Raw genomic sequence first — 55,265 nt, 5'->3', positions numbered from 1 at the left:
GCGGGAAATCATGCTCAAGCGGCGAAGGGAAACGGAGGAAGAAGCCGAAAATATTAGGAGCCGCGGGATGAAAAGCTATTCGCTTACATAGCTGCTCCATATCTCCTCTTCTTCTTCAGACATGTCGCCAATTACTTTAGAGAAATCCACTTTTTTCTTGCATATGTCCTTCAATACATAAAATTGGTCAAAAGAACCGGTAAACTCCTCTAACGAAGGCGACTGCGCCACCACTTTAAGGTTTGCGATTTCAGAACCATCCAATTCCAGTCTTTTCAGATGTTCCAGACCGGCAAGAGCAGTTGCGTCTTTAATGGTCGAATTTATAAGTTTTAGTGTTTGAAGCGTATGAAGCGTGCCTAAGAAATCAACGTTTTCTAACGTAATATTTTCAACTGTTATAGACCTTAATGTTTTCGAACCTGCTATTGCTTTTATCTCTTCTTCGGTTACATGTTCACTTCCGCATATATATAATCGTTTCAACGTGCTGATTTGAGAAATATCGTTTATTTGCTTTTCGTTGCAAACATTTACCTTTAAAACCTCAAGATTTTTACAGTGACTGAGCGGCGTGTATTCTGCAGCTTGAATATCCGTCATATCCAATTCTCTCAAAGATGATAAATCCGCAAGCGGAGACAAATCGGTCACGTTTGTTTTCTCCACATTTAAATACTGCAGATGTTTCAATTGAGCGATTGGCGTTAAGTCTGTTACCGGGTTATTTCCAAGATAAAGCTTTTTCAAAAAGACCATGCTTTGCAAAGGCGTTAAATCATGAATGCGATTTGCGCTTAAATTCAATTCCCTCATATCCGTGCAGATTGATAGCGGTTTAATGTGGGTCAGCTCCCTGCCAGCTAAACGCAACTTTATCTTGTTACAAAATGCCTTTGGACTTTCAGCCATCGTTTCCACAATCGCAGTCCAGCGATCGTCCAGCTGGCGAAGCCACCGGTCCGCATGTTCAAGATCGGCTTCCTGCGGTCTTGCATGCAGCACCGGAAGTTCCATGGAACGGATGGCATCCAGGAAATGAAGCTCTTCCTCTTTGCCGTAGCTCCAGCTGACGGCATCATCATATTCATCAATCGTATAATGACCATTTTTGAGCGTATTTGTTATATGGATCAGTAAATCAGCCACATTATGAGCAATGACATACTTTATTTCTTCGTCGCGCCCGAAGTTGATCACTTGTCCGGCTTTCCCCTCCTGATCAGGGTCAAGGTCTACGCCAATATGATTTCCTCCGTAATCCCTGCTGATCGGAATCCATCGGCGGTTCGCATATGTTTCTTTAATCCAGCACGGCGGAACCGAATATGCATCGATCTCTTCCAATTCTTCATCTCCCTCAAGCCCCTTCCATATTCGCCACTCCGTGAGCATTTCTTGCAAGGAAAGAAAAGGGAGTCCGAAAAATAATCCGGGGCCCGATTCTTTTTCACCATTATGTGCAAGATAAAGCGCCCTGAGCTCTTCAGGAAACGCGACGTCCATCTCATTTTCAGCTTGTTGAATGTCTTCCTCTGTTGCAGGAGGATTCAAAAACGGACGGAAATGTTGTTTTAATTCAGTATGCAACTGTTTCATCATTGTTTGAATCATCTTTTCTCTCCTTAATGCTTTGTAAGACTAATTACATCATGAATGTGTATCCTTGGCAATCCGGGAAGGGAAACAGAGCGAAAAGCCGAACATGTTAGGAGAGGTGAGCATGAGATGAAAGGTTTGTTTCAGTATAATTGGCAAGTTCGCGATGAATGGTTTGACTGGTGCCTGAAGCAGCCGCCGGAGGAAATCGAAAAGAAGCGTTCAGGCGGTATGGAAAGCATTTTGAAAAACCTGTTTCATATTGTCGATGTTGAGGTAAGCTGGATATATGCCATTTTAGACAGGCCGGACTTCACTCCCGAGTTTTCCGACTACCCGTCGATTCAGCACATTATCAGGTTTTCTGAAGCGTATCGTCCCGAGGTTGAGAGCGTGGTTTTTCATTTTTCCAGCGCAGCCGAACAAAAGCCTGTCAAAGCGTCTTGGTCGGAAGAAACCTATACACAAGGTGATATTTTAAGGCATTTGATCGCCCATGAAATTCATCACATCGGACAAATGTCTGTCTGGGCGCGGGAGATGAACCGTGTTCCGGTATCCGCTTCATATGTAGAACGGCAACAATAAAAAAGACCCCCAAGACAAAAGTCTTGAGAGCCTTTAAAACGCCATAATTAACGTTTTGAGAACTGAGGTGCACGGCGTGCGCCTTTAAGTCCGTATTTTTTACGCTCTTTCATACGTGCGTCACGAGTCAGAAGACCTGCACGTTTTAGAGTCGCACGGTATTCAGGATCTGCTTCAAGCAAAGCGCGTGCGATGCCGTGGCGGATTGCGCCTGATTGTCCGGAGAAGCCGCCTCCTTTAACATTAACCAAAACATCGTAGCTTCCAGTTGTTTCAGTTAAAGTTAACGGTTGTTTAATATCTTCGATCAGCGCTTCTGATGGAATGTATTCGTTGATATCGCGATTATTAACGACGATACGGCCTTCCCCTGGAACAAGACGTACACGAGCTACAGAGCTTTTACGACGGCCAGTACCGTAATATTGAACCTGTGCCAAATTGGTAACCTCCCTTTTAATTATCCGCGAAGTTCGTAAACTTCAGGTTTTTGTGCTGCATGTGGATGCTCAGAACCACGGTATACGTTCAATTTTTTGAACATTTGACGACCGAGAGAACCCTTTGGAAGCATGCCTTTGATTGCAAGCTCAAGCATTTTCTCAGGGTAATTTGTACGCATTTCGTTAGCAGTTCTTGTTTTCAATCCGCCTGGATGCTGAGTGTGACGGTAGTAGATTTTATCAGTCAACTTTTTACCAGTTAACTCGATTTTTTCAGCGTTGATGATGATGACATGGTCTCCAGTATCAACGTGTGGTGTATATGTTGGTTTGTGCTTTCCGCGTAGGATAGATGCAACTTCAGAAGCAAGGCGTCCAAGAGTCTTGCCTTCAGCATCAACAACAAACCATTTACGTTCAACTTCATTCGCTTTCGCCATAGGTGTTGTGCGCATGATTTTCCCTCCTAGTATCACTTCAATTCAATCTAATACGTTCTATTTCAAAACACAATAAGTTTCCGGGGCTTATCGTGGGGTTGAAATACATACCATATGATATCTTATAACTTTCTGTACTCGCTGTCAAGAAAATGTTACACCTGGTTTAGTTGTCATAGATGACGTTCCATAGGTACAATCCATGGGCCGGTGCAGTACGCCCCGCCGCATCGCGGTTTTTGGCTTCGATCATCCCTTCGATGTCATCGGGTGAAAATTTGCCTGTACCGACTTGGAGGAGCGTGCCGGCAATGATCCTGACCATATTGTACAAGAATCCGCTGCCGACGACCCTCATTTGCAGGCCGTCTTCGGTTTCAGACCATTCAAGCTCATAAATCGTCCTGACTTTATCTTTCACCTCGGTTTTGGCCGTGCAAAAACTTGTGAAATCGTGGGTGCCGACCAAAAACCGCGATGCTTTCTCCACCTTCTGCATATCGAGTTCGTACGGGATGTGATATGCGTAATGGCGTTTGAACACATTCGGGTATCTTCCCCTGTAAATCATGTACCTGTATTCTTTTTTCTTTGCAGAAAACCGCGCATGAAACTGGTCATCGACAACCTCCGCTTTCGTGACCGCTACATCGTCAGGAAGCAGAGCATTTAAAGCATACGGCCATTTTGCCACAGGGATGGAAAGCGGACTGTCAAAATGAATCGTCTGTCCGACCGCATGAACGCCGCTGTCGGTTCTTCCGGATGAAACGACGGGAATGCGCTCCTTCGTTTTATGAAGGGTTTTCAGCGCCTTTTCCAGCTCATCCTGCACGGTTCTCTGCCCAGGCTGGACCTGATAACCGTAAAAAAGATGTCCGTCGTATGAAATGGTGCACTTTACTCTCATCATGTATCACCTAAGTCCGCAATAGGATTAATAAGGCTGCAAGAATGACTAAAATGAGGAGAACGGCAGTGTCCTTCCCTTTCCATGTCAGCTGCCTGTACTTCGTACGGCCTTCCCCTCCCCGGTAGCCGCGCGCCTCCATCGCCGTCGCCAGTTCTTCAGCTCTTTTAAAGGCGCTGACAAACAGCGGGACAAGAAGGGGAACGACCGCTTTGACGCGGTCTTTCAGCGGACCGCTTGTAAAATCTGCGCCTCTCGCCATTTGCGCCTTCATGATCTTATCCGTCTCTTCGATAAGAGTCGGTATAAATCGAAGCGAAATGGACATCATTAAAGCGAGTTCGTGAACGGGCAGCTTCAGTTTTTTAAACGGTCCGAGCAAACGCTCAAGCCCATCCGTTACTTCAATCGGAGTGGTTGTCAGCGTTAAAAGCGTCGTGATGACGATCAAATAAATAAACCGAAGCGAAATAAAAATGCCCTGAACAAGACCCTGCTCATAAATTTTAAATAAGCGGAGATCGGCGAGGACGGGTCCTTCACGCGTCATTAGGATATGGAGCAGAAACGTAAACAGCACGATCCATACCACCGGTTTCATCCCTTTTAAAAGAAAGCGGACGGGGACTTTCGACAAGGCGGCCGCAAGAACGGTAAACACGCCGAGCAAAGCGTATGTTACGGTATTATTGGCAAAAAAAACGATAAAGACGAAAAGAAATATGGATAACAGCTTCGTACGCGGGTCAAGACGATGGATAACCGAAGAACCAGGAACATACTTGCCGATAATGATACTATCCATCATAGGGCATTTTCCTCCTGAAAGAGCGCTTTAATTTCGGAAGCCGCTTCTTCGATCGTCAGGATCGGCGATTTAAACCTGATGCCGAATGCCTCTTCAAGCCGTTTTTGAAATTTAACCGTTTCCGGCATATCAAGGCCGAAAGCCGCGATTTCATCGCTTTTTGAAAAGATCTCGCGAGGGGTTCCTTTTGCTTTTACAGTCCCCTTGTGCATGACGATCAGCTCGTCGGCATATGCTGCTGCGTCTTCCATACTGTGGGTGACGAGAATTGTCGTCAGCTTTCTCTTTTTGTACAAATCGTAAAACATGTCCATGATTTCTTTGCGGCCTCTTGGATCAAGCCCGGCAGTCGGTTCATCGAGAACGAGAACCTCGGGCTCCATCGCCAGCACTCCCGCAATTGCCACGCGTCTCATTTGTCCGCCGCTCAGCTCGAACGGAGACCGGTCGCTCAGCTCCTCAGGCAGTCCAACAAGCTTCAGCATTTCCCTTGCCTTTTCTTCAGCCTGCTTTTGGCTTACCCCAAAATTGACGGGTCCAAAAGCAATGTCCTTTAAAATCGTTTCTTCGAACAGCTGGTGTTCCGGAAACTGAAACACGATGCCGACTTTTTTTCGGAGTGCTTTTAAGTGCTTATTCTTTTTTCCTGCTTCAATCACTTCTTCACCGAGGCGGATCTGTCCTTTCGTCGGCTTTAACAGCCCGTTCAGGTGCTGAAGCAAGGTCGATTTCCCTGACCCTGTATGCCCGATAACGGCGACATAGCTTCCCTCGTTGATCACGGCATTGACATCGTAAAGCGCCACGCGTTCAAAAGGCGTTTTCATCTGGTATCGGTGCTCTACATCTTTGATCGCAATGTCCATAGCTCATTCACCAATCCTTCTTGTGTCAGATGATCGCCGTTTACAGCCAGTCCTCTTTCTTTTAAGAGCCGGCCAAGCTGAACGGAAAAAGGCAGGTCAAGTCCGATTTCAATGAGTTCTTTATCGCGGCGGAAGACTTCTTCCGGCGATCCTTCGGCATATTTTTTTCCGCCGTTCATGACGATGATCCGGTCCGCTTTCGCCGCCTCGTTTAAATCATGGGTAATCGAAATGACCGTCACCATTCCTTCGTCTTTTAACCGTCTGACCGTCTCAAGCACTTCCTCTCTTCCCATCGGGTCGAGCATTGAAGTGGCTTCATCAAGGATCATGATGTCAGGCCGGGCGGCAAGCACTCCCGCAATCGCCACACGCTGCTTTTGCCCTCCTGAGAGATGGTGCGGCTCTTGATCGATAAAGTCCTGCATATTCACCTGTTGAACAGCCCAATCTACCCTTTCCACCATGTCTTCTCTTGGAACGCCATTGTTTTCTAAACCAAAAGCCACATCATCGCGAACGGTGGTCCCGACAAATTGGTTATCGGGATTTTGAAAAACCATGCCGACTTTTTTCCTGACATCCCAGACCGTTTCTTCTGTCAGCTTGATGCCGCCGACTTCGATCGATCCTTCATCAGGCAGAATCAGGCCGTTTAAAGCCCGGGCAAGCGTCGATTTCCCTGAACCATTGTGGCCGACGATCGCGAGCCATTCTCCTTTCGAAACATGAAACGATACATGATCAAGCGCAGCACTGTCCGCGTCTTTCTGGTAACGGAATGTGATATCCTCTACAGCTATCAATCGCTCTTGATTCATTTTGCCCATCCGGCCTCCTCTCATCTAAAAACTCTGCTTATCTGACTATTCGTTAACGACAAAAAAACCCGCTATCTAAAAAAGGGCATAGATCCAGTTAAAAACTGTCCCGCCCTTCTTTAGACACACAATATATGTGATTAAACCAATTCGATGATAGCCATTGGTGCTCCGTCACCACGGCGAGGACCAAGCTTCATAATGCGTGTGTATCCGCCTTGGCGCTCTTCATAACGAGGTGCTACTTCAGAGAAAAGTTTTTGAAGTGCATCTTGGTCTTTCTCTGCGTCTGCTACCTCGTTGCGGATGTATGCAGCTGCTTGGCGGCGTGCGTGTAAATCTCCACGCTTGCCAAGTGTAATCATTTTTTCTACAACAGAGCGAAGTTCTTTCGCGCGAGCTTCTGTTGTTTCGATTCTTTCGTTGATGATCAAGTCTGTTGTAAGATCACGCAGCATTGCTTTACGCTGTGCACTAGTGCGTCCCAGTTTTCTGTATGACATGTGGTGTCCCCTCCTTTATTGAAATACTCTATCTGAAATAAAAAACACACGAAAATCCTAGTTCACATGGAAACTAGTCAATCGTCTTTGCGAAGGCCGAGTCCAAGCTCTTCAAGTTTCGCTTTCACTTCTTCAAGTGATTTGCGACCCAGGTTGCGAACTTTCATCATATCTTCTTCAGTCTTGTTCGCAAGCTCTTGAACCGTATTGATGCCCGCACGTTTCAAGCAGTTGTAAGAACGGACGGAAAGGTCAAGTTCTTCAATTGTCATCTCCAGAACTTTTTCTTTCTGATCCTCTTCTTTTTCAACCATGATTTCAGCATGCTGGGCTTCGTCGGTCAAGCCGACAAAAATATTAAGGTGTTCAGTCAAAATCTTTGAACCAAGCGCAATCGCTTCTTTTGGTCCAGTGCTTCCATCTGTCCATACGTCAAGCGTAAGTTTGTCATAGTTTGTAATCTGACCCACACGAGTATTCTCTACTTGATATGAAACGCGAGAAACAGGTGTATAGATGGAATCAATCGGGATGACGCCAATCGGCTGATCGTCTCTTTTATTCGCATCAGCTGGTGTGTACCCGCGACCTCTTTGAGCGGTTAAGCGAACTCGGAAACTCGCGTTTTGGCCAAGAGTCGCAATGTGAAGATCAGGATTCAAAATCTCAACATCACTGTCGTGGGTAATATCAGCAGCCGTTACAACTCCTTCACCCTGAACATCAATCTCAAGCGTCTTCTCTTCTTCAGAGTAGATTTTCAATGCAAGTTTTTTAATGTTTAAGATAATCGTTGTAACATCTTCAACAACGCCTTCAATCGTCGAGAATTCATGCAGTACACCATCTATCTGGATCGATGTTACAGCGGCACCAGGGAGTGAGGATAAAAGGATACGACGTAAGGAGTTACCCAAAGTTGTACCATATCCACGCTCAAGTGGCTCTACGACAAATTTACCATACTTGGCATCGTCGCTGATTTCAACCGTTTCGATTTTTGGTTTTTCAATCTCGATCATTTCATAAAACCCTCCTTCAAAACGTCGAAACCCCGGACAGAATTCCTCTGATTCTATCCGAAATTCCCCATTGTTTAGTCCCGTATGTGCTCAGGCAACGAGTGTGCATTCGTTTTATAAATTAACTGTATCATAACCCATTATTGACAGGGACACAAAATCTATACAAACAAATTACACGCGGCGACGTTTTGGCGGACGGCAACCGTTATGAGGAACAGGCGTTACGTCTCTGATCGCAGTAACTTCAAGTCCGGCAGCTTGCAGTGCACGGATTGCAGCTTCACGGCCAGAACCCGGTCCTTTAACAGTAACTTCAAGAGTTTTCAGTCCATGTTCCATTGAAGCTTTTGCAGCTGTTTCAGCGGCCATTTGTGCAGCGAATGGAGTGGATTTACGAGATCCTTTAAATCCTAGAGCTCCGGCACTTGACCAAGAAAGAGCATTGCCATGAACATCAGTAATTGTAACGATCGTGTTGTTGAAAGTTGAACGAATATGAGCGATTCCAGATTCAATATTCTTTTTCACGCGGCGTTTACGCGTGTTTGATTTACGAGCAGCAGCCATTGTTCAAATACCTCCCTTGCTTATTTTTTCTTGTTAGCTACAGTACGACGCGGACCTTTACGAGTACGCGCATTGTTTTTCGTATTTTGACCGCGAACAGGCAATCCGCGACGATGGCGAATTCCGCGGTAGCTTCCGATTTCGATCAGACGTTTGATGTTAAGAGACACTTCACGGCGAAGGTCACCTTCAACTTTCAATTTGTCGATCGCGTCACGGATTTTACCAAGTTCCTCTTCAGTCAAATCACGAACGCGAGTATCTTCAGAAACACCAGCTTCTTTTAATACTTGCTGAGCCGTTGTACGGCCGATTCCATAGATGTATGTCAATGAAATAACAACACGTTTGTCACGTGGGATATCTACACCAGCAATACGAGCCATTCTCTCTCGCACCTCCTTAAAAATTAGCCTTGTTTTTGTTTATGCTTTGGATTTTCACAGATCACCATTACTTTTCCTTTTCTGCGAATGACCTTGCATTTTTCACAGATCGGTTTAACTGATGGTCTCACTTTCATGTGTTTCCAACCTCCTTCAATTTCCGGAGTGCCTTATTTGTAACGGTACGTAATTCTACCACGAGTTAAGTCATATGGAGATAATTCTACCGTAACTTTGTCTCCAGGTAAAATGCGAATGAAGTGCATACGGATCTTACCGGATACATGAGCCAAAACCGTGTGGCCATTTTCAAGTTCAACTTTGAACATTGCGTTTGGCAGCGTTTCGACTACTGTACCTTCCACTTCAATTACATCGTCTTTCGCCATTCAAGTGTTCTCCCTTCTTCAAATCAGTAACTTGCTCTCTGACAAATTTCAAAAGAGAATATCTCAATTTTCCATTTGTCACACGCCCAGTTTCGTTTATACTGTTCTGAACTTCCGGAGATACGCAATCATAAAAGGTTAAATGATTGATATTCTTTTTCTTAGGAGAATGAAATTTACGTTTTTCTCCGTCTGCTACCAGCACATGATGATGATCGAAGATATCGATAACAACTGCGTATTGGTTCGTTTCGCGTCCTCGTGTAATACGTACGAACTGTCCAATTTCAGGCGTTTTCCGAATCATCTCATTCACCTAGGCTTTTGTCAGTATATCAAAACCTGTCTCCGTAATCGCAATCGTGTGTTCAAAATGAGCACACTTTTTCCCGTCCACAGTAACAACCGTCCAATTATCAGCCAGCGTTTTGACATACCGGCTGCCTGCGTTGACCATCGGTTCAATGGCCAAGACCATGCCGTGCTTTAACCGCGGGCCTTTATTCGGCGGACCGTAGTGAGGAATTTGCGGGTCCTCATGCAGATCCTGCCCGACCCCATGTCCGACATATTCCCTGACAACAGAATAATGTTCGCTTTCGACATACGTTTGTATTGCGTGGGAAATATTCGACAAACGTTCTCCCGGTTTTGCTTCCTGCAAGCCTCTATATAAAGATTCCTCTGTCACGTCCAGCAGCTTTTGATCCTCATCGCTGATCGTTCCCACTGGATACGTCCATGCAGAGTCACCATGATAACCGTTTAGCTTCGCACCGATATCGATGCTGATGATGTCTCCGTCACGAAGCACCCGGCTTCCAGGTATACCGTGAACCAGCTCTTCGTTGACTGAAACGCAAATGCTCCCGCGAAAACCATTATACCCTTTAAAAGATGGGATTGCACCCTGCTTCGTAATAAAACGTTCGGCAATTTGATCCAATTCTTTTGTCGAGATTCCGGGCGTAATGTGCTTTTTAAGCTCCTCGTGAGTTAAAGCAACAATCCGGCCTGCTTCACGCATGATTTCGATTTCTCGGGGAGTTTTACAAATAATCATTTGTCCCGGCCTCCGAGAAGCTCTTTTATATCTGCGTAAACTTCATTGATGTGCTGTTGCCCTTCAATGTTTACAAGATATCCTTTATCCGCATAAAAATCGAGTAAAGGCTGAGTCTGCTTCAAGTTGACCTCAAGACGCGTGGATACCGTAGCCTCATTATCATCTTCGCGCTGATAGAGTTCTCCTCCACACTTGTCGCATATATTTTCCTTTGCAGGCGGATTAAAGACTAAATGATAAGTTGCACCGCAGTTTTTGCAGATTCTGCGCCCAGTAAGACGTTCCATCAAGGCATCTTTATCGACTTGAATATTGATGACATAATCAATCGACTTGCCCAGTCCTTTAAGAATTTCCTCTAGTGCCTCAGCTTGAGCGACTGTTCTCGGAAATCCGTCCAGAAGAAAACCCCGGTCACAATCATTCTTGCCAAGTCTCTCCCTGACAATACCAATCGTCACTTCATCCGGAACAAGTTCACCTTTATCAATGTATGATTTGGCTTCAAGTCCAAGATCCGTTTCTTCTTTCATGGCAGCGCGGAACATGTCTCCTGTTGAGATATGAGGTATCCCAAAATCGTCAACAATCCGTTCAGCCTGTGTTCCTTTACCGGCTCCAGGCAGTCCCATTAAGACTAAGTTCATTTCGGATTCCCCGTCCTCTCTATTTTTAGAGGGAATGGGCACATCCCATTTCCTCTAGTGCTTCATAAATCCACGATAGTTTCGCTTCACCAGCTGGCTTTCAAGCTGCTTCATAGTTTCAAGTGCTACACCGATCACAATCAGCAAGCTCGTGCCGCCGATTTGTGCAGAAGAAGGCAGCCCAGCAAAATTAACGAACAAGACAGGAAGAATGGCGATCACAGCCAAGAATATGGAGCCGACAAATGTAAGTCGATACAAAATGCTCGTAATTCTTTCCTGAGTCATTTTTCCTGGACGAACTCCCGGAATATAGCCACCTTGTTTTTTAAGATTATCGGCCATTTGCTCAGGGTTTACCTGGACAAATGCATAGAAGTAGGTAAAGGCAATAATCAATGCTGCATAGACGCACATTCCGACCGGATGCGTGTAATCAAACGTTTTTTGGATCCAGTTCGTTACATCGTTGGAGCCAAAGAATGATGCCACGGTCCGCGGCGTAATGATAAACGAAACAGCAAAGATGACCGGAATGACACCCGCCGGGTTAACTTTCAGCGGCAGATGCGTTGACTGACCGCCAGGAGCAGGTGAACGGCCTGAACCTTTTGCATATTGAATTGAGATTTTTCTTACCGCCTGCTGAATGAAAATAACTCCAACGACGATCGCCAAAATCGCAACCAATATAATGACAACCTTTAAGATTTGCATGAATAACTGATCTCCAGCATCTACAAACTGCTGAGCATAGATCTGATTGATCGTCTGCGGAATACCGGCAACGATACCAGCAAAGATGATGATGGAAATTCCGTTGCCAACTCCATGAGCCGTGATTTGTTCACCGAGCCACATTAAAAAAGCAGTTCCGGCAGTGAGTACAATCGCAATGGTCAAATAAGTGCCAACTCCCGGGTCATTGATTAACGCGCCGCCGGCCATGTTATTAAACCCGTAGGACATACCTAAAGCTTGGATGAAACCAAGAACGATTGTGAAGTACCTTGTGAACTGAGCTAATTTACGGCGGCCAACTTCACCCTGCTTCGACCATTCCGTGAACTTCGGAACAACATCCATCTGCAAAAGCTGAATGATAATTGAAGCGGTGATGTATGGCATAATCCCCATCGCGAGAATGGAAAAGTTGTATAATGCACCGCCGCCAAATGTGTTTAGGACCCCAAATACGCTCATTTGATCCTGTGCCTTCAGAACCTCTGTATTTACATTCGGCACAGGAATGAATGAACCGATACGAAAGACGATAAGCATTAAAAGAGTGAAGATAATCTTATTCCGAATATCCTTCACACGCATAAAATTGGAGATTGTCTTAAACAAGTTAGATCACCTCAGCTGTACCGCCAGCAGCCTCAATTGCTTGTTTAGCAGAAGCGGAGAATTTATTGGCTTTAACAGTTAATTTCTTTTCTAATTTACCGTCGCCAAGAATTTTCACTCCAGATTTCAACTTGCTGATTACACCTGTTTCTAAAAGAAGTTCAGGAGTAACTTCCGTCCCTTCTGCAAAGCTGTTGAGTTTGTCTAGGTTGATCACAGCGAATTCCTTGCGGTTGATGTTTGTAAAACCGCGTTTAGGAAGACGTTGGAATAAAGGCATTTGTCCACCCTCGAATCCAGGACGTACACCGCCGCCAGAACGAGCGTTTTGACCTTTATGACCTTTACCAGCTGTTTTACCGTTACCTGAACCAATACCACGACCTACGCGGTTGCGCGTTTTGCGTGAACCTTCTGCGGGCTTTAATTCATGAAGTTTCATTAGGACACCTCCTTAGCCTATCATTTATTTTTATTGTTGTTCTTTAACAGAAACTAAATGAGATACTTTGTTGATCATGCCGCGGATCGCAGCGTTATCTTCGTGAACAACGGTTTGGTTTGTTTTCTTTAAACCAAGCGTTCTCACAGTGATGCGCTGATCTTCCGGACGGCCGATTACACTGCGTTTGAGGGTAATTTCTAATTTAGCCATTAATGTTCCCTCCTTATCCTAACAGTTCTTCTACAGATTTTCCACGAAGCTTCGCAACATCCTCAGCGCGCTTCAGTTCGCTCAATCCTTGGATTGTTGCACGGATCATGTTGATCGGTGTGTTAGAACCTAAAGATTTAGAAAGGATATCAGATACACCGGCAAGCTCAAGCACCGCACGTACTGGGCCTCCAGCGATAACTCCCGTACCTTCAGAAGCAGGTTTTAACAAGATGTTTCCTGCACCGAAATGTCCGATGATTTCGTGTGGAATTGTAGTTCCAACCATTGGTACTTCGATCAAATTCTTTTTCGCATCTTCAACAGCTTTGCGGATCGCTTCCGGCACTTCTTGTGCTTTACCAGTTCCGAATCCGACGTGACCGTTTTTGTCACCGACAACGACTAGAGCTGCGAAACGGAAACGACGACCACCTTTAACAACTTTCGCTACGCGGTTAACCGTAACTAAGCGTTCTTCTAACTCTAATTTGCTTGGGTCAATACGACGCATATTCACATGTCCCTCCTTCTTTTATTAAAATTCCAGACCAGCTTCGCGTGCAGCGTCAGCCAATGCTTTTACACGTCCATGATACAGGTATCCGCCACGGTCGAACACGACGTTTTTAATACCTTTCTCAGAAGCGCGTTTTGCAACAAGCTCTCCAACTTTTGCAGCCGCAGACGTATCGCTGCTTTTTTCAGCGTCAAAGTCTTTATCAAGAGTAGATGCACTCACAAGTGTAACACCGTTCACGTCATCGATCACTTGTGCGTAGATATGTTTGTTTGAACGGAAAACATTTAGGCGAGGTCTCTCAGGCGTTCCTGAAAGCTTCGCGCGAACACGGGCGTGTCTTTTAAGACGTGCAGCATTCTTGCTTGTTTTCGTAATCATCCAGAGTCACTCCTTTCTCACTTTAAGCGGTTTTACTTAGCAGATTTACCTTCTTTACGACGAACCATTTCTCCTTCATAGCGGATCCCTTTGCCTTTGTAAGGCTCTGGAGAACGTACAGCGCGGATGTTTGCAGCAGTTGCTCCAACGCGCTCTTTATCTGTACCTTTTACGACTATTTTCGTTTGAGATGGAACTTCGATTTCAATTCCGTTTTCAGGAACGATTTCTACCGGATGAGAGTATCCAACGTTCAAAACAAGTTTGTTTCCGGACTTAGAAGCACGGTAACCGACACCGACTAATTCCAAACCTCTTTCAAAACCTTTAGATACACCTTCAACCATGTTTCCGATGATGCTGCGTGTCGTACCATGCAGCGCGCGATGTTCTTTGTTATCAGAAGGACGTTCTACAGTAAGTACATTGTCCTCAATTTTAATGTTCATATCAGGATGAAACGTACGAGTTAATTCTCCTTTTGGTCCTTTCACGGTTACAGTGTTGTCGTTAAGAGTAACTGTAACGCCAGAAGGAATCTCAAGTAGCTTCTTACCTACACGAGACATACCAAGCACCTCCATTCATGTTAAACTTCTTACCAAACGTATGCTAAAACTTCTCCGCCAGCTTGTTTAGCGCGGGCTTCTTTATCTGTTAACACACCATGTGATGTAGAAAGAATCGCGATTCCAAGTCCGTTCAGTACGCGAGGCACTTCGTTTGACTTAGCGTATACGCGCAGACCAGGTTTGCTGATTCTTTTAAGACCAGTGATGACACGTTCGTTGTTTTGTCCGTATTTCAAGAATACACGGATGATGCCTTGTTTGTTGTCTTCAATGTATTCTACGTCACGGATGAAACCTTCTCTTTTCAAGATTTCAGCGATTTCTCTTTTCAATTTAGAAGCGGGGATTTCAAGCTTCTCATGACGTACCATGTTTGCATTACGAATACGAGTCAGCATATCTGCAATCGGATCTGTCATAACCATTATTTAATAACCTCCTTCCCATTAACGGGGATTACCAGCTGGCTTTTTTAACGCCAGGAATTTGTCCTTTATATGCAAGTTCACGGAAACAAATACGGCAAAGTTTAAATTTACGAATTACAGAGTGCGGACGGCCGCAGCGTTCGCAGCGAGTGTACTCTTGCACTTTAAACTTCGGTGTGCGTTTTTGTTTCGCAATCATTGACTTTTTAGCCACGATTTCGCCTCCCTTTCATTGATTATTTCTGGAATGGCATACCTAATTGAGTTAATAGTTCACGAGCTTCTTCATCCGTATTGGCAGTCGTTACGATAACGATGTCCATACCGCGAACTTTAGTTACCTTATCATAGTCAATTTCAGGGAAGATCAGCTGTTCTTTAATTCCCAGCGTGTAGTTTCCACGTCCGTCGAAAGACTTTTTAGAGATACCGCGGAAGTCGCGTACACGTGGTAAAGAAACAGAAATCAGTTTATCAAGGAAATCATACATGCGCTCTCCGCGAAGAGTTACTTTCGCACCGATCGGCATTCCTTCACGAAGACGGAATCCAGCAATAGATTTCTTCGCACGAGTAACGACAGGTTTCTGACCTGCGATAAACGTTAATTCTTCAACAGCGCTATCGATCGCTTTAGCGTTTTGAACAGCGTCACCAACACCCATGTTGATTACGATTTTTTCGATTTTTGGCACTTGCATCACAGATTTGTAATTAAACTTGTTCATTAATGCAGGTGTAATTTCTTTAGTGTATTTTTCTTTAAGGCGGTTCATGAGATAGACCTCCCTTCCTTTATTACTAGTTATCTAGAACTTGCCCAGATTTTTTTGCAATACGAACTTTTTTGCCATTTTCAACTTTGTATCCTACGCGAGTCACTTCACCTGTTTTAGGATCGAGCGGCATTACGTTTGACACATGAATTGGCGCCTCTTGGTTTAAAATTCCGCCTTGAGGATTTGCTTGCGTCGGTTTAGAGTGCTTCTTCACCATGTTGACACCCTCAACGATTACGCGGTCTTTTTTAGGGAACGCTGCAAGGATCACTCCTTGTTTCCCTTTATCTTTACCAGAGATAACCATTACTTTATCGCCTTTTTTAACATGCATCCTGATCGCACCTCCTTAAGTCCGGCATTGATATCATTAAAGTACTTCTGGAGCTAGAGAAACAATTTTCATAAAGTTGTTGTCACGAAGTTCACGTGCTACAGGTCCGAAGATACGAGTTCCGCGCGGGCTTTTGTCGTCACGGATGATAACACATGCATTCTCATCGAATTTGATGTAAGATCCGTCGTTTCTGCGCGCACCGCTTTTTGAACGAACGATAACAGCTTTTACGACATCACCTTTTTTGACAACGCCTCCTGGTGTTGCTTGTTTAACCGTGCAAACAATGACATCACCGATGTTAGCCGTTTTACGTCCGGAACCGCCAAGAACTTTGATCGTCAGAACTTCACGAGCACCAGAGTTGTCAGCTACTTTTAAACGAGTCTCTTGTTGAATCATTATTTGTTACCTCCCTTCGGAAAAAGGTTTCCGAACTTTATTAGATAATAACAGCTTCTTCGACAACTTCAACTAGACGAAAACGTTTAGTCGCAGATAATGGACGAGTTTCCATGATCTTTACGATGTCTCCGATTTTAGCCTGATTATTTTCATCATGTGCTTTGAATTTTTTAGAGTACTTTACGCGTTTACCGTAAAGAGGGTGTTTTTTGTAAGTTTCTACAACAACAGTGATGGTTTTATCCATTTTGTCAGAAACGACACGTCCTTGGTAAACTTTGCGCTGATTGCGTTCGCTCATGTTTTAGAGAACCTCCCTCCGGAATTATTTGTTGGCAGCAATTTCTCTTTCCCGAATCACAGTTTTCATGCGCGCGATTGACTTGCGCACTTCACGGATGCGAGCAGTGTTTTCAAGTTGTCCTGTCGCTAATTGAAAGCGAAGATTGAAAAGTTCTTCTTTAAGAGACTTTACTTTTTGTTCAATTTCAGCAGTGGTAAGGTCACGAATTTCATTAGCTTTCATTTGATTCACCACCAATTTCTTCACGTTTTACGAACTTCGTTTTAATTGGCAATTTGTGAGATGCAAGACGAAGAGCTTCACGAGCGACTTCCTCAGACACACCAGAAATTTCAAATAAAACTTTGCCCGGTTTTACAACAGCTACCCATCCTTCAGGAGCACCTTTACCGGAACCCATCCGAACCTCTAGAGGCTTAGCTGTGTATGGTTTAGAAGGGAAAATTTTGATCCAAACTTTACCGCCACGTTTCATGTAACGAGTCATCGCGATACGGGCAGCTTCGATTTGGCGGTTTGTGATCCAAGAAGCTTCTTGAGCTTGGATACCGTATTCACCGAAATGCACTTCAGTGCCGCCTTTGGCACGGCCGCGCATTTTTCCGCGATGCTCTCTGCGATATTTAACGCGTTTTGGCATTAACATATTATTTTCCTCCTTCCTCAGTTTTCTTCTTAGTAGGAAGAACCTCTCCACGATAGATCCAGACTTTTACACCAAGCTTGCCGTAAGTTGTGTCAGCTTCTGATGTAGCATAGTCGATGTCAGCACGCAATGTGTGCAATGGAACAGTTCCTTCACTGTAGTATTCAGAACGGGCGATATCTGCGCCGCCAAGACGACCGGATACCATCGTTTTCACACCTTGTGCACCAGCGCGCATTGTGCGTTGGATTTGTTGCTTTTGCGCACGACGGAATGAAATACGGTTTTCCAATTGACGAGCGATATTGTCTGCAACCAGCTGAGCGTCAAGATCAGCTTTTTTGATTTCAAGAATGTTGATGTGTACACGCTTGCCAGTAAGGTTGTTAAGGGCTTTGCGAAGCGCTTCGACTTCAGAACCGCCTTTACCGATAACCATACCAGGCTTAGCTGTGTGGATCGTAATGTTTACACGGTTTGCCGCACGCTCGATTTCCACTTTAGAAACAGAAGCGTCAGACAGGCGTTGATTAATAAATTCACGGATTTTAAGATCCTCATGAAGGAAGTCAGCGTAATCTTTGCCAGCGAACCACTTAGATTCCCAATCACGAATGACTCCGATACGAAGACCGACTGGATTTACCTTTTGACCCACGAGTTATCCCTCCTTCTTTTCTGATACAACGATAGTAATGTGGCTCGTACGTTTGTTGATTTGGCTTGCACGTCCCATAGCGCGAGGACGGAATCTTTTCAACGTAGGGCCTTCGTTCACGTAAGCTTGAGTAACAACCAGGTTGTTAACATCCATCTCATAGTTGTGCTCAGCGTTAGCGACAGCAGATTTTAAAACTTTTTCAATAATCGGGGAAGCAGCTTTTGGCGTGTGGTTCAAAATCGATACTGCTTCACCTACTTGCTTGCCTCGAATCAGGTCCATTACTAGACGTGCCTTACGAGGAGCAATACGGACTGTTCTTGCGACAGCTTTAGCTTGTTGCATTTAAAAGCCTCCTCTCATTAGCGTCTTGTTTTTTTGTCATCACTAGCATGACCTTTGTAAGTACGAGTCGGTGCGAATTCACCCAACTTGTGACCTACCATATCTTCAGAGATGTAAACAGGCACATGTTTGCGTCCGTCATAGACTGCGATTGTGTGACCGATAAATTGCGGGAAAATTGTAGAACGGCGAGACCAAGTTTTTACAACTTGCTTCTTATCCGTTTCATTTAATTTCTCGATTTTTGTCATTAGATGATCATCGACAAATGGTCCTTTTTTCAAGCTGCGAGCCATTTTGGAACCTCCCTTCGTGATTGCACTACGGTCCGATAAGAACCGTAGACAACCCCGTTATTTATTTTTACGACGACGTACGATGAATTTATCTGATTTGTTCTTTTTCTTACGGGTTTTGAATCCAAGAGTTGGTTTACCCCATGGAGACATAGGTGATTTACGTCCGATTGGAGCGCGTCCTTCACCACCGCCGTGCGGGTGATCGTTAGGGTTCATTACAGAACCGCGAACTGTAGGGCGAACGCCTTTCCAGCGTGAACGTCCCGCTTTACCGATGTTGATCAGTTCGTGCTGTTCGTTACCCACTTGACCGATCGAAGCGCGGCAAGCAGAAAGAATCATGCGGACCTCACCGGAGTTAAGACGTACAAGAACGTATTTACCTTCTTTACCAAGAACTTGGGCAGATGTACCAGCAGAGCGTACAAGCTGTCCGCCTTTTCCAGGTTTTAATTCGATGTTGTGCACAACTGTACCAACAGGGATGTTGATAAGTGGAAGTGCATTACCTACTTTAATGTCAGCTTCTGGTCCTGACATAATTTCAGTTCCTACTTGCAGGCCCTTAGGAGCCAGAATGTAGCGTTTTTCTCCGTCTACATAGTTAATTAGAGCAATGTTCGCTGAACGGTTTGGATCGTATTCAACTGTAGCAACGCGTCCAGGTATACCATCTTTATCGCGTTTGAAGTCGATAATACGGTATTGGCGTTTATGTCCGCCGCCTTGATGACGTACAGTCAATTTACCTTGGTTGTTGCGTCCGCCTTTTTTGTGAAGCGGGGCAAGCAAGGATTTTTCCGGCTGATCTGTCGTGATTTCAGCGAAATCAGAAGATGTCATGCCGCGACGTCCGTTTGAGGTCGGTTTGTACTTTTTAATCGCCATTTTGAATTTCCCTCCTTCTTTTTACAAGTGATTAAGCTTCAAAAATTTCGATTTCTTTGCTGTCTGCAGTAAGCTTCACAATTGCTTTTCTGCGACGGTTTGTCATACCAGAGTAGCGGCCGACACGTTTGAATTTCCCTTTGTAGTTCATAATGTTGACTTTTTCAACCTTCACTCCAAAGATTTCTTCAACTGCGTCTTTCACTTCTGTTTTATTAGCTTTAACGTCTACTTCAAACGTATATTTCTTTTCAGCCATTAAATCAGCAGAACGTTCAGTAATGACGGGGCGCTTAAGAACATCACGAGGATCTTTCATTATGCAAGCACCTCCTCTACTTTTTCAACCGCTGCTTTTGTCATCACAAGCTTCTCGTGACCGACAACATCGAGAACGTTGATTCCGTTAGCTTCAACGACCGTAACTCCCGGAAGGTTGCGAGCAGATAGCGCAACTGTTTCGTTAGCATCTGCAGTTACGATTAAAGCTTTTTTCTCGATAGACAGACCTTTAAGGATGGCTGCCATTTCTTTTGTTTTAACCGCATCAAGAGTAAGATCTTCAAGAACGATCAAGTTGTTGTCCTGCACTTTAGAAGACAATGCTGATTTGATTGCCAAGCGGCGAACTTTTTTCGGTAATTTATAAGAATAGCTGCGTGGTGTCGGACCGAATACGATACCACCTCCGCGCCATTGCGGTGAACGGATAGATCCCTGACGGGCACGCCCAGTACCTTTTTGACGCCAAGGTTTGCGACCTCCGCCACTAACTTCAGAACGATTTTTGACTTTGTGAGTTCCTTGTCGCAAGGAAGCTCTTTGCATAATAATAGCGTCGAATACCACGCTCTCATTCGGCTCGATTCCAAATACAGAGTCGTTTAATTCGATATCACCAGCAGTAGAACCGTTTTGGTTGTATAATGCTACTTTTGGCATGATCAATTTCCTCCTTTCCTAAGAGAATTATTTAGATTTAACAGCACTTTTTACAGTGACTAGTGATTTTTTTGCACCAGGAACGTTACCTTTAACTAAAAGAAGATTGCGCTCAGCATCAACTTTTACGATTTCAAGGTTTTGAACAGTGATTTGATCTCCGCCCATACGTCCAGGCAACAGCTTTCCTTTGAATACACGGTTAGGGTCTACCGGTCCCATTGAACCAGGACGACGATGGTAGCGGGAACCGTGAGACATAGGTCCGCGAGATTGTCCGTGGCGTTTGATTGCACCTTGGAAACCTTTACCTTTTGAAATTCCTGTTACATCTACGATATCTCCGTTAGAGAAAATATCAACTTTGACTTCCTGACCAACTTCATACGCATCCATATCCACTCCGCGTAATTCTTTAACGAAGCGCTTAGGTGCAGTTTCCGCTTTTGCGACGTGTCCTTTTTCCGGCTTGTTGGCAAGCTTTTCACGCTTGTCTTCAAAACCGATTTGGATCGCTTCATAACCGTCGTTTTCAACTGTTTTCTTTTGAAGTACAACGTTAGCTGCAGCTTCGATAACAGTTACCGGAATAAGATCACCGTTTTCTGCGAAAACTTGCGTCATACCAATTTTTCTTCCTAAGATTCCTTTGGTCATTCGTCACACCTCCTGTTAAGATCATTCTATATTTAGATTAAAGTTTAATTTCGATATCAACACCAGATGGTAAATCCAAACGCATAAGAGCATCGACAGTTTGCGGTGTTGGGTTCACAATGTCGATTAAACGTTTATGTGTACGCATTTCAAATTGCTCACGAGAATCTTTGTATTTGTGCACCGCACGAAGGATTGTGTATACTGATTTCTCAGTTGGCAACGGGATCGGACCAGATACGCTGGCACCGGAGCGTTTAGCCGTTTCAACAATCTTTTCAGCGGATTGATCAAGGATTCTATGATCATACGCTTTTAAACGAATACGAATTTTTTGTTTTGCCATTATTTTCCCTCCTTTTCGCCTACTTACATTAGACAATTCTCCGTGAGAAAAACCTGAATCACCTTGCCATGGCAAAGCGGCCGGGTGTGTCAGCAACCTCTCACTTCATCGCAGTCAAAGACCAACATGCACTATTATACAAAATTTATAGGCATGTTGCAAGGCAATATTCAATATTACCGGCATTTGCACACTTTTTTAATTATACAGATCAAACCTCAGGTTATCAAGGACTTATCAGCGGAAAAATTCTCCCATTATATCTAGTATAATCACACATGAACTAAGGACGCCCAAATAAAAAAACGAGACCCTAGCGGATCTCGTTTTTCATTTTATTAGTATTATTCAACGATTGAAGTAACAACGCCTGAACCAACAGTGCGTCCGCCTTCACGGATAGAGAAGCGAGTACCGTCTTCGATCGCGATGTTTGAGATCAGTTCAACGTTCATTTCAATGTTGTCTCCAGGCATAACCATTTCTACGCCTTCTGGAAGCTGAATGATACCAGTTACGTCAGTTGTACGGAAGTAGAACTGAGGACGGTAGTTAGAGAAGAATGGAGTGTGACGTCCGCCTTCTTCTTTAGAAAGAACGTAAACTTCAGCTTTGAATTTTTTGTGTGGAGTGATTGTACCTGGTTGAGCAAGTACTTGGCCACGTTGGATTTCTTCACGAGCTACACCGCGAAGAAGCGCACCGATGTTGTCTCCAGCTTCAGCATAGTCAAGAAGCTTACGGAACATTTCAACACCTGTAACAGTTGTTTTCTTGTTTTCTTCTTGAAGACCGATGATTTCAACTTCGTCACCGACTTTAACTTGACCGCGTTCTACACGACCAGTAGCAACAGTACCACGACCAGTGATTGAGAATACGTCCTCAACAGGCATCATGAACGGTTTGTCAGTTTCACGTTCTGGAGTTGGGATGTACTCGTCAACAGCAGCCATAAGCTCAAGAATTTTTTCTTCGTATTGAGCGTCGCCTTCAAGAGCTTTAAGAGCAGAACCTTTGATAACTGGTACATCGTCACCAGGGAATTCGTACTCAGAAAGAAGATCGCGAACCTCCATTTCAACTAGTTCAAGAAGCTCTTCGTCGTCTACCATGTCGCATTTGTTCAAGAATACAACGATGTAAGGCACGCCTACGTTACGAGAAAGAAGGATGTGCTCACGAGTTTGTGGCATTGGACCGTCAGCTGCAGAAACAACTAGGATCGCTCCGTCCATTTGCGCAGCACCAGTGATCATGTTTTTAACATAGTCAGCGTGTCCTGGGCAGTCAACGTGTGCATAGTGACGAGTGTCAGTTTCGTACTCAACGTGTGCAGTAGAGATTGTGATTCCGCGCTCACGCTCTTCTGGAGCACCGTCGATTTGATCGTATGCACGAGCTTCTGCTTTACCTGATTTAGATAGAACAGTTGTGATAGCTGCAGTTAATGTAGTTTTACCATGGTCAACGTGTCCAATTGTACCGATGTTGGCATGTGATTTGGAACGGTCGAATTTTTCTTTAGCCATTCTGAAAATCCTCCTTAAAAGGGTTTATTTTAATATATAGAGTGATAGAAAGTGAAAGCTGTGTTTCACTTTCTCATCTTACAATAGTAGTTATACTTTAATGAAGCGGCAAAATCAATTATTCGCCTTTATTTTTTTTGATGATCTCATCAGCGATGCTCTTAGGCACTTCTTCGTAGTGATCGAAGACCATTGTGAACGTACCGCGTCCTTGTGTGTTTGAACGGAGCGCCGTAGCGTAACCGAACATTTCAGAAAGTGGAACCATCGCGCGAACGACTTGAGCGTTTCCGCGTCCTTCCATACCTTCTACGCGACCGCGGCGTGATGTGATGTCACCCATGATGTCTCCCATGTATTCTTCTGGGATAACGACTTCAACTTTGGAGATCGGCTCAAGAATAACCGGGTTACACTTGCTTGCCGCGTTTTTAAGCGCCATGGAAGCAGCGATTTTAAACGCCATTTCGTTAGAGTCGACATCGTGGTAAGAACCATCAAACAGTTTTGCTTTGATATCGATGACAGGGTAGCCTGCGATAACACCGTTTTGCAGTGCATCTTCAAGCCCTGCTTGAACAGCCGGAATGTATTCACGAGGAACGACACCGCCGACGATTGCATTTTCGAATTCAAAGCCTTTTCCTTCTTCGTTTGGAGAGAATTCAATCCAAACGTGACCGAATTGTCCGCGTCCACCGGATTGACGTACGAATTTACCTTCAACTTGCGCGCTCGCACGGAATGTTTCGCGATACGCAACTTGAGGAGCACCGACGTTGGCTTCCACTTTAAATTCGCGTTTCATACGGTCAACGATGATATCAAGGTGAAGCTCACCCATACCGCCGATGATCGTTTGGCCTGTTTCAGCGTCAGTATGCGCACGGAACGTTGGATCCTCTTCAGCCAGTTTAGCCAGTGCAGTAGACATTTTGTCTTGGTCTGCCTTAGATTTAGGCTCGATCGCAACGTGGATAACAGGCTCAGGGAATTCCATTGATTCCAGGATAACAAGGTTTTTCTCGTCGCATAGCGTGTCACCAGTTGTCGTATCCTTTAGACCTACAGCTGCTGCGATATCCCCTGCGTATACAGTTGAGATTTCTTCACGGCTGTTGGCGTGCATTTGCAGGATACGTCCGACGCGCTCACGTTTGCCTTTTGTTGAGTTTCTTACGTATGAACCGGAATCAAGCGTTCCTGAGTACACACGGAAGAACGTCAGCTTACCAACGTAAGGGTCAGTCATAACTTTGAACGCCAATGCTGAGAAAGGAGCATCGTCAGAAGACTCACGAGTAACCTCTTCATCAGAATCAGGCAGAATACCTTTGATTGCCGGTACGTCAGTCGGAGCTGGCAGGTAGTCAAGAACTGCGTCAAGCACTAATTGAACACCTTTGTTTTTGAAAGCTGAACCACATAGAACCGGGTAGAATTCTACGTTACAAGTTCCTTTGCGGATTGCCGCTTTCAGCTCGTCAACTGTGATTTCTTCGCCTTCCAAGTACTTCATCATAAGCTCTTCGTCAAGCTCAGCAACAGCTTCAATCAAGCTTGCGCGAAGCTCTTCGGCTTTGTCTTTGTACTCAGCAGGGATTTCACGCGCATCAGAGCGTGTTCCAAGATCATCTTCGTAGTAGTACGCAACGTTTTCTACAAGGTCAATGATCCCTTCGAAGTTGTCTTCAGCGCCAATCGGTAATTGGATCGCGTGAGCGTTCGCCTCAAGACGGTCTCTAAGAGTTCCTACAGAGTAAAGGAAATCCGCACCGGTTTTGTCCATTTTGTTGACAAATACGATACGAGGTACTCCGTAAGTTGTCGCCTGACGCCAAACTGTTTCAGTTTGCGGCTCAACGCCTGATTGCGCGTCAAGAACGGCAACGGCACCATCAAGTACGCGCAGGGAACGTTCAACTTCAACCGTGAAGTCTACGTGTCCTGGTGTATCGATGATGTTAACGCGGTGTCCTTTCCATTGTGCTGTCGTCGCAGCAGATGTAATCGTGATACCGCGTTCTTGTTCCTGCTCCATCCAGTCCATTTGGGAAGCCCCTTCATGAGTTTCACCAATTTTGTGGATACGGCCTGTATAGAACAAGATACGTTCTGTTGTAGTCGTCTTACCGGCATCGATGTGAGCCATGATTCCGATATTACGAGTTTTTTCTAAGGAGAACTCTCTTGCCATTGGGTCTTTTCTCCTTCCTTCTAGGAAATAATATTTTGTCGCGTAAGATTACCAGCGATAGTGAGCAAACGCTTTGTTCGCTTCAGCCATCTTATGTGTATCTTCACGTTTCTTAACAGCAGCGCCAGTATTGTTGGCTGCATCTAAAATTTCGTTAGCCAAACGCTCTTCCATCGTTTTTTCTCCGCGGAGACGAGCGTAGTTTACTAACCAGCGAAGTCCAAGAGTCGTACGACGTTCAGGACGAACCTCTACAGGCACTTGGTAGTTCGCACCACCTACACGGCGTGCTTTAACTTCAAGTACAGGCATGATGTTTTTCAATGCTTGTTCGAAAACCTCCATTGCATCGTTGCCGGTACGTTCTTTAATGATATCGAATGACTTGTATAGGATTGTTTGAGCTTTGCCTTTTTTACCGTCGATCATCATTTTGTTGATCAAACGAGTAACCAGCTTAGAGTTGTAAATTGGATCAGGCAAAACGTCTCTTTTTGCTACAGGACCTTTACGTGGCATCTGATTAGCCTCCCTTCTCTTGTTACGGGTTTCAAGCAGAGGGGGGTTTTTCACGGCATCTGATACAGCACGGAAACATCCGCTTCCCGCGGAAGTCCGATACCCTAACAGCTTTGCCAGATTTCCCCGCTTTTAAAAACCCTTTTCTTTGTATTTAAACTGAATTATTTTTTCTTAGGACGTTTTGTACCGTATTTAGAACGGCCTTGTGCACGGTTTTCAACTCCGGCAGTATCAAGCGCGCCACGCACGATGTGGTAGCGTACCCCCGGTAAGTCTTTAACACGTCCGCCGCGGATCAATACGACACTGTGCTCTTGCAGGTTGTGTCCGATACCAGGAATGTAGGCAGTAACCTCGATTCCGTTTGTTAAGCGAACACGGGCATATTTACGAAGCGCTGAGTTCGGCTTCTTCGGTGTCATTGTACCAACACGAGTACATACCCCGCGTTTTTGTGGTGAAGATACGTTAGTGTGCTCTTTCTTAAAGCTGTTGTATCCTTTGTTAAGTGCAGGAGACTTTGAAGTTTCTACTTTGTTCACGCGTCCCTTGCGTACTAACTGATTAATTGTAGGCATGTTGTATTTCCTCCCTTCATCATGTTTTATAACCCACATACCCAGGTGGTTCATTTAAAACCAAAAAACAATGTCTTTGCATGCAAGCAAAAACAACGAGTACGTTATTGAATAATGGCAACAGCTGCCGCTCCGACTTCAATTCCGCAGGCTTTGCCGAGCTTCTTCATGGAATCTGCCATGGAGACGGGAATGCCTTGTTCGTTTGCCAGATTGATAACACCTGTCGTCAGACAAGGATCTGCGTCTTTCGCTACGACAACTTCTTTGACAGAATTGCGTTTGAGAGCTTTAACTGTCTGCTTCGTACCGATAATAATAGATTGAGCCTGTGATACTTTATCATAAGACATTATACATCCTCCAAAGTAACAGGTTTAAATTGAGCACCTTGGTTATATTATCATCCTGAAAGAAGGATGTCAACACAGTATGACAATTTTTAGTGACATCCTTCTTTAGGATATTTTAAATCTATTCTGCCGGAACCATTTCTTCTGAAGATTCAACTTGTAAAACCGGCTTTACTTTGCGGTAGTTCAGCATACCCGTTCCAGCCGGAACAAGTTTACCGATGATAACATTCTCTTTCAGGCCGAGAAGTTCATCGCGTTTTCCTTTGATCGCTGCATCTGTCAGGACGCGTGTTGTTTCCTGGAATGATGCGGCGGACAGGAAGGAATCCGTTTCAAGCGATGCTTTGGTGATACCGAGCAGTACAGGACGTCCTGTCGCAGGTCGTTTTCCTTCAAGCAACACTTTTTTGTTCGCTTGGGTAAACTGGTGAATATCGAGCAATGTACCAGGCAGCACTTCTGTGTCGCCGGCATCGATGACACGAACTTTGCGAAGCATTTGGCGAACCATAACTTCGACGTGTTTATCCCCGATTTCAACCCCCTGCATACGGTAAACCTTTTGCACCTCGTGCAGAAGATATTCCTGAACCGTCGTGATATCCGTTACTTTCAGAAGCTCTTTCGGGTCAACCGAACCTTCTGTCAGGACTTGGCCGCGGGAAATCTTCTCGCCTTCGGTTACTTTCAGGCGTGCATTGTAAGGCGCCGTGTATGAACGGGTTTCAACTTCGCCCTGCACCACAATTTCCTGCTGCTTGTCACGGACTTCATTAATTTCGGCTACGACACCGTCAATTTCGGAGATCGTCGCCTGACCTTTAGGGTTACGCGCTTCAAACAATTCCTGAATACGCGGCAAACCTTGTGTAATATCGTCTCCGGCAACACCGCCCGTATGGAAGGTACGCATTGTAAGCTGTGTACCCGGCTCACCGATGGATTGGGCAGCGATGATTCCGACTGCTTCACCGACTTCAACATCGGTTCCTGTCGCAAGGTTGCGGCCGTAGCATCGTTTACATACCCCGTGTGACGTATTACATGTAAATGCGGAACGGATCCACACTTCTTCAATGCCTGCTTCAACGATTTCCATTGCTTTGTCTTCGTCGATCAGCTCGTTTTCCTTCACAAGGATTTCCCCTGTTTCAGGATGTTTGACAGGCTTTCTCGCAAAGCGGCCGATGAGGCGCTCTTCAAGACGCTCGATTACTTCTGTACCTTCCGTGATGGCTTTCGCAAGGATACCGCGGTCAGTACCGCAATCCGTCTCACGGATGATGACGTCTTGGGCAACGTCTACGAGACGTCGCGTTAAGTAACCTGAGTCAGCTGTCTTAAGGGCTGTATCAGCAAGACCTTTACGCGCACCGTGAGTGGAGATAAAGTACTCCAATACTGTTAAGCCTTCGCGGAAGCTTGATTTGATCGGGAGCTCGATAATCCGTCCGGCCGGGTTGGCCATCAGTCCGCGCATTCCCGCAAGCTGCGTAAAGTTCGAGGCGTTACCCCGGGCTCCAGAGTCACTCATCATGTAGATCGGGTTGATTTCATCCAAGGACTTCATCAGCTTGCCTTGGATCGTATCCTTAGCCGCGCTCCAGATGGAGATGACGCGTTCATAACGCTCTTCTTCCGTAATCAGACCGCGTCTGAACTGCTTCATGACGTTGTCGACTTTTCCTTGGGCTTCTTCAAGGATTTCCTGTTTGTCATCCAAAACGACGATATCGGAAACACCGACCGTAATTCCGGCTTTTGTTGAATATTTAAAGCCGAGGTTTTTCATGCGGTCAAGCATTTTGGACGTTTCGGTAATGTGGAATCTTTTGAAGATCTCCGCAATGATTTTACCCAATATGCCTTTTTTGAACGGCGCGTTGATTTCCTGATTGCGGATTGCCTCTTTTACATCGGCGCCGTAATCAAGGAAGAAGCGCTCAGGCGTTTTTTCCTCAATGTTGCTCTTCGTCGGTTCATTAATGTATGGGAACGACGGCGGAAGAATCTCGTTGAAGATCAGCTTTCCGACTGTCGTGATCAAAAGTTTTGAACGCTGTTCTTCAGTGAATGTTTCATTTTTCAGCGAGTTGACCGCAACGGCCACTCTCGTATGCAAATGAACATATCCGTTTTGGTAAGCAAGCAGCGCTTCATCCGTATCTTTGAAAATCATGCCTTCGCCGACAGCGCCAGGGCGTTCAAGCGTGAGGTAGTAGTTTCCAAGCACCATATCCTGAGACGGCGTAACAACCGGTTTTCCGTCTTTCGGGTTCAGGATGTTTTGCGCAGCAAGCATAAGGATGCGGGCTTCAGCTTGCGCCTCTGCTGATAAAGGAACGTGGACCGCCATTTGGTCACCGTCAAAGTCAGCGTTGTACGCTGTACATACAAGAGGGTGAAGACGGATGGCACGGCCTTCAACAAGCGTTGGTTCAAACGCCTGAATCCCAAGTCTGTGAAGCGTAGGTGCACGGTTGAGAAGAACCGGGTGCTCCTTGATGACTGACTCAAGAACATCCCAGACTTCAGGCTGAACGCGCTCGATTTTGCGCTTCGCACTCTTAATGTTATGGGCAAGGCCCTTTTCAACAAGCTCTTTCATTACGAAAGGCTTGAACAGTTCCAAAGCCATTTCTTTCGGCAGTCCGCATTGATACATTTTCAGGTTCGGACCTACGACGATAACCGAACGGCCTGAGTAGTCAACACGTTTACCGAGAAGGTTTTGACGGAAACGGCCTTGTTTACCTTTCAGCATGTGAGAAAGGGATTTTAACGGTCTGTTCCCCGGACCGGTAACAGGACGGCCTCTGCGTCCGTTATCGATTAATGCGTCAACGGCTTCCTGAAGCATGCGCTTCTCGTTTTGAACGATGATGCTAGGCGCTCCAAGATCCAGAAGACGTTTTAAACGATTGTTGCGGTTGATAACACGGCGGTACAAATCGTTCAGATCGGAAGTCGCAAAACGTCCGCCGTCAAGCTGCACCATTGGTCTCAGCTCAGGAGGAATAACCGGAAGAACATCAAGGATCATCCAAGATGGTTTGTTTCCGGAATTACGGAAAGCCTCCAACACTTCAAGGCGCTTGATCGCACGGGTGCGGCGCTGTCCTTGAGACGTTTTCAGCTCTTCTTTAAGCATATCGACTTCTTTTTCGAGGTCGATATCCTGAAGGAGCTTGTGAATTGCTTCAGCTCCCATTGAAGCTTGAAACTTATTGCCGTATTTATCGAGGTATGCACGATATTCTTTTTCAGAAAGAAGCTGTTTTTTCTCAAGCGGCGTGTTTGCCGGGTCTGTTACGACATAAGAAGCAAAGTAGATGACTTCTTCCAATGCGCGCGGAGACATATCCAGCACAAGACCCATGCGGCTTGGGATTCCTTTAAAATACCAGATGTGAGAAACCGGGGCAGCCAGTTCGATATGCCCCATTCTCTCACGACGGACTTTAGCCCGGGTTACTTCAACTCCACAACGGTCACAAACAACGCCTTTATAACGAACCCGCTTGTACTTTCCGCAATGGCATTCCCAGTCCTTTTGGGGACCGAAAATGCGCTCGCAGAACAGACCATCTTTTTCAGGTTTCAAAGTACGATAGTTGATTGTTTCAGGCTTTTTCACTTCTCCGTAAGACCATGAACGGATTTTGTCAGGTGAAGCGAGACCGATGTTCATATACTCAAAATTGTTCACATCCAGCAAGGGGCCTACCTCCCTTTCAATCTTCGGGTTATACCCATGTCACTTGCGTAAATAATTTCGTTTATTCTTTCGTGACGACATCACGTTCTATGTCAGCAGAAACAAACTCTTCGGTTTCTTCATCATTTGTTAATGAAAGGCCTTCGTTTTGTTTTGCATCTTCATCGTCTTCCAAGTCTCTCATTTCGATTTCTTCTTCATCGCTTGACAGGATTTTGACGTCCATACCCAAGCTTTGAAGTTCTTTAATCAATACTTTGAACGATTCCGGAACACCCGGTTCTGGAACATTGTCGCCTTTAACGATCGCTTCGTATGTTTTCACACGGCCCACGACATCATCGGATTTAACGGTAAGGATCTCTTGAAGCGTGTATGCTGCACCGTAAGCTTCAAGGGCCCATACTTCCATCTCACCGAAACGCTGTCCGCCGAACTGCGCTTTACCTCCGAGAGGCTGTTGGGTAACGAGTGAATAAGGACCGGTTGAACGGGCATGGAGTTTGTCATCAACCATGTGGGCAAGCTTGATCATGTACATGATACCCACGGAAACCCTGTTATCAAATGGTTCTCCGGTACGGCCGTCGTAAAGGACGGTTTTCGCGTCTCTTGACATGCCGGCTTCTTCAAGCGTTTCCCACACGTCTTCTTCGCGGGCTCCGTCAAATACCGGTGATGCGACATGCAGGCCAAGGCGGCGTGCAGCCATACCAAGGTGAAGCTCCAATACCTGACCGATGTTCATCCGCGATGGAACGCCCAGCGGGTTCAACATGATGTCGATCGGTGTTCCGTCAGGAAGATACGGCATATCTTCTTCAGGAAGAATCTTCGAAATAACACCTTTGTTACCGTGACGTCCGGCCATTTTGTCCCCTTCAGAGATTTTACGCTTCTGAACAATGTATACGCGGACAAGCTGGTTGACGCCAGGAGGCAGTTCGTCTCCGTCTTCGCGGTTGAAGACTTTTACGTCAAGAATGATACCGCCGCCTCCGTGCGGAACGCGGAGTGACGTATCGCGGACTTCGCGCGCTTTTTCTCCGAAGATGGCGTGAAGCAGGCGTTCTTCTGCCGTAAGCTCTGTAACCCCTTTTGGCGTTACTTTTCCTACGAGCAGGTCTCCGTCTTTTACTTCGGCACCGACGCGGATAATTCCGCGCTCATCCAGGTTGCGGAGAGCATCCTCACCGACGTTTGGAATATCACGGGTGATTTCTTCAGGTCCGAGCTTTGTATCCCGGGCTTCTGATTCGTATTCTTCAATATGGATAGACGTATAAACATCGTCTTTTACAAGGCGTTCGCTCATGATGATGGCATCCTCATAGTTGTAGCCATCCCATGTCATGAAGCCGACCATGACGTTGCGTCCGAGGGCAAGTTCCCCTTTTTCCATAGATGGACCGTCAGCCAAAATTTCACCTTTTTCAACTTCATCTCCGACGCTTACGATCGGACGCTGGTTGTAGCACGTTCCCTGGTTGGAACGGACGAACTTCAGCAAGCTGTATTTATCAAGGTTTCCTTTTACTTTTTGTCCGTCTACTTCTTCATAGCGGCGCACCCAGATGTTTTTCGCTTCAACACGTTCGACGATTCCCGGGTGGCGGCAAATAACAGCGGCGCCGGAATCTTTCGCAGATACATATTCCATTCCGGTTCCGACGATCGGCGATTCAGGCTGCATAAGCGGAACAGCCTGACGCTGCATGTTCGCTCCCATCAAGGCGCGGTTTGAGTCATCGTTTTCCAAGAAAGGAATACATGCAGTCGCGGCAGAAACAACCTGTTTAGGCGAAACGTCCATGTAGTCAACGCGGTCTTTCGAAACGACGGTGTTCTCCCCTCTGAAGCGGGCAACGATGCTGTCGTCAACAAATGATCCGTCTTCATTCAGGCGGGCGTTCGCCTGTGCCACAACATAGTTGTCTTCTTCATCAGCCGTTAAATAGTCGATTCTCGGCGTTACTTTTCCAGTCTCAGGATCAACGCGGCGGTAAGGCGTTTCAATAAAGCCGAACCGGTTCACTTTCGCAAATGTAGAAAGCGAGTTGATCAATCCGATGTTCGGGCCCTCAGGCGTTTCAATCGGACACATCCGGCCATAGTGGGAGTAGTGAACGTCACGCACTTCCATTCCGGCGCGTTCACGCGTCAAACCACCAGGTCCGAGCGCTGATAAACGGCGTTTATGCGTCAGCTCAGCGAGCGGATTCGTCTGATCCATGAATTGAGAAAGCTGTGAGCTTCCGAAAAACTCTTTGATTGAAGCGATGACAGGGCGAATATTAATCAGCTGCTGAGGCGTGATCGTATTTGTATCCTGAATGGACATTCTTTCACGAACAACGCGCTCCATTCTGCTTAAACCGATTCTGAATTGGTTTTGCAGAAGCTCGCCTACTGAACGAAGGCGGCGGTTTCCCAGATGGTCGATATCATCTGTATCGCCTACTCCGTGAAGCAGGTTAAAGAAATAGCTGATGGATGCGATAATGTCAGAAGGTGTAATGTTTTTAACGCCTTCCTCGATATAAGCGTTTCCGAGAACATTGATCGTCTGCTCCCCTTCAGGGTCATTCGGAGCGAAGATTTTAATGGATTGAAGCGTCACTTCATCTTCGACTACTCCGCCGTTCGGGTACAGCTTTTTAAAGCCGATTCCGTTTTCCAGGTACGGCAGCACTTTGTCGAGTGTTCTTCTGTCCAAAATCGTTCCTTTTTCAGCAAGGATTTCACCCGTTTCAGGATCTACGAGCGTTTCAGCAAGCCGCTGATTGAAAAGACGGTTTTTGATGTGAAGCTTTTTATTAATTTTGTAGCGTCCTACACTTGCAAGGTCATATCTTTTCGGATCAAAGAATCTTGAATCAAGTAAGCTTTTCGCATTTTCAACCGTCGGCGGCTCTCCAGGGCGAAGGCGCTCGTAGATTTCAAGAAGCGCTTTGTCGGTGTTTTCTGTATTATCTTTATCAAGCGTGTTGCGCAAGTACTCGTTTTCACCGATCAGATCGATGATTTCCTGATCAGATCCGAAGCCAAGAGCACGCAAAAGAACCGTAACCGGCAACTTACGTGTGCGATCAATGCGGACATACACAACATCTTTCGCATCAGTCTCGTATTCTAACCATGCGCCACGGTTTGGAATGACAGTCGCGGTAAAACCTTTTTTACCGTTTTTGTCTACTTTACCACTGTAATATACACTTGGAGAACGAACGAGCTGAGATACGATGACGCGCTCCGCACCGTTGATAATAAAGGTTCCGGTGTCAGTCATGATAGGGAAATCGCCCATAAAGACTTCCTGGTCCTTAACCTCGCCGGTCTCTTTGTTGATCAAGCGGACTTTGACTCGCAGCGGCGCTGAGTAAGTCACATCGCGCTCTTTTGATTCTTCTACCGGATACTTAGGCTCACCCAAGCTGTAATCAATAAATTCCAGAGAGAGGTTACCAGTGAAATCCTCAATTGGCGATATGTCTTGAAACATCTCTCTAAGACCCTCATCAAGAAACCACTGATAAGAAGAGGTTTGAATTTCAATGAGATTTGGTAATTCTAACACTTCGCTAATGCGTGCATAGCTTCTGCGCTGGCGGTGTCGTCCATACTGAACTAGTTGACCTGTCAACTGATTCACCCCTCAAATCATGCGTAATATATGTGTAACAAGCATTTCTTCCCCATATATGTAAGAAATACTTTTACAAGACAAAAGAAAAAAGGGTTTCTAATTAGAAAACCACATCCAAAAACAAAATAGCGATTTTATTAGCGTTCCCAAAAATGTATATTTTATACAGGTCTGGGCGTTTCTTAAAAGCGGCAAGCAAAATATATACATTGGCATTTTATAATGTTAACATAGCTGAAAATCCGAGTCAAACTTTTTTTGCTTTTATGATATAATACCCTTTCTTTTTTTGGACGACTTCAACGTCCGCAAAAAGCTGTTTTAATTTTTCAATAGCGGAAGGACCGCCCTGCTTTTTCTGAATGACGACCCACAAATCACCTGAAGGCCTTAAATGTTCAGCGCTTTTTTCAAAAATGGCGTGTACCGTTTTTTTCCCGGCTCGTATGGGGGGATTGGTGATAATGGAAGCGAATTGTTTTGCAGGTTCGACGTTGGAAAACAGATCACTTTGATATACCGTAACATTTTCAATCTGATTATTTAACGCATTTTCCTTTGAAAGTTCTACAGCCCTTTCATTAACATCGATCATATGAACCATTCGATCTTTGAAATCAGCAGCAAGCGAAATGCCGATCGGACCGTAGCCGCAGCCCACATCCAAAAAATCACCGTCTTGATCAGGTTCACGGAAAGCTTCGATCAGCAGTCTGGAACCGAAGTCCACTTCATTTTTTGAAAAGACTCCGCTGTCGCTGATAAATGTAAACGTCCGGTTTCTTAATTGGAATGCCCACGTTTTTCTGCTGCTTTTTGCTGAAGGTTTCTCCGAATAATAATGGTCAGTCATCCCAGAACCTCCTCAGTTGGTGAACTCTCCAGATATCTTGAGACAAGATGGGTTATCTTATGCGGAAAGAACTCATTTATTTAGCAAAGAAAAAGCCCGCTTTTAACAGCGAGCTTTCTCCTAAAAGATTAGGCGAAGATTACTTAACTTCTACAGAAGCGCCAACTTCTTCAAGTTTAGCTTTAAGCTCTTCAGCTTCTTCTTTCGCAATACCTTCTTTAAGAGGTTTTGGAGTGTTGTCAACAAGTTCTTTAGCTTCTTTCAAGCCAAGACCAGTGATTTCACGAACAACTTTGATAACTTTGATCTTTTGGTCTCCTGCACCAGCAAGGATAAGATCAAATTCAGTTTTCTCTTCAGCAGCTCCGCCGGCAGCAGCTCCGCCAGCTACAGCTACAGGAGCAGCAGCAGTTACGCCAAATTCTTCTTCGATTGCTTTTACTAATTCGTTCAACTCAAGAACAGTTGCTTCTTTAACGGAAGCAATGATTTCTTCGATATTTAAAGCCATTTGTAATTCCTCCATTTGTTTTAATTTTTAAAGACTGGTAAGATTAAGCGCCTTGTTCTTCCTTCTGATCTGCCACAGCTTTTGCAGCAAGAGCAAGGTTGCGAACTGGAGCTTGAAGTACGCTAAGCAACATAGAAAGCAAGCCTTCGCGTGATGGAAGTTCAGCAAGAGCTTTCACTTCTTCAACAGTAGAAACTTTGCCTTCGATAACGCCGGCTTTGATTTCAAGAGCTTCGTTCTTTTTGGCAAACTCGTTAAGAACTTTTGCCGGAGCGACAACATCTTCTGTGCTGAATGCGATCGCATTCGGTCCAGTTAAGAACTCGTTTAAACCATCAAGCTCAGCTTGTTCTACCGCACGGCGAGTCATCGTGTTTTTGTAAACTTTGAACTCAACGCCAGCTTCGCGAAGCTGTTTGCGAAGTTCTGTTACTTCAGCTACGTTAAGACCGCGATAGTCAACGATGATCGTTGATTTACTTTCTTTCAGTTTAGAAGTAATTTCTTCAACAACAACTTTTTTTGTTTCGATTGCGCTGCTCATGGTTACACCTCCTGTAGATTCTTGTGTAACACTTATACCGTTCGGTGATCACGTTCTTTAACGACAGATTCCATATAAAAAGCCTCCATTCGACATGGAGGCTGTATATACAAGCATACGTAGCGTAAAAGCTGTGATATATATACACCTCGGTAGGAAATTAAGCCTCTGAAGGCACCTACTGTCTACGGTATAAATGGACATATTTTATTTTACAACGCTTTGAATTATATCAGAACGTATCAAGCTAAGTCAATATTATTTTACGTTGAAAGTTGAAGGGTCCACTTTGATTCCAGGTCCCATTGTAGATGTAACGGAAACGTTCTTCACGTATACACCTTTAGCAGCAGCAGGTTTTGCTTTTAAGATTGTGTCATACATTGTCGCGAAGTTTTCAACAAGTTTCTCGTCTTCGAATGACACTTTACCGATCGGAACATGAATGTTTCCGGCTTTATCAACGCGGTATTCAACTTTACCCGCTTTGATTTCGTTTACTGCTTTTTCAACTTCAAATGTAACCGTTCCTGTTTTAGGGTTTGGCATAAGACCTTTTGGTCCGAGCACGCGGCCGATTTTACCGACTTCACCCATCATGTCAGGTGTTGCAACGATTACATCGAAATCGAACCAGCCTTGCTGGATTTTGTTGATGTAATCAACATCACCTACATAATCTGCACCAGCAGCTTCTGCTTCTTTCGCTTTTTCTCCTTTAGCGAAAACAAGGACGCGCTGAGTTTTACCCGTTCCGTTCGGAAGAACAACTGCACCGCGGATTTGCTGGTCGTTTTTACGAGGGTCAACACCTAAACGGAATGCCGCTTCAACTGTGGCATCGAATTTAGCTGTGTTTGTTTTTTTTACGAGCTCGATCGCTTCGTTTACATCGTAAGCTTTTGTACGCTCTACAAGCTTGGCAGCTTCAACGTACTTTTTACCTTTTTTAGCCATTTCAAAATTTCCTCCTTAGTGGTTTTAGCGGAAATAACCTCCCACGAATAAGGGTTGCGAACTTGTCTGATCCAAACTCGCAACCCACAAAGAAACAAATTAGTCTTCGATCACAATACCCATACTGCGGGCAGTTCCTTCAACCATACGCATAGCCGCTTCAACATCTGCCGCATTCAAGTCAGGCATTTTTGTTTCGGCGATTTCACGTACTTTATCGCGTTTAACGGTTGCGACTTTATTACGGTTAGGCTCACCAGAACCTGACTCAATTCCAGCCGCTTTTTTAAGCAATACAGCAGCAGGCGGAGTTTTTGTAATAAATGTAAATGAACGGTCTTCGTAAACCGAAATTTCTACAGGAATGATAAGACCAGCCTGGTCAGATGTACGAGCGTTAAACTCCTTACAGAATCCCATGATGTTAACACCGGCTTGACCTAATGCAGGACCAACTGGCGGAGCTGGATTTGCTTTCCCAGCAGGAATTTGCAATTTTACAACTTTAACTACTTTTTTAGCCACGAGACACACCTCCTTAAGTCCGTGATGTGGTAATAGGGTGAACCCTCCCACTCAAGGTCTCATTCTTTATATGAATGATGAAAAAATATCAAGCTAGCCGACTTGGCCTTTTTGCCAAGACGCACCTTTGTATATTACCACTTTTATATAGTGATTTCAAGCGCTTTTCCATTACAATTTGTCAACTTGAGTAAATTCAAGTTCAACAGGGGTCTCTCTCCCGAACATGTTAACGAATACCTTGACTTTGTTTTTATCATGGTCGATTTCCTCGATCGTGCCCGTGAAATCGGCAAACGGTCCGTCGATCACCTTCACGGTTTCCTTCAGTTCAAAGTCGATTTCCGTTTTGCGTTCTTCAAGACCCATCCGCTTCAGAATTTTTTCGACTTCGCCCGGAAGCAGAGCCGTCGGCTTTGAGCCTGATCCGGCAGAACCGACAAATCCCGTCACGCCCGGCGTATTTCGCACGACATACCAGGAGTCGTCCGTCATGACAAGCTCGACAAGAACATAGCCAGGGAAGACCTTCTTTTTAACAACTTTCTTCTTGCCGTTTTTAATATCTGTTTCTTCTTCTTCAGGCACGACGACGCGGAAGATTTTATCCTGCATCCCCATCGACTCGACCCGTTTTTCCAAATTCGCTTTCACCTTGTTTTCGTAGCCGGAGTACGTATGCACAACATACCATTTCTTTTCCATTCTCATTCAGGACCCTTTTAAGTCCTTCCCTCCCCACACCTTAATGTTTATTGGCCGTACCGGGAAACTGACACTTCTTTTATACGAGCCTCATATTTTGAAACAATGAAAAAACCCGTCGAACGGGTTTTTTGGCAAGTCATATTAAGATCTATTATAACACGTTATGCTGATCATTATTCAACTATTAAACGAATTAATTGAGTAATTCCTGAATCGATCAGTGCAAAAAAGATGACGAAAAAGATAACGGTGGTAATAACGGTGACCGTATAGCTCGTTAATTCTTTTCCTTTTGGCCACGTGACCTTCTTCATTTCTTTTCCGACGTTCTTAAAGAATTTCATAATACCCATGGTAAGAAACCTCCACAACCTAAAAACAAAAAACCCTATTTTGTTTCCAGATGTACTGTATGAGAATTGCAGTTATTGCAGTATTTCTTTACTTCGAGCCGTTCAGCCAAAGCTGCGGAGCTTTTCATTGTCGTATAATTACGGTTCCCGCAATTTTTACAGGCCAGCGTGATTTTTTTCTTCATGTTTACACCTTTTTCTGGACAATCATTTCTTTAGTAAGATATCACAGTCCCAAAATCACTGTCAATATGCCGCAGGTTTCCCTACAAGCTGATTTCGCGGAGCTCCAGGTATTTCTCGAGCTTCCTTTTGACGCGCTGGAGCGCATTATCAATTGATTTTACATGGCGGTTTAATTCTTCGGATATTTCCTGATAGGATCTTCCGTCGAGATAGAGTGCAAGAACTTTTCTTTCCAAATCGCTGAGCAATTCACCCATTTTCAGCTCGATGTCATCAAATTCTTCCTGGTTGATAATCAGTTCCTCAGGATTCATTACTTTAGCTCCCGAAATAACGTCGAGGAGCGTCCTGTCCGATTCTTCGTCATAAATAGGCTTGTCCAGCGACACATAAGAATTTAGCGGAATGTGTTTCTGGCGAGTAGCTGTTTTGATAGCGGTAATAATCTGGCGGGTAATGCACAATTCGGCAAAAGCTTTAAACGAAGTCAGCTTGTCCTCTCTAAAATCACGGATAGATTTGTAGAGCCCGATCAATCCTTCCTGAACGATGTCCTCCCGATCGGCCCCTATTAAAAAGTAGGATCTCGCTTTTGCCCTTACAAAGTTCCGGTACTTTGTAATCAAGTAATCTAACGCATCACTGTCTCCGACATGAACCATTTCAATGACCTGCTCGTCTTCCAACTGGCAAAACCGTTCTTTGCTGAACTGTTCTTTGCTGAATTTTCCCTGGTTGTTTCCTAAGTTCACTCCGATCCCCCCGACCGCACGTAGATAGAAATATTATACAGTAATGGGCAAAAAAGCGTCAACCTACTCCAAATCACCGCGCCGCCATTTTTCAAATATTTTCAAAACATCTTCAGATAAAGGGATTTTTCCGACGGGACGCTCCGTGGTAATTTTTTTAACGCGTTTTTCGATTTTTCTTTCGATCGCTTCAACTTCCCTCAGCAGCTCCCTCGCAGATTTGCGCAGCGCTCCCTGTCCAAAGATCGCCCACTGCTCGGTATAATCGGATGTGGCAACATGGATTTGCGTCTGAATGTTGTTCAAGTCTGACGCCAGTTTTTCAATCCGCTCGTCAGCCGTCTCATTCTCCCTCGTAAAAATCACCTCTACACGGTGATTGATCCTTTTCTTCTCGATTCCTTTCACGAGATGCGCATCGAATACGACAATCACCCGAAAACCGGTGTAAGCTTGATATTCCGCCATTTTTTGAATCAAAAGGTCCCTTGCTTCTTCGAAGCTGTTCGCTTTCAGATCCTTCAGCTGAGGCCACGCCCCAATCATGTTATAACCGTCGACTAAAAGGATATCCATCCTTTTCTATTCTCCCAAGGGGCTTCGTTTCCGGTACACTTCGTACATCAACAGTCCCGCTGCAACCGAAGCGTTCAGGGACGTGACTTTTCCCGCCATCGGAAGGCGAATGAGGAAATCGCATGTTTCCTTGACAAGCCTTCCCATACCTTTGCCTTCGCTTCCGATCACAAGCGCGAGCGGCATGTTTCCGTCAAGCGACCTGTAATCCTGCTTTCCCGACGCATCGGTGCCGACGATCCAAATGCCCCGTTCTTTCAATTCTTCCAATGTCCGCGAAAGGTTCGTCACCTTCACGACCGGTATATGTTCGATCGCTCCTGTCGAGGCTTTGGCGACGGTTGTCGTAAGGCCGACGGCACGCCTTTTTGGAATGATGATCCCGTGCGCGCCGACCGCGTCAGCCGTACGCATGATCGATCCGAGATTATGCGGGTCTTCGATTTCATCTAAAACGATGAAAAACGGCTGCTCATTTCTGTCCTCGGCCTTTTGAAAAAGATCATCCAGCTCGGCGTATTCATAAGCCGCGACTTGAGCGACGACGCCTTGATGCTGGCCGGAAACCATTTGATCGAGCTTTTTGCGGGGGACATAATGAATCGTGATTCCTTTTTTCGCGGCGAGCTCAACGACCTGCTGTGCCTGTCCCTTCACCGTGTTTTCCGCCATCCATAACTTGTACAGTTCACGGCCGGATTTTAACGTTTCAATTACCGCGTTTTTCCCTATGACGTAATCGTGCTGCTGGCTCATTTGACTTCCTCCCTGCCGTCCCGTTTTTCCAACGCTTTTTTTATGAGCTCTTCAAGTCTCGCTTCTTTTTTCTCAAGAAAAAGATATCCAATAACGGCTTCGAAAGCAGTGCTGTAACGGTATGTTTGGACATCCGTGTTTTTAGGCACTGTTCCGGATTTTGCATTTCTCCCTCTTCTGAGCACGGCCTTTTCTTCTTCTGTGAAAAAATCCTGCTCTTCAAGGGCAAACAGCATGCTCGCCTGCGCTTTTGCCGAAACATAGCGGCTCGAGTGCTTGTGGAGATCATTGGGCTTTGTCATACCTTGCTTTAACAGGTGATGCCTGACGTAGATTTCCAAAACGGCATCACCCATGTAAGCAAGCGCCAAACCGTTTAATTGTTTGGCGTCTTTAACGGCTTCCAAATTCATGTTTACGATTCTCCTCTTTTCCAGCGGGTTCCTTGAGGAGTATCCTCCAAAATGATGTTCATGCTTTTGAGCTGATCGCGTATTTGATCAGACGTAGCGAAGTCTCTGTTTCTGCGGGCTTTGTTTCTCTTTTCAATAAGCTCTTCGATATCCTTGTCAAGCAATTCCTGCTCCTGAAGAGAGAATCCGAGAACGGAGCAGATCTCGTCAAACATTTGAATGAACGCTTGAATCACATGTTCAGCGGTGTTCTTTTCCTGCAAATAATAATTGGCGTGCTTAGCAAGATCAAACAGGACAGAAATCGCATTCGCGGTGTTGAAGTCATCGTCCATTGCCGCAACGAAAGCTTCCCTCTGCTCCTCGATTTTCTTAAGCCATTCGGAATCGCCCTCTGTTAAATTTGTACTGCTTTTCAGGCGATGCTGCAAATTGCTATAAGCCGTTTTTAATCGGCCAAAAGCATTTTTTGTATTTTCGAGAAGTTCGGCTGAATAGTTGATCGGATGCCTGTAGTGAACGGAGAGCATGAAAAACCGCAGCACTTGCGGATCGTGCTCTTTAATGATGTCATGCACAAGCACAAAATTCCCGAGCGATTTTGACATTTTCTCATTGTCAATATTGATGTAGCCGTTATGAAGCCAATATTTCGCAAACAGTTTGCCGGTTAAAGCTTCAGACTGGGCAATTTCGTTTTCGTGGTGCGGGAAGGTCAAATCCTGGCCGCCTGCATGGATATCGATCGAATCCCCCAAATATTTTTTCGCCATGGCGGAGCATTCGATGTGCCAGCCCGGACGGCCTTTGCCCCAAGGGCTATCCCAGAAGATTTCGTTCTCTTTCGCCGCTTTCCATAAAGCGAAATCGAGGGCATCTTCTTTTTTCTCGCCCACCTGAATCCGCGCGCCGGATCTCAATTCGTCGATCGACTGATGCGATAGTTTGCCGTAGTCTTTGAACGACCTTGTTTTATAGTAAACATCACCGTCCGCTTCATAGGCATAGCCTTTATCAATGAGCGTCTGGATAAACTCGATGATGTCGTCCATGTTTTCGGTTACCCGCGGATGGCAGTCGGCTTTTGAGCAGCCGAGCGCACCGACATCCTCAAAATAAGCCTTGATAAACCGTTCAGCGATGACCGGCACTTCTTCTCCGAGCTCATTTGCCGATTTGATCAGTTTGTCATCCACGTCGGTAAAGTTTGAAACGTAGTGAACATCGTAGCCTTTGTACTCCAAATATTTTCTGACCGTATCATATACGATGGCCGGCCTTGCGTTTCCAATGTGAATGTAATTATATACGGTCGGGCCGCACACATACATTTTGACCTTGCCTTCTTCAAGAGGCACAAACGGCTCTTTTTTTCTTGTCAGCGTATTATAAAGTGTAATGGTCACAACTCATCTTCCCTTTCTTTTCTCTAAAAGCTCCTGTTTCAGCTGCCTGATTTCGTTCTCTAATTCTTTGAAGCGGTCGGCAACCGGATCCGGCAAATCCTGATGGTTCAGGTCGCGTCTAATTTTCTTTCCGTTTTGCACTACGACGCGTCCGGGAATGCCGACAACGGTGGAGCATTCAGGCACATCGTGCAGGACGACCGAACCGGCGCCGATCTTTGAGCCTCTTCCGATCGTAATCGAACCAAGCACCTTAGCTCCCGTTGAAATCATGGCATCATCCTCTATTGTCGGATGCCGTTTCCCTTTTTCTTTCCCTGTTCCTCCGAGCGTAACGCCCTGAAAGACCGTCACATTATTTCCGATCTCACACGTTTCGCCGATCACGACCCCCATCCCGTGATCGATAAAAAAGCGCCTGCCGATCTTGGCTCCCGGATGAATTTCAATCCCGGTGAAGAAGCGGGCAATTTGAGAGATCGCTCTGGCAATGAAAAACCTTTTTCTCTTATATAAAGCATGTGCAATTCGATGCGCCCATATAGCATGTAACCCCGAATATGTTAATATGACTTCGATGTAGCTTCTCGCAGCCGGATCTTGTTCAAATACGACATCTACATCTTCTTTCAGCATTTTAAAGAACACACGATTTCCCCCCGTTCCCCGCTTCCTGCTTTCTGCTGTTATCTGTTTTGCGTATAAAAAAACGCCTCTGTCTGATGACAGAGACGCTTTTTACACGCGGTTCCACTCTGTTTAGAAAACAGCGGATCTGTTTTCTCAAACTCGAATCCATAACGGCGGATACCGCCTTTGAATACTTGTTTCGCGAACGTTCTTCAAAGGTCTCAAGAGGTGCATTTCTAAAGCCCGGCGCTTAAGTCTTTTCCAGCCGATGAAGACTCTCTCTTTAAAGGCCGCTGGCTTTATACTTCTCCCTGTCAACGATTTTACTTATTGATCAATGTACTGAGACGTTTTAATACGGTATCTTTTCCTAATAATTCAATGGATTGCGGCAGCTCCGGACCGTGTGTCTGTCCGGTTGTCGCAACGCGGATCGGCATAAACAGTTTTTTCCCCTTATGCCCCGTTTCTTTTTGAACTGCTTTGATCGATGCTTTAATCTGATCTGCGGTGAATTCCTCGAGCTGTTCGAGCTTTTCGGCGAATGCACTCAGCACTTCAGGCACCTGCTCTTCATCTAAAACAGTCCTTGCTTCACGATTATACTCGATTTCTTCTTTAAAGAACAACTCTGTTAACTCGACGATTTCAGCACCGTAGCTTAATTGATCCTGGTAAAGGGAAATCAGCTTGGAGACCCATTCGCGTTCGCTCTCGGAAAGCTCTTCAGATACTTTGCCGGCTTTTTGCAAATGAGGTACCGCGAGATCGATGACCTGATCAAGGTCAAGCTTTTTCACATACTGGTTGTTGACCCATTTCAGTTTATGCGCGTCAAACACAGCAGGTGATTTTGACAAACGGTTCACATCAAATATCTCGATAAACTGCTCTTTTGTAAACAGCTCTTCTTCTCCAACCGGAGACCATCCGAGCAGCGCGATAAAGTTGAACAGCGCTTCCGGCAAATAGCCGAGCTCTTCATATTGCTCGATAAACTGAATAATCGATTCATCCCGTTTGCTGAGCTTTTTGCGATTTTCGTTGACGATCAGCGTCATATGTCCAAAAACCGGGATATCCCAGCCAAACGCATTGTAGATCATAATCTGCTTCGGCGTATTTGAGATGTGGTCTTCCCCGCGAAGCACATGCGTCATTTTCATTAAATAGTCATCGACTGCTACAGCAAAATTGTAGGTTGGCGTTCCGTCTTTTTTAACGATAACGAAATCGCCGATTCCGTCCGATTCGAATGAAATCTCATCTTTGACGATATCCTTGAAGGTGATGACTTCCCCTTGAGGGACTTTAAAGCGGATGCTCGGCTTCCTTCCTTCAGCCTCAAGCTTTTCCTGTTCTTCTTTTGTCAGGTTGCGGCATTTACCGGAGTAGCGAGGCATTTCTCCGCGGGCTGCCTGTTCCTCGCGCTCTTTTTCAAGCTCTTCCTCTGTACAATAGCACTTATAGGCGAGGCCTTTCTCAAGAAGCTCGTCATAATATGTTTTATAAATGTCATTTCTTTCAGATTGACGGTACGGTCCATATTCTCCGCCGACATCGATGCTTTCATCCCAATCGATGCCGAGCCACTTCAAGTAGTTGAGCTGGCTCTGCTCCCCGCCTTCGATATTCCGCTTTTTATCCGTGTCTTCAATCCGGATAATGAATTTTCCGCCTTGGCTGCGGGCAAATAAATAATTGAAGAGAGCGGTTCTTGCATTTCCGATATGTAAATGGCCTGTAGGGCTCGGCGCATAACGGACCCGAACTTCGTTTCCCATCTGTCAAACTTCCTTTCGTCTCAATCAGAGTTCAAATTTATATTTATTCTATCATCAAATGAAACGGTCTTCAAAATGAATTATGCCTTTTGGAGCAGAACGGAAGCCTGAGCAGCGATTCCTTCAGCTCTTCCCGTAAATCCGAGCTTTTCCGTCGTTGTCGCTTTTACATTAATTTGCGATACATCCGCTTCCAAGCCTTCAGCGATTCTGGCTCTCATGTCATCGATATAAGGAGCCATTTTTGGTTTTTGGGCGATGATTGTACAATCAAGGTTCACAAGCGTGTAGCCTTTTTCTTTCACAAGCGCCCATACATGCTGAAGCAGTTTGAATGAATCAGCATCTTTGAATTCCGGATCCGTATCGGGAAAATGCTTTCCGATATCTCCTTCGCCAATGGCGCCGAGGCAGGCATCCGCAATCGTATGCAAAAGCACATCAGCGTCGGAGTGCCCCAGAAGCCCTTTTTCATAAGGAATCGTGACGCCCCCTATAATGAGCGGTCTGCCTTCTGTGAGCTGATGGACGTCAAAACCTTGACCAATTCTAAACATGTTCATTCCTTCTTTCCGCTTCTAATATCGCTTCGGCAACGAGCAAGTCATCAGGGGTCGTCAGCTTAATGTTTTGATAATCCCCATGGATAATGGCGACCTTGCCTCCGGCTTCCTCGACTAGACTCGCGTCATCCGTCCCGAGAAAGCCTTTTGCTTCAGCTTCGGTATGGGCGTTCATTAAAATAGAAAGACGAAAAGCTTGTGGGGTTTGAGCGGCCCACAAGCTTGAACGTTCAATCGTTCCGGCTACCTCTTCGTCTTGAACGCGTTTTATCGTGTCTTTTACGGGTACGGCAACGATCGCTGCCCCCGTTTGTTTCGCTTTCATGACAAGCTGTTCGATATGCTCCCGTTTAATAAAGGGTCTGGCTCCGTCATGAACCAAAACGATCTCTTCATTTCCGGCAACTTTAACGCCTTGAAAAACGCTTTGCTGGCGTTCTTTGCCGCCCGGAACGATCTCGATCGGTGTCTTGAAATGATGCTTTTTCAAAAGGTTGTCAAATTCGCCGAATTCGCGCTCATTGATGACAAGAATAATCCTTTTGCAGGCGTCATGGTCTTCAAACACCTTTAATGTATGAATAATGACTGGCAGTCCTTTTGCCTCGATAAACAGTTTGTTTTTTCCGGCATTCATTCGTTTGCCTTGTCCGGCGGCAGGAATGACGACTTCGTAATTCATCTTCTGTCTCCCTTTTTAAAGCGCCTTTTCCAGCAGTTTCGGCTTGGCAAAAATCATTCTGCCGGCCGCTGTCTGCAGCACACTGGTTACAAGCACATCAATGTGTTTGCCGATATAGTTCCGTCCCTCTTCTACGACAATCATTGTGCCATCGTCCAAATACGCCACGCCCTGGTTATGTTCCTTACCGTCTTTAATTACCTGCACTTTCATTTCTTCCCCTGGAAGCACGACAGGTTTGACGGCGTTGGCCAGATCATTTATGTTCAATACGGCTACTTTCTGAAGCTCGCATACTTTGTTTAAATTGAAATCGTTTGTGACGACGACCCCGGACGTCAGCTTAGCAAGCTTGACCAGTTTGCTATCGACCTCTTGAATATCCTCAAAGTCGCCTTCATAGATTTCAACTTTGATATCCAGTTCCTTTTGAATCCGGTTTAAAATATCGAGCCCTCTTCGTCCCCTGTTTCGTTTAAGGACGTCAGAAGAGTCGGCGATATGCTGGAGCTCTTCCAGCACAAACTGCGGAATCACAATGACGCCTTCGAGAAATCCGGTCTGACAAATATCAGCAATTCTCCCATCTATAATAACACTTGTATCTAAAATTTTCAGCTTTTTGTCCTCTTCAGTCCGCTCTTCTTCAGCATTTCCTTTTTTCTTCCGGGACGAGAACAGCGTGAGCATCTCATCTTTTTTCTTAAAGCCTACCCGGAACCCGAGATAGCCGAGAAAAGCGGCGAGAACGATCGGGATGACCGTACTGATCAGCTGATACGGGATGTTTTTTAACGGGATGACATTGACGATTAGAAAAGCTAGCATAAGTCCGAAGATTAATCCTAAAGATCCGAACAGCAAATCTGATACAGGGGCTTTTATGAGAGAATCCTCAATCCCTTTCACCCAGTTGATCACATGATCCGCACACCAGATGCCCAGCAGAAAAAAGATGACGGCTCCCAAACAAGCGGACGTATACGGGTTTGTTATTAAAGGTATGTCCTGTGCGTTTAACAACACAAACAATTCCGGTATTAGAAAAATACCGATAACGCCTCCCAAAATCGCAAAGAACGCTAGAACTATTCGTTTCAACATACCTTCACCTCCTTTTATTGTCATTTATTTTTTATGAAAGCAGCTGTTTAAGGGAAAACAAAAAGTAAAAATAATATACCCATAAATTGCAATTTTTAATCAGTTCGATGAAAATTTCTTACAGCTGTCTATCAATATAATGTTTTTCCTGAAGCCGTTTTAACCCTTTCTTTATCTTTTGGGCACGAACAGCCCCAATTCCTTCCACTTCATCCAATTCTTTTACATCCGCCTCGATAATAAGCTTTAAATGACCAAACGCTTCAACAACATTTTCGACGATCGGCATAGGGAGACGGGGTATTTTATGAAGAAGTCTGTAACCGCGCGGGAACACGTATTCCTCCATATTCGTAGTAGCTGAATAACCTAGAAGCTTCAGCAGAATGGAATCATCCAGCAATTCAAAGCTTGACATATCCTGAAGCTGTTTTAAAAGGACGAACGGGTCTTTGATTTTTTCTTTGACATAGTCTTTCACAAAGAGGGCCGCTTCCTGCTCCATGTCCGTGATCAGTTCGCTGACTTGGAGCCTGATTAAATGTCCTTCCGTTCCCAGCTCTTTAATATACATATTAATCTCATTTTTGATTCTCAGCACCATTTCATAGCGATGCATCACGGAAATGACGTCGCCGAATGTGACAAGCTCTTCGAACTCCAAAGCGCTCAATGTAGAAATGGCATTGTCCAAGATCAGCTTGTATTTTTCAAGAGTCTGAATCGCCTGGTTGGCTTTTGTTAAAATAAAGCCGATATCTTTTAAAATATATTTCATGTTTTCCTGATAAAGCGTGATCACATTCCGTCTTTCGGATATGGCGATGATCAGGCACCCTGTCTGCTTTGCCACACGCTCTGCGGTTCTGTGCCTCATCCCTGTTTCCGAAGAAGGGATCGTGGCTTCCGGCATGAGCTGCGTATTGGCATAGAGGATTTTCTGACCCGAATCGCTTAGAATAATCGCACCGTCCATTTTCGCAAGCTCGTACAAATGGGCGGGTGAAAAAGCGGAATTAATGTGAAATCCGCCGTCAACAACCTCTTTTACTTTATCGTTAAAACCGACGACGATTAACCCGCCGGTTTTCGCCCGCAACACATTTTCGATTCCCTCGCGGAGAGGAGTCCCCGGCGCGACAAACTGCAAAATTTCTGAAAGGTCCTGTTTCGCTCCTTTTTTTTCTTTTTCCATCTATTATGATCCTCCTAATGAAGTTCGAAGAGCCTCAGCTACATTTTCAACACCGACGACCTCAATTCCTTTCGGTTTTGTCCATCCGTCCGCATTTGCGGCAGGAATGATCATTCTCTTGAACCCGAGCTTGGCCGCTTCCTGAACCCTCTGTTCGATTCTCGATACTCTGCGGACCTCTCCTGTCAGCCCGACCTCACCGATAAAACAATCGGTCGGACTCGGCGGGGTATCCCGGAAGCTTGACGCAATGCTCACCGTAACGGCGAGGTCTATCGCCGGTTCATCGAGCTTCACGCCGCCGGCGACTTTTAAATAGGCATCCTGGTTTTGAAGAAGCAGGCCGACCCTTTTTTCCAGCACGGCCATCAATAGCGACACACGGTTATGATCGATCCCGGTAGCCATCCTGCGGGGATTGCCGAAGCTTGTCGGCGAAATCAGCGCCTGAATTTCGACGAGGACCGGCCTCGTCCCTTCCATTGATGCTACGACGCTCGATCCGGCTGCGCCCGCCGAACGCTCTTCAAGAAAAATTTCCGACGGGTTCAGCACCTCTGTGAGGCCTTCTTCCCTCATCTCAAAAATCCCCATTTCATTTGTCGAACCGAACCGGTTTTTGACGGCTCGTAAAATCCGGAAAGTATGATGCCTCTCCCCTTCAAAATAAAGGACGGTGTCGACCATATGCTCAAGCAGTCTCGGTCCGGCAATCGAGCCTTCTTTCGTGACGTGCCCGACGATAAAAATCGGAATTCCTTTTGTTTTGGCAATCCTCATCAGCTCCGCAGTACACTCTCTAACCTGGGACACGCTGCCCGGGGCAGAGGTAATGTCGCTTTGATAAACGGTTTGAATCGAATCCACCACAACAAATGAAGGGTTCATCTCTTCTATAGAAGACGTAATATACTCCATATCGGTTTCAGATAAAACGTGCAGAGTTGAACTGTTGATCCCCAGCCGGTCCGCTCTCAGCTTCGTTTGTTTGACAGATTCTTCTCCTGATATGTACAGGACGTTTTCATTTGCATCGGCAAGCTGGGCAGATACCTGCAGCAGCAAAGTCGACTTTCCGATGCCGGGATCGCCTCCGATTAAGACAAGCGAGCCCTTGACGATTCCATCGCCCAACACGCGGTTGAATTCGCCCAGTTTCGTCTTGATCCGCGGCTCTTCCGTCGTTTCGATCGATGAGATGGGGGACGGTTTCTGAACCCTTTGAACGGAATGTGCAAAAGCGGTTCTTCGGTTGGCGGCCGGCTTTTTAATCGTTTCTTCCACCATCGTGTTCCATGCGCCGCATCCCGGGCACTTTCCCATCCACTTGGCGGACTCATAGCCGCACGATTGGCAAATAAATTTAGTCTTTGTTTTAGCCATAGATTTTTAAAATCTCCCTTTTATAAGAAAGTGAGGCATACTGGTCAATCGTATGCCTCTTTCTTTTTTCTCTATATTAGTTCGTTTTAGCTTCGGTTTTTACGACAAACTCTCCGTTTTCCACATCGAGCACGATATGCTGCCCTTTTGTAATGTTGCCCTTCAAGAGCTCTTCAGACAGCCGGTCTTCGACGTGTTTCTGGATGGCTCTTCTGAGCGGACGGGCTCCGTATTCAAGGTCAACGCCTTCTTCGGCGATTTTTTCTTTTGCCGCCTCTGTCAATTCAATTGAAAGATCCTGTTCTTTCAGACGCTTTGTCAATTGGTCTGACATGAGGGAGACGATGTCTTTCAAATGTTTTTTCTCCAGAGAGTGGAAAACGATAATTTCATCAATCCGGTTGATGAACTCCGGTCTGAAGGCGCGTTTTAATTCGCCCATGACTTTGTCTTTCATATCTTTGTAGTTCTGCGTTTCGTCCTGTACGTTAAACCCGACGTATTTGTTTCTTCTCAGCTCGCTTGCGCCGACGTTTGACGTCATGATCAGGATTGTATTTCTAAAGTCAACAGTGCGTCCTTTTGAATCTGTCAAACGGCCGTCTTCAAGCACTTGCAGCAGAATATTGAAGACATCAGGGTGGGCTTTTTCAATCTCATCGAGCAGGACGACTGAATAAGGTTTTCTTCTCACCTTTTCAGTAAGCTGTCCGCCTTCATCATAGCCGACATATCCCGGAGGAGAACCGACGAGTCTTGATGTCGAATGCTTCTCCATATATTCAGACATATCGATGCGGATCATCGCTTCTTCATCGCCGAAAATCGATTCTGCAAGCGCGCGGGCAAGCTCTGTTTTACCGACGCCTGTCGGTCCGAGGAAAATAAACGAGCCGATCGGGCGCTTCGGATCTTTTAGTCCGGCGCGCGCGCGTCTTACTGCTTTCGCAACAGCGACAACGGCTTCATCCTGACCGATAACCCGCGAATGAAGGATGCTTTCCATATTCAGCAGCTTATCTGTTTCAGTCTGGGCGATTTTTGACACAGGCACTCCTGTCCAGCTTGATACTACCATCGCAATATCGTCAACCGTCACTTCGGAGTTTTCTTGCCCCTGCTTTTCTTTCCACGTTTTCTTGGTTTCTTCTACCTGTTCCCGCAAACGCTGCTCCGTATCGCGCAATGACGCTGCTTTTTCAAATTCCTGGCTTTGAACTGCGGCATCTTTTTCTTTACGGACTTCATCGAGTTTTTGTTCAAGCTCTTTCAGGTTAGGAGGCGTTGTAAATGAACGCAGTCGAACCTTTGAACCGGCCTCATCGATTAAATCGATCGCTTTGTCAGGCAGGAAGCGGTCGGAAATATACCGGTCTGACAGTTTAACAGCCGCTTCGATCGCTTCGTCAGTGATAGAAACGCGGTGATGTGCTTCATAACGGTCCCGCAGCCCTTTCAAAATCTGAATGCTTTCCTCAGGTGACGGCTGATCTACCTGAATTGGCTGGAAGCGCCGTTCAAGCGCAGCATCTTTTTCAATGTATTTGCGATACTCGTCAAGGGTTGTAGCCCCGATGCATTGCAATTCTCCGCGCGCCAGGGAAGGCTTCAGGATATTGGAGGCATCGATTGCCCCTTCAGCTCCGCCTGCACCGATCAGTGTATGAAGTTCATCGATAAACAGGATGATGTTTCCTGCCTGACGGATTTCGTCCATCACTTTTTTAAGGCGGTCTTCAAATTCCCCGCGGTATTTTGTACCTGCAACTACCGTTCCCATATCAAGCGTCATCACCCGCTTGTCACGCAAAATTTCAGGCACTTCATTATTGATGATCTGCTGGGCTAAGCCTTCAGCTATCGCTGTCTTACCGACACCGGGCTCCCCGATTAACACAGGATTGTTTTTCGTTCTGCGGCTCAGTACTTCGATGACGCGCTGAATTTCTTTGCTGCGCCCGATGACCGGATCGAGGCTGTCCTCTTTTGCAATCGCGGTTAAATCGCGGGCGAGGCTGTCCAAGGTAGGTGTGTTGGCATTGCTGTTTGCCCCTGATGCGCCGCCTCCGCTCTCATTGCTGCCCAACAGCTGCAGCACCTGCTGCCTTGCTTTATTCAAGCTGACGCCCAAATTATTCAGCACTCTGGCAGCGACGCCTTCGCCTTCACGAATTAATCCCAGGAGGATGTGTTCGGTTCCGACATATGAGTGCCCGAGCTTTCTCGCTTCATCCATCGCGAGTTCCGTCACTTTTTTTGCCCTCGGTGTATAGTGGATGGATTGGGACATTTCCTGTCCGCGGCCGATCAGGCTTTCAACCTCTTTTTGAATTTTCTCGGGGCTGAGTCCCAGCGCCTGCAGCGCCTTTGCAGCAATCCCTTCTCCCTCGCGGACAAGTCCCAGCAGGATATGCTCAGTTCCAATATTATTGTGCCCGAGACGCAGAGCCTCTTCCTGGGCAAGCGCCAATACTTTTTGTGCTCTTTCTGTGAATCTTCCAAACATCATATCGTTTCATCCTCCTGTCTATTGCCGTTGTTTTCTAATTTCAATCGTTCTCTGATGAGGGCTGCTCTCCTGATGTCCCTCTCGTTAGCCCTTAATGCCCCTCCCGAATATTGCTGCAGGAAGCCGGGCTGAGTCAGAATCATCAGTTCATTCAATATATTCCTTGAAAGACCTTTAATGATACCGAGGTCAATTCCGAGCCGAACGTCTGAAAGGCATCTTGCCGTCTCTTTTGATTCGATCATCCGGCAGTTCGATAAAACGCCGTAAGATCTGTAGACACGGTCTTCAAGCTCAATTTGCGAAGTCTGATAAAGCGCCCTCCTCGCAGATCGTTCTTGTTCGATTAACTGGGCAACCACGCTGTTAAGGTCTTCAACAATGTCATGCTCCGATTTTCCAAGAGTGATTTGATTCGAAATTTGAAAGATATTCCCTAAAGCTTCGCTGCCTTCACCGTAAATTCCTCTAACCACAAGGCCCAATTGATTAATTGCCGGTATAATTCGATTAATTTGCCTTGTTAATACGAGAGCAGGAAGGTGCATCATGACAGATGCCCTGAGTCCCGTTCCCACATTCGTAGGGCAGCTTGTCAAGTAGCCTCTTTGCTCAGAGAAAGCGTAATCGATTCTTTCTTCAATCCAGTCATCGACTTGATTGGCCGCTTTTAAAGCCTCAGACAGCTGAAAACCAGGGAACAGGCATTGAATGCGGACATGGTCTTCTTCATTCAGCATAATGCTGACTTCTTCATTTTCAGAAAGAAGGCACGCGCCTAAAGAGGCTTCTGTCAAATGCGGGCTGATCAAATGCTTCTCAACAAGCACCCTTTTCTCCAGCGGCTGAATCTGCTCCATTTTCACCAGTTCAAACTTACCGATGCCCGGCACTTCATATCCGGTGAATTGCTCTTCAAATAGGGCAATAATGGCTGAAGCCTCTTCATTCGAAAAAAGTGTGGGGAAGCGGACTTTCTCTAAATTGCGGGCAAGACGAATCCTGCTGCTCAACACGATGTCACTTTCAGGGCCTTCTTGCCGCATCCAATTGCTTAAAGCGTCCTGAATAAAACGCTGCAGCGACATCAGTCTTCCCCCTCCTTATTGTTTGTGTCCAAGTTTTGTTCAAGTGATCTGATCTGGTCCCTGACATTGGCCGCTTTTTCAAACTCCTCCTGCTGAATCAATTCGTTAAGCTCTCTTTTCAACGTTTCGATTTGTCTTCTCACATGAAGGTTTCCGCCGATCCGCTTCGGAATTTTTCCAGCATGGACGGTGTTGCCGCTATGGACTTTCCGTAAAATCGGGGTGATGTAAGAGTGAAACGTTTTATAGCACTCCGAACATCCAAAACGCCCCGTTTTTCGGAATTCCGGGAATGACATATTGCAATTTTTGCAGCGCAAGACTTGTTCAGGCTGCTGAAAAAGCTGAGCTTCCCCGGTATTTGTAAATGATGAATCAAAATTTAACAAACCGGATAATAAATTATGAATAGAAAATCCATTGTTCTCATTCATAGAGTATGATTCACTGTTCTCTTTCGCACATTGTTCACAAATATGCATTTCTTGTTTCTCGCCATTAATGACTTTCGTAAAGTGAAAAGTTGCCGGCCTTTCTTTACATTCTTGACATATCACGCTTTTCACCCGCTTTACTTAAATTTCAGTGATTTCAGCATGGCTTTCATCATTCTAGCCCTTAACTCATCGCGTTCAGGCAAATCAATATATAGAACAGAACGATCCATTACACTGACCATCAATTTTGCTTCACTTTCCGTGATCACTCCATTTTCCAACAGCCGTAAAATGATGTCATCTGAAGCAGCCTGTGAAAGCCTTGTGTAGATTTGATCCAAAATATTATTGATCAAATCGATTTTGTCGTTCATTTTAATTTTAATAATTCGGATATATCCTCCGCCGCCTCGTTTGCTTTCAACAATGTACCCGCGTTCACTTGTGAACCGCGTATTGATCACGTAATTGATCTGAGAAGGTACGCACTGGAACTTATCGGCGATTTCGCTCCGTTTAATCTCCAAAATTTCCTTCCCGTTTTTTTCTAATATTTGTTTTAAATATTGTTCGATGATATCGGAAATATTTTGCCCCACTCAGCCCCCTCCTTCACTTGACTTTGACTATATTTGACTTTAACTTTACTATAAGTGGTTTTTTGTTTTTTTTCAACTAATTGCTCTTCACTCTTTATTATTTCCACTTTTGACTGTCATAAAACATGAAGAAAAACTGAACGACAAAAAAAGCCAGCTTTACTAAGCTGGCCTTTCGGGTTGCTTGGCGGCGTCCTACTCTCACAGGGGGAAACCCCCAACTACCATCGGCGCTGAAGAGCTTAACTTCCGTGTTCGGCATGGGAACGGGTGTGACCTCTTCGCCATCGCCACCAAACTTATATTGAGAGGTGTTCTCTCAAAACTAGATAACGATATGACATTCATGTTTGGTTAAGTCCTCGATCGATTAGTATCTGTCAGCTCCATGTGTCGCCACACTTCCACCTCAGACCTATCAACCTGATCATCTTTCAGGGATCTTACTTCCTTAACGGAATGGGAAATCTCATCTTGAGGGGGGCTTCATGCTTAGATGCTTTCAGCACTTATCCCGTCCGCACATAGCTACCCAGCGATGCCCTTGGCAGAACAACTGGTACACCAGCGGTGCGTCCATCCCGGTCCTCTCGTACTAAGGACAGCTCCTCTCAAATTTCCTGCGCCCG

Annotated in this window: 69 protein-coding genes, 2 rRNA genes, 1 pseudogene and 2 other annotated features (1 of these 74 running past the window's edge); of the genes and pseudogenes, 1 reads left to right on the top strand and 71 read right to left on the bottom strand. The window is 45.5% G+C overall.

The features are described 5' to 3' along the window. Positions 1-75: 75 nt before the first annotated feature. A complete protein-coding gene (locus NSQ39_RS00930) occupies positions 76-1,614 on the bottom strand; it encodes an SMI1/KNR4 family protein (protein WP_046128873.1) in 1,539 nt (512 codons plus the stop codon). 114 nt (positions 1,615-1,728) lie between these two features. Between NSQ39_RS00930 and NSQ39_RS00925 the strand changes: the two genes are divergently transcribed. Then, on the top strand, positions 1,729-2,187 hold the full coding sequence (locus NSQ39_RS00925; RefSeq protein WP_216899713.1) for a DinB family protein: 459 nt from the start codon (positions 1,729-1,731) through the stop codon (positions 2,185-2,187). 47 nt (positions 2,188-2,234) lie between these two features. Here NSQ39_RS00925 and rpsI read toward each other — a convergent pair whose 3' ends face one another. From rpsI to NSQ39_RS00575, 70 genes and pseudogenes are all read right to left on the bottom strand, one after another. Next, positions 2,235-2,627 carry a 30S ribosomal protein S9 gene (gene rpsI / locus NSQ39_RS00920; protein ID WP_046128872.1) on the bottom strand — a complete coding sequence of 131 codons (393 nt, stop codon included), beginning with the start codon at positions 2,625-2,627 and terminating at the stop codon, positions 2,235-2,237. 20 nt (positions 2,628-2,647) lie between these two features. After that, positions 2,648-3,085, bottom strand: a complete 438-nt coding sequence (gene rplM / locus NSQ39_RS00915) for a 50S ribosomal protein L13 (RefSeq protein ID WP_046128871.1) — start codon at positions 3,083-3,085, stop codon at positions 2,648-2,650. 151 nt (positions 3,086-3,236) lie between these two features. Beyond that, positions 3,237-3,980: a tRNA pseudouridine(38-40) synthase TruA gene (gene truA / locus NSQ39_RS00910; RefSeq protein ID WP_046128870.1), complete on the bottom strand. Its 744-nt coding sequence runs from the start codon at positions 3,978-3,980 to the stop codon at positions 3,237-3,239. A gap of 10 nt (positions 3,981-3,990) precedes the next feature. Continuing rightward, on the bottom strand, positions 3,991-4,788 hold the full coding sequence (locus tag NSQ39_RS00905) for an energy-coupling factor transporter transmembrane component T family protein (RefSeq protein WP_046128869.1): 798 nt from the start codon (positions 4,786-4,788) through the stop codon (positions 3,991-3,993). Further along, entirely contained in the window at positions 4,785-5,654 is an 870-nt protein-coding gene (locus NSQ39_RS00900; protein ID WP_216899326.1) for an energy-coupling factor ABC transporter ATP-binding protein, read from the bottom strand. The genes NSQ39_RS00905 and NSQ39_RS00900 overlap by 4 nt, the downstream gene beginning before the upstream one ends. Continuing rightward, positions 5,630-6,475: an energy-coupling factor ABC transporter ATP-binding protein gene (locus tag NSQ39_RS00895; RefSeq protein ID WP_216899425.1), complete on the bottom strand. Its 846-nt coding sequence runs from the start codon at positions 6,473-6,475 to the stop codon at positions 5,630-5,632. Before NSQ39_RS00895 ends, NSQ39_RS00900 begins: the two co-directional genes overlap by 25 nt. Positions 6,476-6,615: 140 nt before the next feature. Further along, positions 6,616-6,978, bottom strand: a complete 363-nt coding sequence (gene rplQ, locus NSQ39_RS00890) for a 50S ribosomal protein L17 (protein ID WP_046128867.1) — start codon at positions 6,976-6,978, stop codon at positions 6,616-6,618. Positions 6,979-7,055: 77 nt separating this feature from the next. Then, entirely contained in the window at positions 7,056-8,000 is a 945-nt protein-coding gene (locus tag NSQ39_RS00885) for a DNA-directed RNA polymerase subunit alpha (RefSeq protein ID WP_046128866.1), read from the bottom strand. A 174-nt stretch (positions 8,001-8,174) separates the two neighbouring features. Further along, positions 8,175-8,570: a 30S ribosomal protein S11 gene (gene rpsK, locus NSQ39_RS00880; RefSeq protein ID WP_046128865.1), complete on the bottom strand. Its 396-nt coding sequence runs from the start codon at positions 8,568-8,570 to the stop codon at positions 8,175-8,177. Positions 8,571-8,590: 20 nt separating this feature from the next. Beyond that, the gene (rpsM, locus tag NSQ39_RS00875; protein ID WP_046128864.1) at positions 8,591-8,956 is read right to left on the bottom strand and encodes a 30S ribosomal protein S13; all 366 of its coding nucleotides are present in this window, start codon (positions 8,954-8,956) and stop codon (positions 8,591-8,593) included. Positions 8,957-8,979: 23 nt separating this feature from the next. Further along, a complete protein-coding gene (gene rpmJ, locus NSQ39_RS00870) occupies positions 8,980-9,093 on the bottom strand; it encodes a 50S ribosomal protein L36 (protein WP_003156543.1) in 114 nt (37 codons plus the stop codon). A gap of 33 nt (positions 9,094-9,126) precedes the next feature. After that, the gene (gene infA / locus NSQ39_RS00865) at positions 9,127-9,345 is read right to left on the bottom strand and encodes a translation initiation factor IF-1 (protein WP_003178377.1); all 219 of its coding nucleotides are present in this window, start codon (positions 9,343-9,345) and stop codon (positions 9,127-9,129) included. Further along, positions 9,323-9,652, bottom strand: coding sequence for a KOW domain-containing RNA-binding protein (locus NSQ39_RS00860; protein ID WP_046128863.1), 330 nt, complete (start codon positions 9,650-9,652; stop codon positions 9,323-9,325). Before NSQ39_RS00860 ends, infA begins: the two co-directional genes overlap by 23 nt. Before the next feature lie 9 nt (positions 9,653-9,661). After that, positions 9,662-10,408, bottom strand: coding sequence for a type I methionyl aminopeptidase (gene map, locus NSQ39_RS00855; RefSeq protein ID WP_216899324.1), 747 nt, complete (start codon positions 10,406-10,408; stop codon positions 9,662-9,664). Beyond that, on the bottom strand, positions 10,405-11,058 hold the full coding sequence (locus tag NSQ39_RS00850; protein WP_216899321.1) for an adenylate kinase: 654 nt from the start codon (positions 11,056-11,058) through the stop codon (positions 10,405-10,407). The genes map and NSQ39_RS00850 overlap by 4 nt, the downstream gene beginning before the upstream one ends. 54 nt (positions 11,059-11,112) lie before the next feature. Continuing rightward, positions 11,113-12,408, bottom strand: a complete 1,296-nt coding sequence (secY, locus tag NSQ39_RS00845) for a preprotein translocase subunit SecY (protein ID WP_046128861.1) — start codon at positions 12,406-12,408, stop codon at positions 11,113-11,115. A gap of 1 nt (position 12,409) precedes the next feature. Continuing rightward, positions 12,410-12,850, bottom strand: a complete 441-nt coding sequence (gene rplO, locus NSQ39_RS00840; RefSeq protein WP_029418438.1) for a 50S ribosomal protein L15 — start codon at positions 12,848-12,850, stop codon at positions 12,410-12,412. Between the two features lie 30 nt (positions 12,851-12,880). Beyond that, positions 12,881-13,063 carry a 50S ribosomal protein L30 gene (gene rpmD / locus NSQ39_RS00835; protein ID WP_046128860.1) on the bottom strand — a complete coding sequence of 61 codons (183 nt, stop codon included), beginning with the start codon at positions 13,061-13,063 and terminating at the stop codon, positions 12,881-12,883. A gap of 13 nt (positions 13,064-13,076) precedes the next feature. Beyond that, complete coding sequence (gene rpsE, locus NSQ39_RS00830) at positions 13,077-13,577, bottom strand: 30S ribosomal protein S5 (protein WP_046128859.1); 501 nt, start codon at positions 13,575-13,577, stop codon at positions 13,077-13,079. Between the two features lie 24 nt (positions 13,578-13,601). Beyond that, positions 13,602-13,964 carry a 50S ribosomal protein L18 gene (rplR, locus tag NSQ39_RS00825; protein WP_046128858.1) on the bottom strand — a complete coding sequence of 121 codons (363 nt, stop codon included), beginning with the start codon at positions 13,962-13,964 and terminating at the stop codon, positions 13,602-13,604. A 32-nt stretch (positions 13,965-13,996) separates the two neighbouring features. Beyond that, positions 13,997-14,533, bottom strand: coding sequence for a 50S ribosomal protein L6 (gene rplF / locus NSQ39_RS00820; RefSeq protein ID WP_046128857.1), 537 nt, complete (start codon positions 14,531-14,533; stop codon positions 13,997-13,999). A 29-nt stretch (positions 14,534-14,562) separates the two neighbouring features. Continuing rightward, positions 14,563-14,961: a 30S ribosomal protein S8 gene (gene rpsH / locus NSQ39_RS00815; RefSeq protein WP_006640329.1), complete on the bottom strand. Its 399-nt coding sequence runs from the start codon at positions 14,959-14,961 to the stop codon at positions 14,563-14,565. Positions 14,962-14,992: 31 nt separating this feature from the next. Continuing rightward, positions 14,993-15,178, bottom strand: coding sequence for a 30S ribosomal protein S14 (gene rpsN, locus NSQ39_RS00810; RefSeq protein ID WP_003178353.1), 186 nt, complete (start codon positions 15,176-15,178; stop codon positions 14,993-14,995). Between the two features lie 22 nt (positions 15,179-15,200). Next, the gene (gene rplE, locus NSQ39_RS00805; RefSeq protein ID WP_046128856.1) at positions 15,201-15,740 is read right to left on the bottom strand and encodes a 50S ribosomal protein L5; all 540 of its coding nucleotides are present in this window, start codon (positions 15,738-15,740) and stop codon (positions 15,201-15,203) included. A gap of 25 nt (positions 15,741-15,765) precedes the next feature. Beyond that, positions 15,766-16,077 (bottom strand): 50S ribosomal protein L24, encoded by a 312-nt coding sequence (rplX, locus tag NSQ39_RS00800; RefSeq protein WP_003178350.1) that lies wholly within the window; start codon positions 16,075-16,077, stop codon positions 15,766-15,768. Positions 16,078-16,113: 36 nt separating this feature from the next. Further along, positions 16,114-16,482 carry a 50S ribosomal protein L14 gene (gene rplN / locus NSQ39_RS00795; RefSeq protein WP_026586062.1) on the bottom strand — a complete coding sequence of 123 codons (369 nt, stop codon included), beginning with the start codon at positions 16,480-16,482 and terminating at the stop codon, positions 16,114-16,116. Between the two features lie 40 nt (positions 16,483-16,522). After that, positions 16,523-16,786: a 30S ribosomal protein S17 gene (gene rpsQ, locus NSQ39_RS00790; RefSeq protein WP_006640325.1), complete on the bottom strand. Its 264-nt coding sequence runs from the start codon at positions 16,784-16,786 to the stop codon at positions 16,523-16,525. 24 nt (positions 16,787-16,810) lie between these two features. Then, positions 16,811-17,011, bottom strand: coding sequence for a 50S ribosomal protein L29 (gene rpmC, locus NSQ39_RS00785; protein WP_003178343.1), 201 nt, complete (start codon positions 17,009-17,011; stop codon positions 16,811-16,813). Further along, positions 17,001-17,435 (bottom strand): 50S ribosomal protein L16, encoded by a 435-nt coding sequence (gene rplP, locus NSQ39_RS00780; RefSeq protein ID WP_006640324.1) that lies wholly within the window; start codon positions 17,433-17,435, stop codon positions 17,001-17,003. The genes rpmC and rplP overlap by 11 nt, the downstream gene beginning before the upstream one ends. 1 nt (position 17,436) lies before the next feature. Further along, positions 17,437-18,093, bottom strand: a complete 657-nt coding sequence (rpsC, locus tag NSQ39_RS00775; RefSeq protein WP_046128855.1) for a 30S ribosomal protein S3 — start codon at positions 18,091-18,093, stop codon at positions 17,437-17,439. A 3-nt stretch (positions 18,094-18,096) separates the two neighbouring features. Next, positions 18,097-18,441, bottom strand: a complete 345-nt coding sequence (gene rplV, locus NSQ39_RS00770; protein ID WP_046128854.1) for a 50S ribosomal protein L22 — start codon at positions 18,439-18,441, stop codon at positions 18,097-18,099. 17 nt (positions 18,442-18,458) lie between these two features. Then, positions 18,459-18,737, bottom strand: a complete 279-nt coding sequence (rpsS, locus tag NSQ39_RS00765) for a 30S ribosomal protein S19 (RefSeq protein ID WP_006640321.1) — start codon at positions 18,735-18,737, stop codon at positions 18,459-18,461. A gap of 57 nt (positions 18,738-18,794) precedes the next feature. Then, positions 18,795-19,628, bottom strand: a complete 834-nt coding sequence (rplB, locus tag NSQ39_RS00760) for a 50S ribosomal protein L2 (protein WP_046128853.1) — start codon at positions 19,626-19,628, stop codon at positions 18,795-18,797. A gap of 31 nt (positions 19,629-19,659) precedes the next feature. Then, on the bottom strand, positions 19,660-19,947 hold the full coding sequence (rplW, locus tag NSQ39_RS00755) for a 50S ribosomal protein L23 (protein WP_006640319.1): 288 nt from the start codon (positions 19,945-19,947) through the stop codon (positions 19,660-19,662). Beyond that, entirely contained in the window at positions 19,947-20,570 is a 624-nt protein-coding gene (rplD, locus tag NSQ39_RS00750) for a 50S ribosomal protein L4 (protein ID WP_046128852.1), read from the bottom strand. Before rplD ends, rplW begins: the two co-directional genes overlap by 1 nt. A 27-nt stretch (positions 20,571-20,597) precedes the next feature. Then, entirely contained in the window at positions 20,598-21,227 is a 630-nt protein-coding gene (gene rplC, locus NSQ39_RS00745; protein WP_046128851.1) for a 50S ribosomal protein L3, read from the bottom strand. Between the two features lie 37 nt (positions 21,228-21,264). Further along, on the bottom strand, positions 21,265-21,573 hold the full coding sequence (gene rpsJ / locus NSQ39_RS00740; RefSeq protein WP_003156464.1) for a 30S ribosomal protein S10: 309 nt from the start codon (positions 21,571-21,573) through the stop codon (positions 21,265-21,267). 344 nt (positions 21,574-21,917) lie between these two features. After that, positions 21,918-23,105, bottom strand: coding sequence for an elongation factor Tu (tuf, locus tag NSQ39_RS00735; protein WP_046128850.1), 1,188 nt, complete (start codon positions 23,103-23,105; stop codon positions 21,918-21,920). A gap of 118 nt (positions 23,106-23,223) precedes the next feature. Next, on the bottom strand, positions 23,224-25,302 hold the full coding sequence (gene fusA / locus NSQ39_RS00730; RefSeq protein ID WP_006640315.1) for an elongation factor G: 2,079 nt from the start codon (positions 25,300-25,302) through the stop codon (positions 23,224-23,226). A gap of 48 nt (positions 25,303-25,350) precedes the next feature. After that, positions 25,351-25,821: a 30S ribosomal protein S7 gene (gene rpsG, locus NSQ39_RS00725; protein WP_006640314.1), complete on the bottom strand. Its 471-nt coding sequence runs from the start codon at positions 25,819-25,821 to the stop codon at positions 25,351-25,353. Positions 25,822-25,985: 164 nt separating this feature from the next. Continuing rightward, complete coding sequence (gene rpsL / locus NSQ39_RS00720; protein ID WP_006640313.1) at positions 25,986-26,402, bottom strand: 30S ribosomal protein S12; 417 nt, start codon at positions 26,400-26,402, stop codon at positions 25,986-25,988. 104 nt (positions 26,403-26,506) lie between these two features. Beyond that, complete coding sequence (locus NSQ39_RS00715) at positions 26,507-26,755, bottom strand: 50S ribosomal protein L7ae-like protein (protein WP_046128849.1); 249 nt, start codon at positions 26,753-26,755, stop codon at positions 26,507-26,509. A gap of 121 nt (positions 26,756-26,876) precedes the next feature. Then, positions 26,877-30,476, bottom strand: a complete 3,600-nt coding sequence (gene rpoC / locus NSQ39_RS00710; protein ID WP_046128848.1) for a DNA-directed RNA polymerase subunit beta' — start codon at positions 30,474-30,476, stop codon at positions 26,877-26,879. A gap of 61 nt (positions 30,477-30,537) precedes the next feature. Further along, on the bottom strand, positions 30,538-34,119 hold the full coding sequence (gene rpoB, locus NSQ39_RS00705; RefSeq protein ID WP_046128847.1) for a DNA-directed RNA polymerase subunit beta: 3,582 nt from the start codon (positions 34,117-34,119) through the stop codon (positions 30,538-30,540). Between the two features lie 250 nt (positions 34,120-34,369). Continuing rightward, a complete protein-coding gene (locus tag NSQ39_RS00700) occupies positions 34,370-34,975 on the bottom strand; it encodes a class I SAM-dependent methyltransferase (RefSeq protein WP_046128846.1) in 606 nt (201 codons plus the stop codon). Between the two features lie 139 nt (positions 34,976-35,114). Then, positions 35,115-35,486: a 50S ribosomal protein L7/L12 gene (rplL, locus tag NSQ39_RS00695; protein WP_046128845.1), complete on the bottom strand. Its 372-nt coding sequence runs from the start codon at positions 35,484-35,486 to the stop codon at positions 35,115-35,117. Positions 35,487-35,529: 43 nt separating this feature from the next. Beyond that, positions 35,530-36,030, bottom strand: coding sequence for a 50S ribosomal protein L10 (gene rplJ / locus NSQ39_RS00690; RefSeq protein ID WP_046128844.1), 501 nt, complete (start codon positions 36,028-36,030; stop codon positions 35,530-35,532). A gap of 66 nt (positions 36,031-36,096) precedes the next feature. After that, positions 36,097-36,239, bottom strand: a sequence feature (ribosomal protein L10 leader region). A gap of 49 nt (positions 36,240-36,288) precedes the next feature. Further along, entirely contained in the window at positions 36,289-36,987 is a 699-nt protein-coding gene (gene rplA, locus NSQ39_RS00685) for a 50S ribosomal protein L1 (RefSeq protein ID WP_046128843.1), read from the bottom strand. A 99-nt stretch (positions 36,988-37,086) separates the two neighbouring features. Next, on the bottom strand, positions 37,087-37,512 hold the full coding sequence (rplK, locus tag NSQ39_RS00680) for a 50S ribosomal protein L11 (protein WP_003178300.1): 426 nt from the start codon (positions 37,510-37,512) through the stop codon (positions 37,087-37,089). A 171-nt stretch (positions 37,513-37,683) separates the two neighbouring features. Continuing rightward, the gene (gene nusG / locus NSQ39_RS00675; RefSeq protein ID WP_046128842.1) at positions 37,684-38,217 is read right to left on the bottom strand and encodes a transcription termination/antitermination protein NusG; all 534 of its coding nucleotides are present in this window, start codon (positions 38,215-38,217) and stop codon (positions 37,684-37,686) included. A 176-nt stretch (positions 38,218-38,393) separates the two neighbouring features. After that, a complete protein-coding gene (gene secE / locus NSQ39_RS00670) occupies positions 38,394-38,573 on the bottom strand; it encodes a preprotein translocase subunit SecE (RefSeq protein ID WP_046128841.1) in 180 nt (59 codons plus the stop codon). Between the two features lie 35 nt (positions 38,574-38,608). Beyond that, on the bottom strand, positions 38,609-38,758 hold the full coding sequence (rpmG, locus tag NSQ39_RS00665; protein ID WP_006640304.1) for a 50S ribosomal protein L33: 150 nt from the start codon (positions 38,756-38,758) through the stop codon (positions 38,609-38,611). Between the two features lie 81 nt (positions 38,759-38,839). Beyond that, positions 38,840-39,511: an RNA polymerase sporulation sigma factor SigH gene (sigH, locus tag NSQ39_RS00660; RefSeq protein WP_046128840.1), complete on the bottom strand. Its 672-nt coding sequence runs from the start codon at positions 39,509-39,511 to the stop codon at positions 38,840-38,842. A 63-nt stretch (positions 39,512-39,574) separates the two neighbouring features. Then, the gene (gene rae1, locus NSQ39_RS00655) at positions 39,575-40,087 is read right to left on the bottom strand and encodes a ribosome-dependent mRNA decay endonuclease Rae1/YacP (protein WP_046128839.1); all 513 of its coding nucleotides are present in this window, start codon (positions 40,085-40,087) and stop codon (positions 39,575-39,577) included. Between the two features lie 6 nt (positions 40,088-40,093). Continuing rightward, entirely contained in the window at positions 40,094-40,843 is a 750-nt protein-coding gene (gene rlmB / locus NSQ39_RS00650; RefSeq protein ID WP_046128838.1) for a 23S rRNA (guanosine(2251)-2'-O)-methyltransferase RlmB, read from the bottom strand. Next, positions 40,797-41,256 (bottom strand): annotated as a pseudogene (locus NSQ39_RS00645) (Mini-ribonuclease 3). The gene rlmB and the pseudogene NSQ39_RS00645 overlap by 47 nt, the downstream one beginning before the upstream one ends. Before the next feature lie 2 nt (positions 41,257-41,258). Beyond that, the gene (cysS, locus tag NSQ39_RS00640) at positions 41,259-42,662 is read right to left on the bottom strand and encodes a cysteine--tRNA ligase (protein WP_175077144.1); all 1,404 of its coding nucleotides are present in this window, start codon (positions 42,660-42,662) and stop codon (positions 41,259-41,261) included. A 3-nt stretch (positions 42,663-42,665) separates the two neighbouring features. Then, on the bottom strand, positions 42,666-43,310 hold the full coding sequence (cysE, locus tag NSQ39_RS00635) for a serine O-acetyltransferase (RefSeq protein ID WP_046128835.1): 645 nt from the start codon (positions 43,308-43,310) through the stop codon (positions 42,666-42,668). Between the two features lie 76 nt (positions 43,311-43,386). Further along, positions 43,387-43,619: a binding site (T-box leader), on the bottom strand. After that, positions 43,616-45,076 (bottom strand): glutamate--tRNA ligase, encoded by a 1,461-nt coding sequence (gene gltX / locus NSQ39_RS00630; protein ID WP_175077143.1) that lies wholly within the window; start codon positions 45,074-45,076, stop codon positions 43,616-43,618. It overlaps the preceding feature by 4 nt. Before the next feature lie 80 nt (positions 45,077-45,156). Continuing rightward, entirely contained in the window at positions 45,157-45,633 is a 477-nt protein-coding gene (gene ispF / locus NSQ39_RS00625; RefSeq protein ID WP_046128833.1) for a 2-C-methyl-D-erythritol 2,4-cyclodiphosphate synthase, read from the bottom strand. Continuing rightward, complete coding sequence (ispD, locus tag NSQ39_RS00620) at positions 45,626-46,321, bottom strand: 2-C-methyl-D-erythritol 4-phosphate cytidylyltransferase (RefSeq protein WP_175077142.1); 696 nt, start codon at positions 46,319-46,321, stop codon at positions 45,626-45,628. Before ispD ends, ispF begins: the two co-directional genes overlap by 8 nt. A 15-nt stretch (positions 46,322-46,336) precedes the next feature. Continuing rightward, positions 46,337-47,425, bottom strand: coding sequence for a PIN/TRAM domain-containing protein (locus tag NSQ39_RS00615; protein ID WP_046128831.1), 1,089 nt, complete (start codon positions 47,423-47,425; stop codon positions 46,337-46,339). A 118-nt stretch (positions 47,426-47,543) separates the two neighbouring features. Further along, positions 47,544-48,620 carry a DNA integrity scanning diadenylate cyclase DisA gene (gene disA, locus NSQ39_RS00610; protein ID WP_046128830.1) on the bottom strand — a complete coding sequence of 359 codons (1,077 nt, stop codon included), beginning with the start codon at positions 48,618-48,620 and terminating at the stop codon, positions 47,544-47,546. Between the two features lie 3 nt (positions 48,621-48,623). Beyond that, positions 48,624-50,003, bottom strand: coding sequence for a DNA repair protein RadA (gene radA / locus NSQ39_RS00605; RefSeq protein WP_175077141.1), 1,380 nt, complete (start codon positions 50,001-50,003; stop codon positions 48,624-48,626). Positions 50,004-50,079: 76 nt separating this feature from the next. Beyond that, positions 50,080-52,512: an ATP-dependent protease ATP-binding subunit ClpC gene (clpC, locus tag NSQ39_RS00600; RefSeq protein ID WP_175077140.1), complete on the bottom strand. Its 2,433-nt coding sequence runs from the start codon at positions 52,510-52,512 to the stop codon at positions 50,080-50,082. Further along, a complete protein-coding gene (locus NSQ39_RS00595; protein WP_175077139.1) occupies positions 52,509-53,600 on the bottom strand; it encodes a protein arginine kinase in 1,092 nt (363 codons plus the stop codon). The genes clpC and NSQ39_RS00595 overlap by 4 nt, the downstream gene beginning before the upstream one ends. After that, the gene (locus tag NSQ39_RS00590; protein WP_046128827.1) at positions 53,600-54,157 is read right to left on the bottom strand and encodes a UvrB/UvrC motif-containing protein; all 558 of its coding nucleotides are present in this window, start codon (positions 54,155-54,157) and stop codon (positions 53,600-53,602) included. Before NSQ39_RS00590 ends, NSQ39_RS00595 begins: the two co-directional genes overlap by 1 nt. Before the next feature lie 14 nt (positions 54,158-54,171). Beyond that, entirely contained in the window at positions 54,172-54,636 is a 465-nt protein-coding gene (locus NSQ39_RS00585; protein WP_046128826.1) for a CtsR family transcriptional regulator, read from the bottom strand. A gap of 182 nt (positions 54,637-54,818) precedes the next feature. After that, positions 54,819-54,934 (bottom strand): 5S ribosomal RNA (gene rrf, locus NSQ39_RS00580). A 52-nt stretch (positions 54,935-54,986) separates the two neighbouring features. After that, positions 54,987-55,265, bottom strand: a 23S ribosomal RNA gene (locus NSQ39_RS00575); it runs 2,653 nt beyond the window's last position.

Source organism: Bacillus sp. FSL W8-0848 (assembly GCF_038007805.1).
Lineage (GTDB): Bacteria > Bacillota > Bacilli > Bacillales > Bacillaceae > Bacillus > Bacillus glycinifermentans.
This window is presented reverse-complemented; position numbering and strand designations above follow the sequence as displayed.

Bases quoted from the DNA above. Each gene is read 5' to 3' on its own strand.
- rpsM (WP_046128864.1), bottom strand. From the start codon at position 8,956: ATGGCTCGTATTGCTGGTGTAGATATCCCACGTGACAAACGTGTTGTT.
- NSQ39_RS00900 (WP_216899326.1), bottom strand. From the start codon at position 5,654: ATGGACATTGCGATCAAAGATGTAGAGCACCGATACCAGATGAAAACG.
- rplX (WP_003178350.1), bottom strand. From the start codon at position 16,077: ATGCATGTTAAAAAAGGCGATAAAGTAATGGTTATCTCTGGTAAAGAT.
- rpsS (WP_006640321.1), bottom strand. From the start codon at position 18,737: ATGGCTCGCAGCTTGAAAAAAGGACCATTTGTCGATGATCATCTAATG.
- gltX (WP_175077143.1), bottom strand. From the start codon at position 45,076: ATGGGAAACGAAGTTCGGGTCCGTTATGCGCCGAGCCCTACAGGCCAT.
- rpsG (WP_006640314.1), bottom strand. From the start codon at position 25,821: ATGCCACGTAAAGGTCCTGTAGCAAAAAGAGACGTTTTGCCTGATCCA.
- rplW (WP_006640319.1), bottom strand. From the start codon at position 19,947: ATGAAAGATCCTCGTGATGTTCTTAAGCGCCCCGTCATTACTGAACGT.
- rpmC (WP_003178343.1), bottom strand. From the start codon at position 17,011: ATGAAAGCTAATGAAATTCGTGACCTTACCACTGCTGAAATTGAACAA.
- rplD (WP_046128852.1), bottom strand. From the start codon at position 20,570: ATGCCAAAAGTAGCATTATACAACCAAAACGGTTCTACTGCTGGTGAT.
- rplP (WP_006640324.1), bottom strand. From the start codon at position 17,435: ATGTTAATGCCAAAACGCGTTAAATATCGCAGAGAGCATCGCGGAAAA.
- rplR (WP_046128858.1), bottom strand. From the start codon at position 13,964: ATGATTACGAAAACAAGCAAGAATGCTGCACGTCTTAAAAGACACGCC.
- rplF (WP_046128857.1), bottom strand. From the start codon at position 14,533: ATGTCTCGTGTAGGTAAGAAGCTACTTGAGATTCCTTCTGGCGTTACA.
- rpsE (WP_046128859.1), bottom strand. From the start codon at position 13,577: ATGCGTCGTATTGACCCAAGCAAATTAGAGTTAGAAGAACGCTTAGTT.
- NSQ39_RS00850 (WP_216899321.1), bottom strand. From the start codon at position 11,058: ATGAACTTAGTCTTAATGGGACTGCCTGGAGCCGGTAAAGGAACACAG.
- NSQ39_RS00860 (WP_046128863.1), bottom strand. From the start codon at position 9,652: ATGATTCGGAAAACGCCTGAAATTGGACAGTTCGTACGTATTACACGA.
- ispD (WP_175077142.1), bottom strand. From the start codon at position 46,321: ATGAATTACGAAGTCGTCATTCCTGCCGCCGGACAAGGCAAACGAATG.
- fusA (WP_006640315.1), bottom strand. From the start codon at position 25,302: ATGGCAAGAGAGTTCTCCTTAGAAAAAACTCGTAATATCGGAATCATG.
- NSQ39_RS00885 (WP_046128866.1), bottom strand. From the start codon at position 8,000: ATGATCGAGATTGAAAAACCAAAAATCGAAACGGTTGAAATCAGCGAC.
- infA (WP_003178377.1), bottom strand. From the start codon at position 9,345: ATGGCGAAAGACGATGTAATTGAAGTGGAAGGTACAGTAGTCGAAACG.
- truA (WP_046128870.1), bottom strand. From the start codon at position 3,980: ATGAGAGTAAAGTGCACCATTTCATACGACGGACATCTTTTTTACGGT.
- rae1 (WP_046128839.1), bottom strand. From the start codon at position 40,087: ATGGATATCCTTTTAGTCGACGGTTATAACATGATTGGGGCGTGGCCT.
- map (WP_216899324.1), bottom strand. From the start codon at position 10,408: ATGATTATTTGTAAAACTCCCCGAGAAATCGAAATCATGCGTGAAGCA.
- rplC (WP_046128851.1), bottom strand. From the start codon at position 21,227: ATGACCAAAGGAATCTTAGGAAGAAAAATTGGTATGACGCAAGTTTTC.
- rpsK (WP_046128865.1), bottom strand. From the start codon at position 8,570: ATGGCTGCTGCTCGTAAATCAAACACGCGTAAACGCCGCGTGAAAAAG.
- rplO (WP_029418438.1), bottom strand. From the start codon at position 12,850: ATGAAACTTCATGAATTAAAGCCCGCAGAAGGTTCACGCAAAACGCGC.
- NSQ39_RS00895 (WP_216899425.1), bottom strand. From the start codon at position 6,475: ATGAATCAAGAGCGATTGATAGCTGTAGAGGATATCACATTCCGTTAC.
- rplA (WP_046128843.1), bottom strand. From the start codon at position 36,987: ATGGCTAAAAAAGGTAAAAAGTACGTTGAAGCTGCCAAGCTTGTAGAG.
- rpsL (WP_006640313.1), bottom strand. From the start codon at position 26,402: ATGCCTACAATTAATCAGTTAGTACGCAAGGGACGCGTGAACAAAGTA.
- rpsJ (WP_003156464.1), bottom strand. From the start codon at position 21,573: ATGGCAAAACAAAAAATTCGTATTCGTTTAAAAGCGTATGATCATAGA.
- ispF (WP_046128833.1), bottom strand. From the start codon at position 45,633: ATGTTTAGAATTGGTCAAGGTTTTGACGTCCATCAGCTCACAGAAGGC.
- NSQ39_RS00615 (WP_046128831.1), bottom strand. From the start codon at position 47,425: ATGTTGAAACGAATAGTTCTAGCGTTCTTTGCGATTTTGGGAGGCGTT.
- NSQ39_RS00700 (WP_046128846.1), bottom strand. From the start codon at position 34,975: ATGACTGACCATTATTATTCGGAGAAACCTTCAGCAAAAAGCAGCAGA.
- NSQ39_RS00715 (WP_046128849.1), bottom strand. From the start codon at position 26,755: ATGTCTTATGATAAAGTATCACAGGCTCAATCTATTATTATCGGTACG.
- clpC (WP_175077140.1), bottom strand. From the start codon at position 52,512: ATGATGTTTGGAAGATTCACAGAAAGAGCACAAAAAGTATTGGCGCTT.
- rplV (WP_046128854.1), bottom strand. From the start codon at position 18,441: ATGCAACAAGCTAAAGCTGTCGCAAGAACAGTCCGTATTGCTCCTCGT.
- rplN (WP_026586062.1), bottom strand. From the start codon at position 16,482: ATGATTCAACAAGAGACTCGTTTAAAAGTAGCTGACAACTCTGGTGCT.
- rplJ (WP_046128844.1), bottom strand. From the start codon at position 36,030: ATGAGCAGCGCAATCGAAACAAAAAAAGTTGTTGTTGAAGAAATTACT.
- NSQ39_RS00925 (WP_216899713.1), top strand. From the start codon at position 1,729: ATGAAAGGTTTGTTTCAGTATAATTGGCAAGTTCGCGATGAATGGTTT.
- rlmB (WP_046128838.1), bottom strand. From the start codon at position 40,843: ATGAGCCAGCAGCACGATTACGTCATAGGGAAAAACGCGGTAATTGAA.
- rpsH (WP_006640329.1), bottom strand. From the start codon at position 14,961: ATGGTTATGACAGATCCGATTGCAGATATGCTGACTCGTATTCGTAAT.
- disA (WP_046128830.1), bottom strand. From the start codon at position 48,620: ATGGAAAAAGAAAAAAAAGGAGCGAAACAGGACCTTTCAGAAATTTTG.
- nusG (WP_046128842.1), bottom strand. From the start codon at position 38,217: ATGGAAAAGAAATGGTATGTTGTGCATACGTACTCCGGCTACGAAAAC.
- rpsQ (WP_006640325.1), bottom strand. From the start codon at position 16,786: ATGAGCGAACGCAATCAGCGCAAAGTTTACCAAGGACGTGTCGTTTCT.
- rplB (WP_046128853.1), bottom strand. From the start codon at position 19,628: ATGGCGATTAAAAAGTACAAACCGACCTCAAACGGACGTCGCGGCATG.
- rpmD (WP_046128860.1), bottom strand. From the start codon at position 13,063: ATGGCTAAATTAGAAATTACCCTCAAACGCAGTGTAATCGGCCGTCCG.
- rplE (WP_046128856.1), bottom strand. From the start codon at position 15,740: ATGAACCGCCTTAAAGAAAAATACACTAAAGAAATTACACCTGCATTA.
- NSQ39_RS00595 (WP_175077139.1), bottom strand. From the start codon at position 53,600: ATGTCGCTGCAGCGTTTTATTCAGGACGCTTTAAGCAATTGGATGCGG.
- rpmJ (WP_003156543.1), bottom strand. From the start codon at position 9,093: ATGAAAGTGAGACCATCAGTTAAACCGATCTGTGAAAAATGCAAGGTC.
- NSQ39_RS00905 (WP_046128869.1), bottom strand. From the start codon at position 4,788: ATGATGGATAGTATCATTATCGGCAAGTATGTTCCTGGTTCTTCGGTT.
- secE (WP_046128841.1), bottom strand. From the start codon at position 38,573: ATGGGTATTATGAAATTCTTTAAGAACGTCGGAAAAGAAATGAAGAAG.
- tuf (WP_046128850.1), bottom strand. From the start codon at position 23,105: ATGGCTAAAGAAAAATTCGACCGTTCCAAATCACATGCCAACATCGGT.
- rplM (WP_046128871.1), bottom strand. From the start codon at position 3,085: ATGCGCACAACACCTATGGCGAAAGCGAATGAAGTTGAACGTAAATGG.
- rpmG (WP_006640304.1), bottom strand. From the start codon at position 38,758: ATGAAGAAAAAAATCACGCTGGCCTGTAAAAATTGCGGGAACCGTAAT.
- radA (WP_175077141.1), bottom strand. From the start codon at position 50,003: ATGGCTAAAACAAAGACTAAATTTATTTGCCAATCGTGCGGCTATGAG.
- rplL (WP_046128845.1), bottom strand. From the start codon at position 35,486: ATGGCTTTAAATATCGAAGAAATCATTGCTTCCGTTAAAGAAGCAACT.
- NSQ39_RS00930 (WP_046128873.1), bottom strand. From the start codon at position 1,614: ATGATTCAAACAATGATGAAACAGTTGCATACTGAATTAAAACAACAT.
- rplQ (WP_046128867.1), bottom strand. From the start codon at position 6,978: ATGTCATACAGAAAACTGGGACGCACTAGTGCACAGCGTAAAGCAATG.